General features: G+C 59.4%; 44 protein-coding genes, 1 tRNA gene and 2 pseudogenes (2 of these 47 only partly in view). 22 read left to right on the top strand and 25 right to left on the bottom strand.

Going from position 1 to position 57,671, the window contains the following annotated elements:
• The 5 genes from AC1DPR_RS07865 to AC1DPR_RS07845 all read right to left on the bottom strand — a co-directional run.
• A protein-coding gene (locus AC1DPR_RS07865; protein WP_018857123.1) for an ABC transporter ATP-binding protein crosses the window boundary here: on the bottom strand, positions 1–90 show its start. 912 nt of this gene lie to the left of the window's left edge; only the first 90 of its 1,002 coding nucleotides appear in the window; the start codon lies at positions 88–90; the stop codon falls past the left edge of the window.
• Positions 91–102: 12 nt separating this feature from the next.
• Positions 103–1,185: a Gfo/Idh/MocA family protein gene (locus AC1DPR_RS07860; RefSeq protein ID WP_113471570.1), complete on the bottom strand. Its 1,083-nt coding sequence runs from the start codon at positions 1,183–1,185 to the stop codon at positions 103–105.
• Positions 1,182–2,024: a carbohydrate ABC transporter permease gene (locus tag AC1DPR_RS07855; RefSeq protein WP_018857125.1), complete on the bottom strand. Its 843-nt coding sequence runs from the start codon at positions 2,022–2,024 to the stop codon at positions 1,182–1,184. The genes AC1DPR_RS07860 and AC1DPR_RS07855 overlap by 4 nt, the downstream gene beginning before the upstream one ends.
• 10 nt (positions 2,025–2,034) lie before the next feature.
• Positions 2,035–2,982 (bottom strand): carbohydrate ABC transporter permease, encoded by a 948-nt coding sequence (locus AC1DPR_RS07850; RefSeq protein ID WP_018116212.1) that lies wholly within the window; start codon positions 2,980–2,982, stop codon positions 2,035–2,037.
• 187 nt (positions 2,983–3,169) lie between these two features.
• Positions 3,170–4,429, bottom strand: a complete 1,260-nt coding sequence (locus AC1DPR_RS07845) for an ABC transporter substrate-binding protein (protein ID WP_113471569.1) — start codon at positions 4,427–4,429, stop codon at positions 3,170–3,172.
• A gap of 522 nt (positions 4,430–4,951) precedes the next feature.
• Between AC1DPR_RS07845 and AC1DPR_RS07840 the strand changes: the two genes are divergently transcribed.
• The 3 genes from AC1DPR_RS07840 to AC1DPR_RS07830 are packed head-to-tail and all read left to right on the top strand — an operon-like array spanning position 4,952 to position 7,522.
• Positions 4,952–5,836 (top strand): N-acetylglucosamine kinase, encoded by an 885-nt coding sequence (locus AC1DPR_RS07840; RefSeq protein ID WP_113471583.1) that lies wholly within the window; start codon positions 4,952–4,954, stop codon positions 5,834–5,836.
• Complete coding sequence (locus AC1DPR_RS07835) at positions 5,833–6,597, top strand: GntR family transcriptional regulator (protein ID WP_018857128.1); 765 nt, start codon at positions 5,833–5,835, stop codon at positions 6,595–6,597. The genes AC1DPR_RS07840 and AC1DPR_RS07835 overlap by 4 nt, the downstream gene beginning before the upstream one ends.
• A gap of 49 nt (positions 6,598–6,646) precedes the next feature.
• Complete coding sequence (locus AC1DPR_RS07830) at positions 6,647–7,522, top strand: protein phosphatase 2C domain-containing protein (protein ID WP_112645365.1); 876 nt, start codon at positions 6,647–6,649, stop codon at positions 7,520–7,522.
• Positions 7,523–7,611: 89 nt separating this feature from the next.
• Here AC1DPR_RS07830 and metH read toward each other — a convergent pair whose 3' ends face one another.
• Complete coding sequence (metH, locus tag AC1DPR_RS07825) at positions 7,612–11,385, bottom strand: methionine synthase (RefSeq protein ID WP_113471568.1); 3,774 nt, start codon at positions 11,383–11,385, stop codon at positions 7,612–7,614.
• Positions 11,386–11,557: 172 nt separating this feature from the next.
• Between metH and AC1DPR_RS07820 the strand changes: the two genes are divergently transcribed.
• Together AC1DPR_RS07820 and AC1DPR_RS07815 are read left to right on the top strand one after the other, a co-directional pair.
• Positions 11,558–12,817 carry an AGE family epimerase/isomerase gene (locus AC1DPR_RS07820; RefSeq protein ID WP_113471567.1) on the top strand — a complete coding sequence of 420 codons (1,260 nt, stop codon included), beginning with the start codon at positions 11,558–11,560 and terminating at the stop codon, positions 12,815–12,817.
• Positions 12,818–12,957: 140 nt separating this feature from the next.
• On the top strand, positions 12,958–14,205 hold the full coding sequence (locus AC1DPR_RS07815; protein ID WP_477816072.1) for a D-arabinono-1,4-lactone oxidase: 1,248 nt from the start codon (positions 12,958–12,960) through the stop codon (positions 14,203–14,205).
• Between the two features lie 119 nt (positions 14,206–14,324).
• Here AC1DPR_RS07815 and AC1DPR_RS07810 read toward each other — a convergent pair whose 3' ends face one another.
• The 7 genes and pseudogenes from AC1DPR_RS07810 to AC1DPR_RS07780 form a co-directional block, all read right to left on the bottom strand.
• Entirely contained in the window at positions 14,325–14,810 is a 486-nt protein-coding gene (locus AC1DPR_RS07810; RefSeq protein WP_018857133.1) for a heme-degrading domain-containing protein, read from the bottom strand.
• 93 nt (positions 14,811–14,903) lie between these two features.
• Positions 14,904–14,987 (bottom strand): annotated as a pseudogene (locus AC1DPR_RS07805) (flavin reductase family protein); the annotation flags it as partial.
• Positions 14,969–15,709 carry an aspartate/glutamate racemase family protein gene (locus AC1DPR_RS07800; protein ID WP_113471565.1) on the bottom strand — a complete coding sequence of 247 codons (741 nt, stop codon included), beginning with the start codon at positions 15,707–15,709 and terminating at the stop codon, positions 14,969–14,971. The pseudogene AC1DPR_RS07805 and the gene AC1DPR_RS07800, both read right to left, overlap by 19 nt.
• A gap of 6 nt (positions 15,710–15,715) precedes the next feature.
• Entirely contained in the window at positions 15,716–16,537 is an 822-nt protein-coding gene (locus AC1DPR_RS07795; RefSeq protein ID WP_113471564.1) for an ABC transporter permease, read from the bottom strand.
• A 1-nt stretch (position 16,538) separates the two neighbouring features.
• Positions 16,539–17,453 (bottom strand): ABC transporter permease, encoded by a 915-nt coding sequence (locus tag AC1DPR_RS07790; protein WP_018116581.1) that lies wholly within the window; start codon positions 17,451–17,453, stop codon positions 16,539–16,541.
• Between the two features lie 73 nt (positions 17,454–17,526).
• Positions 17,527–18,825 (bottom strand): ABC transporter substrate-binding protein, encoded by a 1,299-nt coding sequence (locus AC1DPR_RS07785; protein ID WP_018116582.1) that lies wholly within the window; start codon positions 18,823–18,825, stop codon positions 17,527–17,529.
• 30 nt (positions 18,826–18,855) lie between these two features.
• A complete protein-coding gene (locus AC1DPR_RS07780; RefSeq protein WP_018857136.1) occupies positions 18,856–19,938 on the bottom strand; it encodes an ABC transporter ATP-binding protein in 1,083 nt (360 codons plus the stop codon).
• Between the two features lie 267 nt (positions 19,939–20,205).
• Here AC1DPR_RS07780 and AC1DPR_RS07775 point away from each other — a divergent pair, with 267 nt between their 5' ends.
• Positions 20,206–20,919, top strand: coding sequence for a GntR family transcriptional regulator (locus tag AC1DPR_RS07775; protein WP_026371783.1), 714 nt, complete (start codon positions 20,206–20,208; stop codon positions 20,917–20,919).
• A 52-nt stretch (positions 20,920–20,971) separates the two neighbouring features.
• Here the strand turns inward: AC1DPR_RS07775 and AC1DPR_RS07770 are convergent, their stop codons facing one another.
• Together AC1DPR_RS07770 and AC1DPR_RS07765 are read right to left on the bottom strand one after the other, a co-directional pair.
• The gene (locus AC1DPR_RS07770) at positions 20,972–21,355 is read right to left on the bottom strand and encodes a BRA0787 family protein (RefSeq protein WP_018116585.1); all 384 of its coding nucleotides are present in this window, start codon (positions 21,353–21,355) and stop codon (positions 20,972–20,974) included.
• Positions 21,356–21,605: 250 nt separating this feature from the next.
• On the bottom strand, positions 21,606–22,286 hold the full coding sequence (locus AC1DPR_RS07765) for an SIMPL domain-containing protein (RefSeq protein WP_245267951.1): 681 nt from the start codon (positions 22,284–22,286) through the stop codon (positions 21,606–21,608).
• Between the two features lie 215 nt (positions 22,287–22,501).
• Here AC1DPR_RS07765 and AC1DPR_RS07760 point away from each other — a divergent pair.
• From AC1DPR_RS07760 to AC1DPR_RS07715, 10 genes are all read left to right on the top strand, one after another.
• Positions 22,502–22,577 (top strand) — tRNA-Ile (locus AC1DPR_RS07760).
• Between the two features lie 875 nt (positions 22,578–23,452).
• Positions 23,453–25,651 (top strand): helix-turn-helix domain-containing protein, encoded by a 2,199-nt coding sequence (locus AC1DPR_RS07755; protein ID WP_477816071.1) that lies wholly within the window; start codon positions 23,453–23,455, stop codon positions 25,649–25,651.
• 225 nt (positions 25,652–25,876) lie between these two features.
• On the top strand, positions 25,877–27,328 hold the full coding sequence (locus AC1DPR_RS07750) for a hypothetical protein (protein ID WP_477816070.1): 1,452 nt from the start codon (positions 25,877–25,879) through the stop codon (positions 27,326–27,328).
• On the top strand, positions 27,325–28,938 hold the full coding sequence (locus tag AC1DPR_RS07745) for a rod shape-determining protein (RefSeq protein WP_477816069.1): 1,614 nt from the start codon (positions 27,325–27,327) through the stop codon (positions 28,936–28,938). Before AC1DPR_RS07750 ends, AC1DPR_RS07745 begins: the two co-directional genes overlap by 4 nt.
• A gap of 298 nt (positions 28,939–29,236) precedes the next feature.
• Positions 29,237–30,616 (top strand): DNA cytosine methyltransferase, encoded by a 1,380-nt coding sequence (locus AC1DPR_RS07740; protein ID WP_477816068.1) that lies wholly within the window; start codon positions 29,237–29,239, stop codon positions 30,614–30,616.
• Positions 30,617–30,814: 198 nt separating this feature from the next.
• On the top strand, positions 30,815–32,728 hold the full coding sequence (locus tag AC1DPR_RS07735; protein ID WP_477816067.1) for a hypothetical protein: 1,914 nt from the start codon (positions 30,815–30,817) through the stop codon (positions 32,726–32,728).
• Positions 32,725–34,242, top strand: coding sequence for a hypothetical protein (locus tag AC1DPR_RS07730; RefSeq protein WP_477816066.1), 1,518 nt, complete (start codon positions 32,725–32,727; stop codon positions 34,240–34,242). The genes AC1DPR_RS07735 and AC1DPR_RS07730 overlap by 4 nt, the downstream gene beginning before the upstream one ends.
• On the top strand, positions 34,242–39,731 hold the full coding sequence (locus tag AC1DPR_RS07725) for an ATP-binding protein (RefSeq protein WP_477816065.1): 5,490 nt from the start codon (positions 34,242–34,244) through the stop codon (positions 39,729–39,731). Before AC1DPR_RS07730 ends, AC1DPR_RS07725 begins: the two co-directional genes overlap by 1 nt.
• A gap of 9 nt (positions 39,732–39,740) precedes the next feature.
• The gene (locus AC1DPR_RS07720) at positions 39,741–40,181 is read left to right on the top strand and encodes a very short patch repair endonuclease (protein WP_477816064.1); all 441 of its coding nucleotides are present in this window, start codon (positions 39,741–39,743) and stop codon (positions 40,179–40,181) included.
• A gap of 132 nt (positions 40,182–40,313) precedes the next feature.
• Complete coding sequence (locus AC1DPR_RS07715; RefSeq protein WP_477816063.1) at positions 40,314–40,853, top strand: hypothetical protein; 540 nt, start codon at positions 40,314–40,316, stop codon at positions 40,851–40,853.
• On the opposite strand, the gene AC1DPR_RS07710 is transcribed toward AC1DPR_RS07715, so the two are convergent.
• The 5 genes from AC1DPR_RS07710 to AC1DPR_RS07690 form a co-directional block, all read right to left on the bottom strand.
• A complete protein-coding gene (locus AC1DPR_RS07710; RefSeq protein WP_477816062.1) occupies positions 40,840–41,133 on the bottom strand; it encodes a DUF2442 domain-containing protein in 294 nt (97 codons plus the stop codon). The genes AC1DPR_RS07715 and AC1DPR_RS07710 overlap by 14 nt on opposite strands.
• Positions 41,134–41,236: 103 nt before the next feature.
• Positions 41,237–42,034 (bottom strand): metallophosphoesterase, encoded by a 798-nt coding sequence (locus tag AC1DPR_RS07705; protein ID WP_477816061.1) that lies wholly within the window; start codon positions 42,032–42,034, stop codon positions 41,237–41,239.
• Complete coding sequence (locus AC1DPR_RS07700; RefSeq protein WP_477816060.1) at positions 42,031–42,444, bottom strand: DUF2442 domain-containing protein; 414 nt, start codon at positions 42,442–42,444, stop codon at positions 42,031–42,033. The genes AC1DPR_RS07705 and AC1DPR_RS07700 overlap by 4 nt, the downstream gene beginning before the upstream one ends.
• Positions 42,445–42,447: 3 nt before the next feature.
• Positions 42,448–44,430 carry an AAA family ATPase gene (locus tag AC1DPR_RS07695; RefSeq protein ID WP_477816059.1) on the bottom strand — a complete coding sequence of 661 codons (1,983 nt, stop codon included), beginning with the start codon at positions 44,428–44,430 and terminating at the stop codon, positions 42,448–42,450.
• Positions 44,430–44,801, bottom strand: a complete 372-nt coding sequence (locus tag AC1DPR_RS07690; RefSeq protein ID WP_477816058.1) for a hypothetical protein — start codon at positions 44,799–44,801, stop codon at positions 44,430–44,432. The genes AC1DPR_RS07695 and AC1DPR_RS07690 overlap by 1 nt, the downstream gene beginning before the upstream one ends.
• A gap of 128 nt (positions 44,802–44,929) precedes the next feature.
• On the opposite strand from AC1DPR_RS07690, the gene AC1DPR_RS07685 reads away from it, so the two are divergent.
• Entirely contained in the window at positions 44,930–45,502 is a 573-nt protein-coding gene (locus AC1DPR_RS07685) for an XRE family transcriptional regulator (protein WP_477816057.1), read from the top strand.
• A complete protein-coding gene (locus AC1DPR_RS07680; protein WP_477816056.1) occupies positions 45,499–46,167 on the top strand; it encodes a helix-turn-helix domain-containing protein in 669 nt (222 codons plus the stop codon). The genes AC1DPR_RS07685 and AC1DPR_RS07680 overlap by 4 nt, the downstream gene beginning before the upstream one ends.
• Before the next feature lie 412 nt (positions 46,168–46,579).
• Here the strand turns inward: AC1DPR_RS07680 and AC1DPR_RS07675 are convergent, their stop codons facing one another.
• The 3 genes and pseudogenes from AC1DPR_RS07675 to AC1DPR_RS07665 all read right to left on the bottom strand — a co-directional run bounded on the left by AC1DPR_RS07675 (position 46,580) and on the right by AC1DPR_RS07665 (position 50,484).
• Complete coding sequence (locus tag AC1DPR_RS07675) at positions 46,580–47,716, bottom strand: hypothetical protein (RefSeq protein WP_477816055.1); 1,137 nt, start codon at positions 47,714–47,716, stop codon at positions 46,580–46,582.
• 24 nt (positions 47,717–47,740) lie between these two features.
• Entirely contained in the window at positions 47,741–49,057 is a 1,317-nt protein-coding gene (locus AC1DPR_RS07670) for a tyrosine-type recombinase/integrase (protein ID WP_477816054.1), read from the bottom strand.
• Between the two features lie 250 nt (positions 49,058–49,307).
• Positions 49,308–50,484, bottom strand: a pseudogene (locus tag AC1DPR_RS07665) (integrase core domain-containing protein).
• Between the two features lie 325 nt (positions 50,485–50,809).
• Here AC1DPR_RS07665 and AC1DPR_RS07660 point away from each other — a divergent pair.
• The 4 genes from AC1DPR_RS07660 (at position 50,810) to ku (AC1DPR_RS07645) (ending at position 54,635) form a co-directional block, all read left to right on the top strand.
• Complete coding sequence (locus tag AC1DPR_RS07660) at positions 50,810–51,031, top strand: hypothetical protein (RefSeq protein ID WP_018116593.1); 222 nt, start codon at positions 50,810–50,812, stop codon at positions 51,029–51,031.
• Between the two features lie 177 nt (positions 51,032–51,208).
• Positions 51,209–51,553: a hypothetical protein gene (locus tag AC1DPR_RS07655; protein WP_477816053.1), complete on the top strand. Its 345-nt coding sequence runs from the start codon at positions 51,209–51,211 to the stop codon at positions 51,551–51,553.
• Between the two features lie 1,160 nt (positions 51,554–52,713).
• Positions 52,714–53,721: a DNA topoisomerase IB gene (locus AC1DPR_RS07650; RefSeq protein ID WP_018857140.1), complete on the top strand. Its 1,008-nt coding sequence runs from the start codon at positions 52,714–52,716 to the stop codon at positions 53,719–53,721.
• Between the two features lie 104 nt (positions 53,722–53,825).
• On the top strand, positions 53,826–54,635 hold the full coding sequence (gene ku, locus AC1DPR_RS07645; protein ID WP_018857141.1) for a non-homologous end joining protein Ku: 810 nt from the start codon (positions 53,826–53,828) through the stop codon (positions 54,633–54,635).
• 19 nt (positions 54,636–54,654) lie between these two features.
• On the opposite strand, the gene ligD is transcribed toward ku (AC1DPR_RS07645), so the two are convergent.
• Both ligD and ku (AC1DPR_RS07635) read right to left on the bottom strand, forming a co-directional pair.
• Positions 54,655–57,171, bottom strand: coding sequence for a DNA ligase D (gene ligD, locus AC1DPR_RS07640; protein WP_113471563.1), 2,517 nt, complete (start codon positions 57,169–57,171; stop codon positions 54,655–54,657).
• A gap of 2 nt (positions 57,172–57,173) precedes the next feature.
• On the bottom strand, positions 57,174–57,671 hold the 3' portion of the coding sequence (gene ku / locus AC1DPR_RS07635) for a non-homologous end joining protein Ku (protein ID WP_018857143.1). The gene runs 336 nt beyond the window's last position; 498 of the gene's 834 nt are visible here — the last part of the coding sequence; its start codon lies beyond the right edge, outside the window; the stop codon is at positions 57,174–57,176.

The following is a 57,671-nucleotide window of genomic DNA, read 5'->3' as shown; positions in this document are numbered from 1 at the left end:
CTCGCCGTCCTTGACCTCTAGGTCGATGCCCTTCAGCACCTCATGCGTGCCGTAGGTCTTGCGGATGGATTTGAGTTGAAGCGATCCCACTAGTCGTAATCCTTACAGTTTGACCGGCTCTTGGAGCTTGACGGCTTGGCCGGTACGCACGCTTTCGTCGGCGGCGAGGCAGATGCGCAGCGAAGCGACGGCGTCTGCCATGTGGCGGTTAAGGTCGATATCCTCGCGAATGGCCTTCAGCATGAAGGCCTGCTCGCGGTCGCAGAGTTCCTGATGGCCTGGTTCTCCCGCCATCGTCATGTCCTGGTCCGGCCGTATGAACTTGCCGTCGGTTCCTGTCTCCGCCGTGTGCAGGCGAATGACTGAAGTCTTGGTGTGAGCGTCGATATCGTCGGACTTGGCGTTCGGATCCATCACGATCGAGACCGATCCCTTCGGCGACATGATGTCCTTCACGAAAAACGCCGTCTCGGAGATCATCGGGCCCCAGCCGGCCTCGTACCAGCCGACTGAACCATCCTCGAAAAGCACCTGGAGCTGGCCGTAATTATACATATCGGGCGCGATTTCGTCCGATAGACGCAGTCCCATGCCGCGCACTTCCACCGGTTTAGCGTCCGTGATCTGGCACATGACGTCGACATAATGCACACCGCAATCGACGATCGGAGAGGTCGTCTGCATCAACGACTTATGTGTTTCCCAGGTCGGACCGCTGGACTGCTGATTGAGATTCATGCGGAACACATACGGCCCACCGAGCTTGCGCGCCTCTTCGATCAGCCGCATCCAGGATGGATGGTGGCGAAGGATATAGCCGATCACCAATTTCCGGCCGGCCTTCTTCGCCGCCACCACGACGCGCTCCGCATCCGCAACGGTTGTTGCGAGCGGCTTCTCGACGAAAACGTCGCAACCAGCCTCGAAGGCAGCGACCGCATAGTCCGCATGCGTGTCCGAATAGGTGCAGACCGCACAGAGATCCGGTTTCAGCTCGGCAAGAGCGGCCTTGAAATCCGAATAGATCTTGTAGCCCCGTAGTTCCTCCGGCAGATCAGGCGTCGAGCGATTGACCAGCCCGACAATCTCGAAACCGGGATTGTTGTGATAGGCCAGCGCATGGCTGCGTCCCATGTTGCCGAGGCCGGCGACGAGAACGCGGATTGGCTTGGTCGTCGAACTCACTTGACCGCTCCCGAAGTGATGCCGCGGATGAGCTGCCGCGAGAAGATGACGTAGAGAACGAGGATCGGCAGGATCGCCAGCGAAAGCGCGGCAAGCACGGCGTTCCAATTGGTCACGAATTGCCCAATGAAAATCTGCGACCCGAGGGTGACGGTCTTCGTCGCCTCAGCGGGCGCCAGGATCAGCGGGAACCAGAGATCGTTCCAGATCGGGATCATCGTGAAGACTGCAACCGTAGCCATTGCCGGGCGCACCAACGGGATGACGAGCCGGAAGAAGATCGCATATTCCGACAGCCCATCGATGCGGCCGGCATTCTTGAGGTCGTCGGAGACGGTCCGCATGAATTCCGACAGGATGAAGATCGCCAGCGGAATGCCCTGCGCAGTGTAGACGAGGATCAGCGCCGTCAGCGTGTTCACGAGACCGGCGGCCACCATGCCCTGCAGGATTGCGACCGTACCAAGGCGGATCGGGATCATGATGCCGATCGCCATATAGAGGCCGGTCAACGTGTTGCCACGGAAACGGTATTCGGAGAGCGCGAAGGCGGCCATCGCGCCGAAGAGCAGCACCAGCGCGATCGAAACGATGGTGACGATGAAGCTGTTCTGGAAGTAAGTGGCGAAATCACCCTGCCCCAGCACTGTTCGATACCCGACAAGACTGAAGGTCGAGGGCGTCGGCACCTGCAGCGGCGAGCGGAAGATCGCGTTACGGTCTTTGAACGAGTTGATGATCGTCAGGAACACCGGAAAGATGGCAACCAGCGTATAGCCGATGAGCGCCAGGTGGACGAAGCTGGTGCGGATGGGGGATGTGCGTGCTCTGTTGGACATGGCACACTCCTCAGAACTGGTACCGGCGCATGCGCCGCTGGATGGCAAAAAGGTAGAACGACACGCCGGCGAGGATGATCAGGAACATCACCGTCGCGATCGTGGCGCCCATCGAGCGGTCGCCAAGCTGAAGCTGGAAACCGAAGAAGGTGCGGTAGAGGAGCGTACCCAGGATGTCGGTCGACATATCAGGCCCGGCAAGTGCGCCCTGCACGGTGTAGATCAGGTCGAAGGCGTTGAAGTTGCCGACAAAAGTCAGGATCGAGATGATGCCTATGGCGGGCAGGATGAGCGGTAGCTTGATCTTCCAGAACTGAGCCCAGCCGGTGATGCCGTCGCATTCGGCAGCTTCGATCACCTCTTCCGGGATACTGAGCAGCGCAGCGTAAATCAGCATCATCGGAATGCCGATGTACTGCCAATTCGAGATCAGCGACACGGCAATCAGCGCCGACCCGGACTGCCCTAGCCACGGCGCGAACAGGCTCTTCATGCCGACAAGGCTCATCAGCCACGGGGCAACGCCCCAGATCGGCGAAAGGATGAGCTTCCAGATGAAGCCGACGATCACGAAGGAAAGCAGCGTCGGCAGGAAGATTGCGGTGCGGTAGAACGCGACGAACCGCAGCCGTGGCGTCGACAGCAGCGCCGCCAGCGCGATGCCGATCGGGTTCTGCACGCACATGTGAATGACGAAGAATATGAAGTTGTTGACCAGCGCGTTCCAGAAGTCGTGTGCCCAGCGCGCATCGCCAAACAACACCTTGTAGTTCGCGAGCCCGACGAAGACAGGCGCACCGTCGACAGTGTTGTAGAACGAAAGCCTCAGCGTTTCGATCAGCGGCAGGATCATGATCGCCGAATAAACGACAAATGCCGGGAAGAGAAAGACGCCGACGTGCCAGCGCACAGGGCGCTTAATGGGAACAACATCGACAGCGGATTCGGCTACGCTCATGGCTTTTGCCTGTTCTTCTTAGCTGCACCTATGGCGCAGCGCGTCTGACACAACGGGCAGAACGCCCTTTCCCTCTAGTCATCTCCCCGCCCTTCGGCTTTCGAAGGCGGCGGGGAGAAAAAGAGCGGATACGAAATTGGCTTTGAGCCGGAATGAGGGACGGCTAACGCCGCCCCTCACATCTCAATCACTTGGCAGGCTTGAACCAGCTGTCGAGGCCGTCCTGCAGCTTCTTGGCGGCATCGGCTGGCGTCACGGTGCCGTTGACGACGTTCGCCGAAGCAACCCAGGTTTCGTTTTCGAGGTTCGGCGTACCACGCGACAGAATCTGGTACGTCGAGCGGATCGTCGACTTGAACGGGCCGCGCCAGGAAACGAATTCCTGGGCCAGCGGATCAGCCATCTTCACCGGCGTCGAGTTCAGGCTGAAGAAGCCCGGCAACGAGTTGGCGTAGATTTCGGCGAATTCCGGCGAGGCGACCCAGGTGAGGAACTTCTTGGCTTCCTCGGCATGGGTGCTCTTGGCGTTCAGGCCGACAGCGATATCCGGATGGTCGGAGATGTAGCCCTGGTCGCCAGCTTTCGGAACCGGCGGCGGGAAAGCGCCCATCTTGAACTGGGCCTGGCTGTTGAACAGCGAGATTTCCCAGGAACCGGCCGGGTAGATGGCGGCGCGGCCGAGCGTAAAGAGGTTCTGGCTGTCCGAATAGGTCTGGGCTTCGAAACCGTCACCGAGATAGGGCTTCCACTTGGCGATTTGTTCGAAAGGCTGGACCCATTCCGGATCGGTCAGCTTCTGCTTGCCTGAGATCAGCGCCAGACGACCGTCTTCGCCCTTCCAGTAGTTCGGACCGACGTTCTGGTAGCCCATGGTTGCGGCTTCCCAGAGATCCTTCGTGCCCATGGCGAGCGGAATGTAGGTGCCGTCCGCCTTGATCTTGTCGAGGGCGGCGAAGAATTCCTCTTCGGTCTTCGGAACGGAGATGCCGAGCTTGTCGAAGGCATCCTTGTTGTAAATGAAGCCATGGATGACCGAGGCCATCGGCACACAGAAGGTGGACTTGCCGTCATCGGTTGTCCAGGCGGCCTTGGCGACGGGCGAGAAGTTCTCCATGCCCGGCAGGCTCGTCAGATCGGCGAGCTGCTTCTTATCAAAGATTCCGAGCGAAGGGTCGAACGGCCGGCAGGTGATGATATCACCGGCGGAGCCGGCATCGAGCTTGGCGTTCAGCGAAGCGTTGTACTCGGTCGGCGCGGTCGGCGAGAAGACGATCTTGATGCCGGGGTTCTTGGCTTCGAACGCCGGGATAATCTTTTCCTGCCAGATCTGCAGGTCGTCGTTACGCCAGCTCTCGACCGTCAGCGTAACGTCGGCGGCATGAGCAAAGCCCACTGATGTCAGCAGGCTGGACGCCAGCAGGAAGCCTCTAAGTGCGGTGTTCTTCATTTCCCTCTCCTGTTTTATGCGCCGGTGAGGCGCTGTTCCTGACCTGAAACCAGCGTTCGCGTGCATGAGGTGACACGCAACGCCACTCGAGGGCCGTCAGCAGCTGCCGGCCCGAAAGCTCAAAATCGGCGCGACAGATAACACCTGTCGACCAGACGGCGCACCCGAACAAGAAACCGATCCGGCGCAGCCATGAAAGGGAAAGCTGACGGCAAATGAACGGATCGAGAGCGACGGTGTCGCTACGGCCGGATCTGCATTTCATCGAGTGACCCGGCTTATCTCTATCCTGCCGTTTATCGCTGCTCGATGCGCTGTTCCCTTGAGTTGAATTAAGGCCAAAAAAATACCAATTGTCCAGCCGATTTTAACACTCGAACGACAGAAAAGTCGTCAAAAAAATTTTATTCATAAAAATCAGATAGATAAAAAGATGATTTTTCGCCACGCTTTTGACTTGGTAAATGGTATTTTTTTGGTATTGTAGTGAAAACAAGGGGAATGGGCGGATTTGGTGGTTCAATGACAGAACTTGCGATCGGCATTGACGGCGGAGGCTCCAGCTGCCGCGCCGCAGTCACGGATGCGACAGGGCGCATTCTGGGCCGTGGCACGGCCGGCCCGTCGAACATCCTGTCCGACCTCGAAAACTCGCTGCTCAATATCGTAGCGTCAGCCGAAAACGCGTTGAATGACGCCGGCCTTTCCTCTGAAACCGTTTCCAGCGTCTCTGCCGTCGTCGGCGTCGCCGGCGCGAATGTGGGCGACTATGCCGAACGCATCGAGCGTGCCCTGCCTTTTGCCCGGCGCCGTGTCGTAACAGATGCGACGACGGCACTCCAAGGAGCGCTCGGCGATTCCGACGGTGTGATTGGAGCGTTCGGAACGGGCTCGGTCTACAATGCGCGCCGCAACGGAAAGCTCTACGGCATTGGCGGCTGGGGATTCGTCGTCGGCGACCAGGCCAGTGGCGCTCGCCTCGGCCGGGACCTGCTGGAGCAGTCTTTGCTGGCCCATGACGGGGTGCGCCCCTCCTCCCCGGTCACCCAGACCGTCATGGCTGAATATGGCGACGATCCTGAGCGCGTCGTCGAGTTCGCCCACGTCTCCCGCCCGAATGACTTCGCCCGCTACGCGCCCGTTGTGTTCGAGGCCGCTGCCAAGGGCGACTCGGTCGCGACGGCGATCGTGCAGAACGCAGCAGCCTCGATCGGCGAGAGCCTGGATGCGTTGCTCTGGCCGGAATGCGAGGTGATCTGCCTGTTGGGCGGACTGGCAAAGGCCTATCGTCCATGGCTTGCTGAACGTCACGCTGTCCTGCTGCGTGAGCCGAAGGGCGACGTCCTGCAGGGCGCCATTGATCTCGCAGTGAAGTTTCTCCACGAGGAAGGAAGAGGCGCGGCATGACCGACGATTTTGCAAGCCTCCTTTCCCCCGAACGTCTTCAAGCCGGCGGCACAGGCCCGCTTTATGTAAAGCTGCGCCGCACGCTGGAAGATGCCATTCGCACTGGCACGCTCAGTCATGGCGATGCCCTGCCGCCTGAGCGCGACATCGCGGAACTGGCGACCGTCAGCCGGGTGACCGTGCGCAAAGCGATCGATGAGCTTGTCGCGGACGGGTTGCTCATCCGCCGCCACGGTTCCGGCACCTTCGTGACAAAGCCGGTATCGAAGGTCGAACAGCGCCTCTCGCAGCTCACCTCCTTTACGGAGGATATGGCCCGTCGCGGCATGACCTCCCGCTCCGAATGGCTGCACAAGGGTATCCACACGCCCTCTCCCGACGAAATGATGATTCTCGGTCTCGCGACCGATGTCAGGGTCTCACGCCTCAGCCGATTGCGCATCGCCGACGACCAGCCGCTGGCCATCGAAAATGCCAGTGTTTCCGGCGAGTTCCTGCCCGATCCTTTCGTGGTGACAACGTCGCTCTATGAGGAGCTCGAGCGTCGCCAGGTCCGGCCCGTCCGCGCGGTGCAGAGAATTTCGGCGACCAACATGAAAGAGGTCGATGCCCATCTTCTCGGCGTTCCCGTCGGCGCCGCAGGGCTGTCGATCGAGCGTATTTCATACCTTGGTTCGGGACGCGCGGTCGAATTCACCCGCTCGCTCTACCGCGGGGATGCCTATGATTTTGTCGCCGAACTGACGATCGGTCCGTCGTGATTCCTTGTCGCATTGAATGGACGGCAATGCCCGTCTATTGATGGCACCCATGACAAGTCGCATCACTATCCTCGACACCATCTCCGATCCCGGCAATCCCGCAAAGCCGAACGACGACAGCTTCGGCCATAACGACGCCTGCGCCTTCGTAATCGACGGTGCGACGGGCCTCGGCGATCGCCAATATATGGATGAGGGAGGTAGCGACGCCGCCTGGATCGCCCAGCACTTCGCCCGTGGCTTTCAGGATCGGATTACCCGTGACAGCAGCGTCTCGGAGATTGCTCGCAGCCTGTCTCTGGCAGCCCGCACGGAGTTCTTAGCCCACAACGAGAGCGTCCCGCGCTACGCGTGGCCGCTGACCGCCTTTGCCATGTTGCACCACACGCGCGACGGTTTCCACTTCGTCGGCCTTGGCGACTCCTGCCTCTTTCTGTTGCAGGAAGACGGCTCGGCAGCGATGCACATGGCTATTCCCGGTGCCTATGAGTATGAACAGAACCAGGCGCGAAAGCACATTGCACGCACGGGCGGCATTACCAAGGAAGGTGGCGCGCTCGGCAATTCCGAAACGCTCGCCCTATTGCGCCAGCACCGAGAGCGCCAGAACACGCCGGCAAGCGGCGTCTGGACCCTCGGCCTCGTGCCGGAGGCGGCCGATCATCTGGTTTCAGAGCGGCTGGATATCAGGGGCAAAGCGCACGCCATCGTCTGCAGCGACGGTTTTTCAGACCTCGCGGTCCTTTACGCGACCTATGATTCTACAAGCTTGGTGCGCACTGCACTCGCCAAGGGTCTGCGGCCGATGCTCGACGAACTTCGGCGCTTCGAACGCGAGATTGATCCCGAAGGGCTCCGCTATCCACGCTACAAGCAGAGCGACGACACCACGGCGTTGCTTGTCGAGTTGACACCCAGCGCCTGAGGCGATTTTCGATTCAGATTCAGTGCGTTGCGACCAAGAGCTAAATCAATCCCTCTGGTCCTTGAATCAAATACTGAAGACGCCGCCGATCAGGCAGCGTCCTCGATTTCCTCGTCACGCTTGCGCGGTACGTAGTTGAGGACCGGTCCAAGCCAACGTTCGACCTCGGCTACGTCCATGCCCTTCCGGGCTGCGTAGTCCTCGACCTGGTCCCGCTCCACCTTGGCGACGCCGAAGTAGTAGGATTCGGGATGGCCGATGTAGATGCCGGAGACCGACGAACCCGGCCACATCGCATAACTCTCGGTGAGCTGCACGCCGGCAGCCTTTTCGGCATCGAGCAGAGCAAACAGCGTCTTCTTCTCGGTGTGATCGGGCTGCGCCGGATAGCCCGGCGCCGGACGGATACCGGCATATTCCTCGCTGATCAGCTGCTCGTTGGAGAGATGCTCATCCTTGGCATAACCCCAATATTCGCGACGAACCTGCTCGTGCATGCATTCCGCAAAGGCCTCCGCGAAGCGATCGGCCAGCGCCTTCAGGAGGATCGACGAATAGTCGTCGTTCGCACGTTCGAAGCGTTCCGCGATAGCGATCTCTTCGATACCGGCTGAAACGACGAAGCCGCCGACATAGTCGTGAATGCCGCTGTCGGCTGGCGCCACGAAGTCCGACAATGCGACGTTCGGCCGGCCATCGCGCTTCGAAAGCTGCTGGCGCAGCGTAAAGAAGGTGGCAAGCTCCTCCTTGCGGCTATCGTCCTTGAACAGCCGGATATCGTCGCCGACCGCGTTCGCCGGCCAGAAGCCGATGACGGCGCGCGGGTTGAACCACTTCTCGTCGATGATCTTCTTCAGCATGGCCTGCGCGTCGGCCCACAGCGCGCGAGCCGCCTCGCCCTGCTTTTCGTCTTCGAGAATTGCCGGGAACCGCCCACGCAGCTCCCAGGTCTGGAAGAACGGCGTCCAGTCGATGTACTTGGCGATCTCGGCAAGATCGTAGCCGTCGAATACCTTGGTGCCGAGGAAGCTCGGCTTTGTCGGCTTGTAGGCCGCCCAGTCGACCGCAGCGGCATTTTCACGGGCACGTGCCAGCGGCAGGCGCACCTTCTCCGCCTCGCTGCGGGCGTGCGCTGCAGCGACCTTCGCATATTCGGCGCGGATGTCGGCCACATAACCGTCGCGACCTTCAGGTGACAACAGCGAGGAAACGACACCGACCGCGCGGCTGGCATCCGTCACATAGACGGTCTGGCCCTTGTTGTAGCCCGGGTGGATCTTGACTGCCGTGTGGACACGGCTGGTCGTCGCGCCACCGATCAAGAGCGGCAGGTCCAGTCCCTGACGTTCCATTTCAGCGGCGACATGCACCATTTCGTCGAGCGACGGGGTAATCAGGCCGGAGAGGCCGATGACATCCACCTGCTCGGCGACGGCAGTCTCGAGGATCTTCGTTGCTGGCACCATGACACCGAGATCGATGATCTCGTAATTGTTGCAGGCGAGAACGACACCGACGATGTTCTTGCCGATATCGTGGACGTCGCCCTTCACGGTCGCCATCAGGATCTTGCCGGCAGCCTTGCGCTCGTCGCCGCCGTTCAGTCGCTTCTCCTCTTCCATGTAGGGAAGGAGTACCGCGACCGCCTGTTTCATCACGCGCGCCGACTTGACGACCTGCGGCAGGAACATCTTGCCGGAGCCGAAGAGATCGCCGACCACGTTCATGCCGGCCATCAGCGGGCCTTCGATGACATGCAACGGCCGCTCCGCTTGCTGACGGGCTTCCTCGGTGTCGGCTTCGATATATTCGGTGATACCGTTGACCAGCGCATGCTCCAGCCGCTTTGCGACCGGCCATTCGCGCCAGGTGAGATCCTGCACCTTCGCTTCCCGGGTGCCGGCACCACGATAACGCTCTGCCACTTCAAGCAGCCGCTCGGTCGCGTCGGCGCGGCGGTTCAGCACGACGTCTTCGCAGGCTTCGCGCAGCTCCGGGTCGATATTGTCATAGACCGCCAGCTGACCGGCATTGACGATGCCCATGTCCATCCCCGCCTGGATGGCGTGGTAAAGGAACACGGCGTGCATCGCCTCGCGCACCGGCTCGTTGCCGCGGAACGAGAAGGACAGGTTCGAGACGCCGCCCGAAATATGCACCAGCGGCATCGTCTTACGGATCGTCCGCGTCGCCTCGATGAAGTCGACGCCATAGTTGTTGTGCTCCTCGATGCCGGTCGCGACAGCAAAGACGTTCGGATCGAAGATGATGTCCTCAGGCGGGAAGCCCGCCTTTTCAGTCAGGATCTTGTAGGCGCGCGTGCAGATCTCGACCTTGCGCTCGTAGCTGTCTGCCTGCCCCGTCTCATCGAAGGCCATGACCACGACGGCCGCGCCATAAGCGTGCAGCAGCTTCGCCTGCGCCAGGAAGTTCTCTTCGCCTTCCTTGAGCGAGATCGAGTTGACGATCGGCTTACCCTGGACACGCTTCAGGCCGGACTCGATGATCGAGAACTTCGAGGAGTCGATCATCACAGGCACGCGAGCGATATCCGGTTCGGCGGCGATCAGGTTCAGAAACTCGATCATCGCCTTTTCGGAATCGATCAAGCCCTCGTCCATGTTGATGTCGATGATCTGCGCGCCGTTTTCAACTTGGTCGCGTGCCACATCGAGCGCTGCCGTGTAGTCGGCATTGGTGATCAGCTTGCGGAACTTGGCGGAGCCCGTGACGTTGGTGCGCTCACCGACGTTGACGAAGGGAATGTCCTTGGTCAGCTCGAACGGTTCGAGACCCGACAGCGACATGAAGGGGCGATGCTCGGGAATCGGGCGTGGCTTGTACTTCGCCACCACCTCAGCGATCGCCTTGATATGTTCAGGCGTCGAGCCGCAGCAGCCGCCAACGATGTTGACGAGGCCTTCGCGTGCAAACTCGTCGATCTGCGCCGCCATCAGTTCCGGCGTCTCGTCATACTGGCCGAACTCGTTCGGCAGGCCAGCATTCGGATAGGCGCAGATGAAGGTATCGGCAACGCCCGACAGCTCCTGCAAGTGCGGACGCATGGCGTTGGCGCCGAGTGCGCAATTCAGGCCGATCGTAAACGGGTTGGCGTGCCGCACCGAGTTCCAGAACGCCGACGGCGTCTGGCCGGACAGGGTACGGCCGGAAAGATCGGTGATCGTGCCGGAGATCATGACCGGCAGGCGGATGCCCTTCGCCTCGAAGCGCTCCTCGCAGGCAAAGATCGCGGCCTTCGCATTCAAGGTGTCGAAGATCGTCTCGATGAGGATGATATCGGCGCCACCATCGATCAGGCCGTCGATCTGCTCGCCATAAGCGATGCGCAGGTCGTCGAAGCTGACGGCGCGGAAGCCCGGATTGTTGACGTCGGGCGAAATCGACGCGGTGCGGTTCGTCGGGCCGATGGCACCGGCGACGAAACGACGACGGCCGTCCTCGCGCTCAGCACGGATCGCGGCGCGGCGCACGATCTCGGCGCCCTCCTTGTTAAGCGCATAGACTTCGCCTTCCATCGCATAGTCGGCCTGTGCGATGCGGGTCGACGAAAAGGTGTTGGTCTCCAGAATATCGGCGCCGGCCTTTGCGTATTTGTAATGGATCTCTTCGATCGCATCCGGCTGCGTCAGGATCAGCAGGTCGTTGTTGCCCTTCTGATGGCAGGCACAACCGATGAAGCGATCACCACGAAAATGGTCTTCGTCGAAGCCAAGCCCCTGGATCTGCGTGCCCATGGCGCCGTCAAGAACGAGGATACGTTCACTGGCAGCTTTCTTGAGCGCCGCAAACACTTCGCTACCGTCGCGCTTTGTCCCTTCGGGACTAAACAGAGTATCAAACACGGGCGGACTCCTTGACGTCGTTACAGGCCAATTGGTCAAATCACATAAAGATATCTTTATGTCAATATATGCCCATCATGTGGCGCCTTTGCGGCGCTGGGCAGATGACAGACTCGGGCGACCCCTATATAGGCGGTTACGAAGGCTTTGTGCACGAAATTGGAGGAGTATCATGGTACTAGCAATCGGCGACGCCGCGCTTGGAAACTGGACCACCCGCGCCTACCACCGCAATTGGCTTCTCGCACAGGCAAACGGCCTTTTCGATTTCTTCCAGCACAACTCCGTCAACCCGAAAGGCGGCTTCTTCGATCTCGACGATGCCGGCAAACCGCTCAATGCCGCCGGTCAGGTCCGTCCGATCCACATAGCCTCACGCGCCGTTCATTGCTTTGCGATCGGCACGCTGCTCGGCCGTCCCGGTGCCTCCGACGTCGTGGATCATGGCATGCAGTACATCTGGAACCATCACCGTGACACCAAGAACGGCGGTTACTTCTGGTCGCTCGATGACAAGGGCCCCGTCGATTCAAACAAGCAGGGTTATGGCCACGCCTTCGTCCTGCTCGCAGCGTCCTCCGCCAAGACGGTCGGCCATCCGCTTGCCGACGGCATGCTTGCCGATATTGCCGAGGTCCTGAATACCAAGTTCTGGGAAGCCAAGCACGGCGCCATTGCCGAAGAGTTCACCGCCGACTGGCAGGCTCTCGACGGCGGCAACTACCGTGGCCAGAACTCCAACATGCATTTGACCGAAGCGCTGATGGCGGCCTTCGAGGCAACCGGCGACCGCGACTATGTCGCCAAGGCTGAAAGCATTGCTGATCTCGTCATTCGTCGAGCCGCCGGCTCCGTCGGTTGGCGCGTTGCCGAGCACTTCACCACCGATTGGGGCCTCGACAAGGATTACTATCATCCGAACGAAATGTTCCGCCCGGCAGGCACTACTCCTGGTCATTGGCTGGAGTGGGCGCGCCTCCTTCTCCAGCTCTGGGTGCTTGGCGGCAAGAAGCAGGAGTGGATGCCAGATGCGGCGAAGAGCCTGTTCTCGCAGTCGATCGCCCTCGGTTGGGACGACGACAAGGGCGGCTTCTTCTATACACTCGACTGGGAAGACAAGCCGGCCAAGCGCAACAAGCTGTGGTGGCCGGCCTGCGAGGGCGCTGCCGCCGCGCACTTCCTCAATGAGCACCTGCCAAGCGACTACCACGAGGAACATTACCGCAGGATCTGGAACGTGATCGAACGCGCCTTCATCGACCACAAGAATGGCGGTTGGCACGAGGAGCTGACGGAAAATCTGGTACCCTCACACAGCCTGTTCCCCGGCAAGGGCGACATCTACCACGCCCTGCAGGCCTGCCTGATCCCCCTCTTCCCCGCAACCGGAAGCCTAACCAAGGTCATTCCCGAGGCGGGCGGCAAGATCTGATATAGAGCGAGCGCCGCTTCAGTGGCGCTCGATCATCAAGTGGCGTCGCGTCGACGCCGTAACTTGAGCTGAGACCCGGCACAGCGTCGCAAAGTACGTCGTTGGAATGGCTGTGCGATAGAGAAGCGCGAGGTTTTGTTATGACGCGGGTTCCAAAGGCTAACTGGGCGGGAAGCTTTCACTATGGCTTTCGAGACTGCCTCTATCCGTCTTCGGTGGAAGCGGTCCGCGAAGTCGTGATGCGAGCGCCAAAGATAAAGACGGTGGGGTCAAGCCACTCATTCAATGCGATTGCCGATGGCGAAGTTGCCCTGGCGCTTGCCGATGTGCCAATCGACCCCGTCATCGAAGGCGATGGGAGACAGGTTTCCGTTGGCGGTCATTGCACCTATGGCGAGCTTGCGCTTTTCCTCCATGGCCATGGTCTTGCCGTACACAATCTAGCCTCCCTACCCCACATCTCCATTGCTGGCGCGATTGCCACGGCAACGCATGGCTCAGGCGACCGGAACGGCAATCTGGCGACAGCGGTCTCGGGATTGGAAATCGTCTCAGGCGACGGCCGCCTCGTGAAGGTGACCCGCGGCGATGCCGATTTCGCGGGCATGGTGGTGCATTTGGGCGCGCTTGGCGTCGTAACGCGCGTGACGCTTGACGTTCAGCCGGAGTTTCAGGTCGCACAGTGCGTCTACGAAGGATTGGCCTGGGACAAGCTTTTGGCCAACCTCGATGAGATCATGGCCTTGGGCTACAGCGTCAGCGTGTTCACGCAATGGGGTCAACAAGCAGGATCGATTTGGGTCAAGAGAACTGCGTCCGCCGAGGACTGGCCGGCCGACATCCACGGCGCAACACGCGCGATGGTCAACAGGCACCCCATAAGCGAATTGGACGCGCAAAACTCCACGGATCAGTTGGGGCAATATGGCCGCTGGTCCGACAGGCTCCCGCACTTCAAGATGGGCTTCACGCCCAGCAATGGCGAAGAGATACAGTCCGAGTTCCACCTTCCACGCAAACACGGCGCGGCAGCGATCGAAGCGCTGCTGTCGATCCGCGATAAATTTGCCCCCTTGGTGCAAGCGGGCGAACTCCGGACTGTCGCGGCGGACGAGCTATGGCTCAGTCCTCAGTATCACCGCGATACGCTGTCGTTCCACTTTACCTGGGTTCGGGATCAGGAGGCCGTGAATGCGGCCGTGGGGCATATCGAGCAGGCACTCTCGCCCTTCGCAGCCCTGCCGCATTGGGGCAAGGTCTTTACGGAGCGCAACATCGGCGCCAAATATGAAAAGCTTGCCGAGTTTGTCCGTCTTCGCGACAGGATGGATCCGGAACGGAGGTTCTCTAACCCGTGGTTGGAAGACGTTGTCTTCGGCTCGAACTGAGCGGCTGCCGTTGATGGGGGCTTCGCATACCTCGATTGGGTCCAGCTGAAGCCGTCCTCCCCATCCGATCGCTCGCAGCGTAAACCTGGCGTGCCAAGACACGCCAGGTGAAACAGCAATCACGCCAGGCGAAGGGCGTCGATGTCTTTCGCCAGCATCAATGCCAGCGCCTCGACCGCAAGATTGTGGTCGTCTCGCTGCGGCAAGCCGGATACGGTGACCGCGCCAATGCAGCCGGTGCCCTTCACATTGATCGGAAAGCTGCCGCCATGCGGCGCATAGTCGGCATCCGAAAGACCATTGTCGGCAACCGTCTTGCCCTTCTCCTTAAGATCGAGACCGATCGCGTAGCTGCTCTTGAAGTAGCGCAGCACCAGATTACGCTTGCGCCGCACCCACTGGACGTTGTCGGGCGTGACACCGGGCAGTGCCGCATAGAAGACGGGCATCGAATGCAGCGTAATGTCGATCGCGATCCCGTGGCCGCGCTCGGTTCCAAGTTCCTGCAGGAGCCTGCCGAGCTGCCATGCTGTCGTGAGATCGAAGGTGTCGAAACTCAGCACCTTCTCCTGTTCTGCAATCCGCTTAAGGTCGTCGTCCGGCATGGTCACGTGTGCTTCCTCTCCTGCAATGCTTTTGTTTGAACAAATGCAAGCGGAGGTGAAAAGTAAAGCGGAATCGTGGCGCTGCCCGGAAGCTTACAATTGGGGCGTCAGCATTTCGAAACGGTCACGGATCGTCGAACAGGTATCGCCGTCACAGGTCAGCCTGCTGCCCGCATCGGCGCAAAAACACTCATCGCGCCTGTAAAGGGCTTGGCCAGCGGCGACGCGTAGGAGCCGCGCTTGCTGGTCGACAGCCCAAGTGACACCAGCGCTTCCGCCTGCTTCACCGCCGCGGCTACGCCGTCGACAACGGGCACCCCGTAGATATCCTGCAGCTCGCGAGCCAGATCAGTCATCCCGGCGCAACCAAGCACGATCGCTTCGGCGCCATCCTCAGCAAGAGCACGCTCGATCTCGGCCCGGAGCTTGCCGATAGCACCCGAGGCGGGATCTTCGAGCTGAAGAACCGGAATATCGGAGGCGCGCACCTTCGCGCGGCCTCCCATGCCGTAGCGCCGCACGAGGTTGTCGATCAGGACGCGCGAACGCTCCAGCGTCGTCACGACGGTAAATCGCTGCGCCAGGAAGCCTGCGGTGGCGACCGCAGATTCGCAGAGCCCAAGCACCGGCACGTCGGCAAAGCTGCGCGCCGCATCTAGTCCCGTGTCGTCGAAGCAGGCGATGATGGCGGCATCGTATTCGCCAGCCCGCTCCTTGAGTTCGCTGAGAAGTCCCGGGATTGCGAGCGCTCCGTCATAATGTCCTTCGATCGATACCGGCCCCATGCGTGAGGTGGCGGCAATGATGGCGGTGCCGGACGCCGCGACCGCGCGGGCAGCAAAGGCGGCCTTGTCGGTCATGGTTTCAGTCGTATTGGGATTGACCAGAAGAATGCGCATTAGGGGTTAGCTTACCTTTGCCTGGCGCCGACGCAGCATGAGCATGATGCCGAGCGCGACGAGGATGATGGTGAAGGAAAACAACGTCGTGACCGTGCCTAGCGCATAGAGCACCGGCGTGGTGACGTTGGTGGTCATGCCGTAGATTTCGAGCGGCAACGTGTTGTAACTTCCTGACGTCATCAGCGTGCGGGCGAACTCGTCGTAAGAGAGCGTGAACCCGAACAGGCCGACACCGATCAGGCTGGGGGCAATCATCGGCAACACGACATGACGAAAGGTCTGCCACGAATTCGCGCCAAGATCGCGCGCAGCTTCTTCGTAGGCTGGCGAAAACCGGTTGAAGACGGCAAACATGATCAGCACGCCAAAGGGCAGCGTCCATGTCAGGTGCGCGCCGAAGGCGGACGAGTACCAGGCAGGCTTAAGGCCGCCCTGCTGGAAGACCACGCCGATCCCGAGCGAAATGATGATCGACGGAACCACCAGGCTCGCGACCGTTGCGTAGAAAAGCACGGTCGCGCCCCGGAAGCGGCGGCGGAACGCCAGGCCGGCCAACAGCGAGACTACTACGGTGACCACCATCACCATCAGCCCGAGCGTGAACGAGCGGCGGAAGGATGCGCCGAAACCCCCGACTGCCTGCTTCTCGAAGAGATTGTAGAACCAGTGAACGGAAACGCCATTCAGCGGGAATGTTAGGCCCCCGTCGGGCCCCTGGAAGGACAGGATCAGGATCGCCGAGAGTGGTCCGTAGAGGAACAGCACGAAGACAAGGAAGAAGGCAGCGAGCACGTAGAATTCAAAGGTGCGCTTCTCGTGGTTCATCTCAAAGCTCCTTACGAATATCGACGACGCGCAGGATGGCGGCGACCATCATCAGGACAACGATCAGAAGCACGACGGCATTCGCGGCAGCGGCCGGATACTGCAGCAGCGACATCTGGTTCTTCATCATCAGCGCGACCGAAGCGCTCTGGCCACCGGACATGACCTGCACGGTCGAAAAGTCGGCCATGACGAGGGTGACGACGAAGATCGAACCGATCGCGATACCGGGCTTTGCCAGCGGCAACACGACATTCCAGAGGATCTGCCAGCCGGTGGCCCCGGCGTCTCGCGCCGCCTCGAACAGCGACCGGTCGATGCGCATCAGCGTGTTGAAGATCGGCGTCACCATGAAGAGTGTGTAGAGATGCACCATGGCGAGAACCACGGCGAAATCGGAATAGAGCAGCCATTCGATCGGCTGCGGCACGATGCCCATCTGCACCAGCGCGGAGTTGACCAGACCGTTGCGGCCGAGCACCGGGATCCACGAGATCATGCGGATGATGTTGGAGGTCATGAACGGCACTGTGCAGACCAGAAACAGGATCATCTGCGTCGACGTGCGCCGGATATGAAAGGCGAGGAAATAGGCGACCCAGAAGCCGATGAAGAGTGTCAGGCTCCAGACGATCACCGTGAATTTCAAGGTGTTGAGATAGGTCTTCCAGGTGACCCATGAACCGAGCGTGTCGGTGTAGTTCATGGTCAGGAAATCAGGGTAGAGACCGGCGAAGTCGTAGTCCCAGAAACTAACGACGGCGATCATGGCGATCGGCAGGATGAAGAAGAAACCGAGAATGAGGATTAGCGGCGTCGCCTGCAGATAAGAGGCTGCCCATGTCGGCCATCCGATCCGTCGGCGGCTTGTCTGTTCCGATTGGTGCTCGGCCTGCGAAGACGCGATCGTCGCCATGTTTCCGGTCTCTCCGTTATAGACGCCCTCCCCCCAAAGGAACTGGGGAGAGGGCCTGGCAGAAGCGGTTGCCTTAGGCAGCGATGAACTCGTTCCAGCGGCGAACCATGTAGCGGTCTTCGTCCATGACGGAGTTCCAGCACGCCACATGACCCATGCGCTCTTCGAACGAACCACCGTCGCGAACGGCGCCGGCCTTCTCCATGACCTTGCCCTCAGGCGAGAGGATATCGCCCTGGGCGGCCTTGCCTTCGATCCAGTAGCCCCACTCGTCAGCCGTCATGAAGTTCTTGGCGGTGTCCATGCAGGCCGAGTAGTAGCCCTGGCGGTTGAGGTAGCCGCCGACCCAGCCCGACGTGTACCAGTTGATGTATTCATAGGCCGCGTCGAGCTGCGCGCCCTTGAGGTGCGAGGCAAGGCCGAGACCGCCGCCCCACGAGCGGTAGCCTTCCTTGAGCGGCTGATACTTGCAGGCGATGCCCTTGGAGCGGACGGCCGCGACAGCCGGCGACCACATGGACTGGATGACGACTTCGCCGGAGGCCATCAGGTTGACCGACTCGTCGAAGCTCTTCCAGAAGGCGCGGAACTGGCCGTCCTGCTTGGCCTTGATGAGGAACTCGATCGTCTTGTCGATCTCTTCCTTGGTCATGTTGCCCTTGTCGGCGTATTTGATGTTGCCGAGCGCTTCCATGATCATCGCGGCATCCATGATGCCGATCGACGGAATGTTGAGGATCGAGGTCTTGCCCTTGAACTTCGGGTCCATGATATCGGCCCAAGTGGTGATATCGCGACCGACGAGATCCGGACGAATGCCGAGCGTATCGGCATTGTAGATCGTCGGCATCATGGTGAAGAGCTCGGTTTCGCCCTTGGCGAAGGTCTTGGCGTCCGCGCTCTCGACATAGCCGACCGTGTGCGGCGCCGTGCCCTGCGCGATGACGCTGTCCGGCTTCAGCTTGCCGTTCTTGAACAACGGAACGACCTTGTCGTAGTACTTCAGCTTCTTCACATCCATCGGCTGGATGACGCCGGTCGGGTAAACCTTCTTCAGGATCCAGTATTCGATGTCGGCGATGTCATAGCTGTCAGGCTGCGTCACGGCGCGCTGGGCGGCGGCGTCGGAATCGGTCGCCGTCATCTCCAGCGTGATGCCGAGGTCCTTCTTGCACTGCTCGGCAATGGCGTTGATGTTGGAAACACCCGTGCCGAACTGGCGTAGCGTGATGTTGGACTGCGCCCAGATCGTCGGGAAGCCGGTGATAAGGCCCGAGCCTGCAGCAGCGCCGAGCGCGGCGGCGCCAGTTTTCAGCAGGCTGCGGCGGGAAATCCCGACCTCAGTCTTGGTCGTCTTCTTTTCAGTTGTCATGTCAGTTCCCCTTCTTTTTGCTGGTGAGGTTCATGCGCGGCCGAGGAGGACCGCGTCCTCCAGAGCCCATCTCAGAGACACCGCATCGCCGACCGATACGGGTTTGGCGAAATAATCGCCGTCACTCGCGATAACAGTGAAGTCGTCACTGCCCGCGCCGGCCACCGTGAGCTTCACCGAGGCGCCGCGATATTCGATATTGGAGACGACACCGTTGAAGCCGAGCGTCTTGTCGGAAGCCTTTTCGAGGCGCACACGATCCGTGCGGACGCCGATATCGACGCTCTCGCCGGCATGCTTGCCGTTGCCGCGCACCGAGAAGGTCTGCCCTTCCGGAACCTCGAGCGTAGTGACACCGCCATTTGAAGACACAACGCGGCCGGAAAGAACATTGTGATCGCCCATGAAGCGAGCGACGAAGGCGGTGGCCGGCTCCTCGAAGACCTTGCGCGGCGTTGCCGCCTGCTCGATCTTGCCGTCGTTCATGATGACGATGATATCGGCGAGCGCCATCGCCTCTTCCTGGCTGTGCGTCACGTGCACAAAGGTGATGCCGAGACTCTTCTGCAGCTTCTTCAGCTCCGCACGCATGCGGATCTTCAGGAAGGGATCGAGGGCTGAGAGCGGTTCATCGAGCAGCAGCGCTTCGGGATCTGTGATCAGCGCGCGCGCCAGCGCCACACGCTGTTGCTGGCCGCCAGAGAGCTGTGCCGGTCGCCTCGTCGCATAGGCGTCCATCTGCATCAGCTTCAACATGTCAAGCGCCTTGGCGCGCCGGTCCTCCTTCTCGACGCCCTTCATTTTCAGGCTGAAGGCGACGTTGTCGATGAGATCAAGATGCGGGAAGAGCGCATAGGACTGGAACATCATCGCGGTACCGCGCTTGGCCGGCGGAAAATCGGTGACGACGGTATTCCCGAGCCTGATATCGCCTGAGGAAATGCTTTCGTGCCCGGCGATCATGCGCAGCGTCGAGGTCTTGCCGCAGCCGGAAGGCCCGAGAAAGCAGCAGTAGGAGCCGGCCGGAATCTTCAGGCTGATGGAATGGACCGCCGTCGTGGCGCCATACACCTTGGAAACGGATACGATATCGATCTCTGCGGCTTTCGACATTGGTCTTCCCCTGTTTGAGAAAGACAATGCATCTGCCGTGCCAGTTTCTTTGCGGCGCACAAAACGTCAGGAAATCAAAGACTTCCGATCGATGCAACGTCATATATCAAAATTCAGGCAGCGGCGCCACATGCACACAAAATAGGCCATCGTCTGCAATTCGTGCAAAATATCGTATACAATTTAGCCTTCACTTTGCGCGCAAATTCCGTTTAACTTTTACGGGAAACGCAGATATCATTTCCCGGTCAAAAGGTATTTGTGTTCATGAAGCCCACCGCAACGGCCCTGCAGACTGCAGAGGATCCAGCCGATACAGGCACACAACAAATCCGCGACGCGATCCGCGATGCGATCGTCGAGCGGCGTCTGTCACCGGGAACGAAGCTGTCTGAAAGCGATGTCGGCAACTTGTTCAATGTCAGTCGCACGCTTGCGCGCGCCGCCTTGCAGGCTCTTTCCTATGAAGGTCTGGTCAGCGTCGAAAAGAATCGTGGCGCCTTCGTCGCCTACCCCTCGCCCGATGAGGCGCGCCAGATCTTTGCCGCCCGCCGTCTCGTGGAGCCCGGGATCTTGCGGGAGGCCGCGGCCAGAGTCACGCCTTCGCAAATCCAGCATCTGAAGCAATTGCTGCTCGAGGAAGGCCGCCTGATGGGCGAGCGCGGCCAGACGGCCCGGCGTGCCGAGATCAAGGCATCAGGCGACTTCCATCTGACGCTTGCTGCCATATCCGGCAACGCCATCATGCAGCGTTTCATGGATGAGCTTGTTGCCCGCTCATCGCTAGTGATCGCCCTCTACGGCCAATCGACCATATCGAGTTGCGGCCATTCCGAGCACGGCGACATCCTCGTCGCGATCGAGCGGAGCGATCTCGACGAGGCATGCAAGCTGATGCTGCACCACATTGCGCATATCGAGGCCGATCTCGACCTGCGCGAACGCAAGAGCGTCGGCCTCAAGGAAGCCTTCGAACCATAGCAAGTTTTATACGGGAAGCGGGATTGCGGCCCTACGACCGCAATCCAACCGTTCAGTTGCCGGAGCGGCGCTCGGCTGGCTGTTCTGCAACGGCGACAATGTCAGCCGTGCCATTGGCAAGCAGACGCTTGCGGACGAGGACGCCCATGACGCGGGCAGCCGTCGAAAAACTCATCTGGTCGAGCGGTCCTTCGCCCTCCCAGGGTTTGGTAAGCCGTTCTGTGACGGCTCCGACGATGTTCATCGGAACGATGTCGTCGCAGTGGCGCATCGCCTCGAAGACCTGACTGATGGGAACAACACGTCCCTCGAAAGTGACAATCGGCTCGGTGAGCTCCGTATCCCACTCTTCGAAGGCGTAGAGTGCTTCGCGGAAGAGTTCCTGAAGGGTGAACGGGGCATGTCCATCGTGAAGCGGCGGCAAGGCATTCGTCATGTCTGTCTCCTCTTTGGGGGCTAGTGCCATTCCTCCTCTTCGGCCGGCAGAGCTCGGGAAACAGAACTCAAGATTCCCCTGCGAGGCCGAAAACACGATCGATGTTATAGTGTAATATACGCGTGATAAAGCCCTTTATCGGCGCATCGGCTCCACCGCGCCCGACAAGAAACAAACAGGCCATTGATATTGCAGAGAATATCAATGGCCACCCGGCGTCAAAATTAGAGATTTCTGAACTGTTGGAGGATCACTGCGTGATCGAGAACGTCATGTTGACGGTGATGTTGTAGCTGGTTTCACCGCCCTGGACCGGGACGGCTGAGTCTGCCGTGGCCTTCATCATGGCGGCCCGAGCGACCGGCACCGGCTGTGGACGCGGCGACGTCTCGCTGATCTCGATCACGCGCCCGAGCTTCACGTCAGCTGCCCCGGCCAGCGTCTCCGCCTTCTCGATGGCATTGGCGACGGCATTCTTGCGAGCCTCCTCCATCACCTTTTCCGGCTTGTCGTTGGTGAATTGAATGTCGCCACCCTGATTGACACCGAGCGTGACGGCTTCGTCGAGGATGGCGCCCAGCTTGGACAGGTCGCGGACGCGCACGCTCAGGGAGTTGGAGACCTGGTAAGCGACCAACTGCGGCTGCTGTGGCTGACCATCGTTGGATTGCGGGTAGGTGAATTGCGGCTGCACTGAAAAGCCCGACGTCTGGAGATCGCGCTCGGCGATGCCTGCCTTTTTCAGCGCCGCCAGGACATCAGTCATCGACTTGTTGTTTTCGTCGAGCGCTTCGCGTGCGGTCTTTGACTGCTTCACGACGGAAAGGTTGAGCACCGCCATGTCGGGCGCGACGCTCGCCTGTCCCTCGCCACTGACGGAGATCACGGCCTCGCGCGGCTGCGAATCAGCAGCCAGTGTCGGCAACGCCATGGTGGCGATCGGAAGGCCAAGCAAAAGGCTGAAGGCAATGGTTCTGGTGTTCGGCAGCACGGTGTTTAACTCCCTGATTGTGAAGTCTCGATTGCCGTATTGCCGATTGATTGTGAAGCTATTGCGGCAGTCCCTTGTGAGCGCTCAAGAATTGCGTTAGAGCGAAACCCGTTCCGGGGAACCATTGCGCCGGACACGGCAGCCATGCTGTCGCCGGGCCTGTAGCTCAATGGTTAGAGCCGGCGGCTCATAACCGCTTGGTTGGGGGTTCGAGTCCCTCCGGGCCCACCATTTTTTCCAGGGATTTGCGCCGTGCGGCCCGTATCGCCGGCTTCTCCTGGTCGACAGGCGGACGGCTCTGCGTCGCCTCCTGTCCCGCATATTCTATAGGAGATAAGCGGTGTTTTCAAACACTTAGTGGGCCGCTGGATTGGTCACTCCCGCGACCCGCCGAGCCGTTTCGGCATTGGAACGCCACGGTTCCGCTCCGTTGGGGGTTCGAACCGCGCCGTCCTGCGGCGGCTAGGCGGGAATCCACTCGCGAAGTTCCAGCGGTTTGGTCAACGGAACGGTCAACAATTCAGGTCCTGTCCCGTGTATTGAACAACTGGGAAGTATGGGAGGAGCGATTTGCGATCAGGTCGCCGCTTTTCGCTTTGTTGGCCGTCACCACAGGCCGGTTGCGTCGCCCGCGTGGATGCATCACGGTCAACTCCAAACATACTCCAAATCTCAAGCCAATGCATTGGAATTGCTCCGGGGAGGTTCTTCCGGGCCTGTCTCCGTCCAAATCTCGGACATTGTAGCCGGCCGCTCTATGAGACCGGAAAAGCTACCCGCTTGGGACTCCACTCAAACGGTACGAAGCGCGGGTCGTTTGCCGGCGGCGAACTGAACCTTCGATCCCCGCGCCTTCGTCTATCAATCATCGCGACCTGGACCTAGCATCCACCGATCGCGGACTTCTTTTTGGTAGCCATTGGCACGGTTGCCAACGATGTACTCTGAAACACCACAGCCGCCGCCGATATGTCGCGACGGCTCCAACATTCCTTCCTCTCCTTCTATGCATCTTTTTGTCGTGGTCCCCTTGCGGATGCAACTCTCTTGACAAAGAACGCGATGTCATGCATATATGCAGCATCAAATCAATATTGGAGGCGACTGTGACTGAATACACTCAATTCCATGAGGCCGGAAGCGTGATATCGCGTCTGCGTGGCGAACTGGGAATCACGCAAGCAGTTCTGGCGGACAAGTCTGGACTTGATCAGAGCCGGATTTCGAGAATCGAAAAGGGCGAAGTTTCTCATGAGGCTGATATTGAAAAAGTTCTGGACGCGCTGATCTCCGCCGGGAGCACGGCCGCGGAGCAGTTCAAGCAATATGCTGGACGAGAATGGATTTACATTGAGCCGCCTTCTTTTTGGAATCCTGAGCGGGCTTGCTTGGAGATCACCGAGGAGACCCTGGAAAAAATTGCAGCCTTTCTCGACAATGAAGAGCGTCCTTGGCCCCTCAGGCGACAGATCGAACGACAGCGTGAATCCTTGATGAGAGCTGCGACTTTCCTAACGAAGCTCAACCATAACATTGCATTCATCGGCGACATGGGCGTCGGTAAATCGACAGCGATCAGTTTCCTCTTCGATCTCCTTGTTCCGCCGTCCATGGCCGACAAGACCATCAATCGACCTGTTCTGGAAACGGGTGCCGGTGGCACCACCATTTGCGAGGTTCACATAAAGGTCGGACCTGAATTCGGCCTCTCTCTCTTGCCGATGTCAGACGGCGAACTTCGTGAACTGGTGGCGGACTTCTGCGCGGCGAAGTGGTCAACCTACGTGAAGGAGCAGCGTGATGCCACGGATAGCGTAAACGTCAGTCGCGAAGCCGAGCGCGCCATCCGGAACATGGCTGGTCTTGCTCGGAAACGGGAGACTGTGGACGGAAAAATCATCTATCAGGACCCTGTACAGGACCTCGCAGTTTCGTGTGGTTCAGAGGAGGAATTCCGCACACGGGTTCTGGGATTCATTGGCTTGGATGAGCGTACCCGCCGCGAACTTTGGTATGATAGCTCAACCCGAAAAAATCCGATGGAATGGGTCACGGAGACTTTCAAAGCGGTCAACAATGGCCGCCTGCGAGATGTGCCGCTTCCCAAGAATATCGATCTCCTCATACCGAACTTCGGCAAGACGTTCGGGGAAATGCACATTGCGATTATTGACACCAAGGGGGTCGATGATGTTGCAGTGCGCGAGGACCTTGATCAGCGATTGAAGGACCCCCGCACTACGGTCGTGTTCTGCTCCCGGTTTAATGATGCCCCGGGTATGAGTTCTCGCGTTTTGCTCCAGCACATGCGGCAAACCTTTTCGGAGCGGTTTGACACCGGCAAGGTGTCCATCCTTGCTTTGCCTCGATCCGGCGAAGCTCGCGCAATGAAGGACGACATGGGGGAACAGGCTTTAACTGATTCAGAGGGCTACGAGTTCAAGCGTGTTCAAGTCACCTCTGAACTTGCTGCGGAAGACTCAGCAGGCGTTCCTATGTTTTTCTTCAACGTCGAGAACGATAGTGCAGAAGATATTAGGTCTGAACTTGCTGGGCAGCTAGCGCGGATGCGTAAGACTGTGGAGGTGCGTCTCTTCGACCTGTGCGCTGCGGCAGAAGAAATCATCGAGAACCACGAGGCTCAAGCTCTCAACGCCGCGATCGAGGAGGTAGCCAGCCGGCTTAATACCTTTCTTGCGGGCAATCGGCGTCTGGGCGCGAGAGAACGCCTTGCACATGTCGACGCCCTGAATACGATTCGTGGTGTGAGGTATGCCTCGACACTTTGGGCAGCGACACGTCGCAATGGCGAGTATGTCGGTCTCAATATCCTTCACCTTATTGGAGTTGGTGCCGCGCGCGACGCCAAGCTTAGGAGTGATGGATGGTTTGGTGCACTCGCAGCCTTTCTAAACTCCCTGAAGGCTGATGATGATTTGGCCTTGGCTGCGAAATCTATCGAGCAAATTGCCGCAAGTGCGGCAGCGTCCAAGCGGGCGTTCTTGGAGGCGGCGCAACGCGGAGGCATCGAAGTTTACCGGGAGCCCGTCTGCCAGTCACCGGCGTGGTCGTCATGTGCGGCGGAGTGGGGTGCCGGCCCTGGTTTCAAAGGGCGCGTCGCTCAACGTCTTGAGGACTGGTTCACTAAGCAAACGGGTCTCAAGGACAATTTGGAAGAAATGATCAACAGTCTATGGGAGAAAACTGTCATAGCACCTTTGCTCCGCCTCGTCGAAGAGAGTGCGCCCGAAGCTAGTCCGGTTCCGGACAATGTAATTAGCTTCCCTGGTAGAGCATCAGCATAAGCTGCCACACCAATCACAGCTTCCTAACGAGGAACGCGTTAGGCGATTAATTTGAAATAGGTATCCAATGTGTGCCGTTCAAAGCCGACGCGAATGCTTCTATCCATATCTTGCATTACGTCCTGACGCGAACGCTACGAAACGGCCTTAGGGGAATATATGAACCGCGTTGTAGCGTATGTGGGTCGTATAAATTGCTGAAAGGGTACCAGAGAGGGCGTACAAATGGACGGAAATAAAAGTGACACGGGCCACCAGATTCCGCAAGGATTCGACGCCGCGCTTGAAATGTTGAAGACCCTTATCGCTTCGCGCAAGCTGGTAAAGGACAGACTCGACGAAAATCCTGTCCGGGCAACATTCGAGATTATTGGCGAGGCCGCTAAAGAGGGTACAGACCGCGAGCGCCTGGAGGCCATTTCGGTTCTTGGAAAGGCCTCGGAGATATCGAAGCCGTTGGCAGGTTTGGCGCAGCCTTTACTCAAATCCGCACTTCGCATTCCGATCCCCGGCACCGGTGTATGGGGAGCAGCTGATGATCGCTACTATCTAGCGAAGGCGCTGTCTGTCTCTGACGAAATTTGGGTTGCTGATTACGCGGCTGTGGAACTGGCCAGGGCCGACGTGGCGGAAAGAAAATCGCGTGAAGTGTGGGCAGAAATAGCGATTCATCGATCAAAGGACTTGGCCAGCGCTCTTAAAGCGATCGAGCGAGCTTTTGCCGAGGATCGCGGAGATTTCGACTACTCAGTCGATACTGCTTGCCGAAAGTTGAATCGCGTTCTCGGCGCATTAGGAAATCCGCTCTCGCTGGCTGATCGGCCTCTCGGTGCAGGTTTTGGGCAGTCGTTTTCTGATCTCATTCTTAGGGGCGGCGGAATACGTGGGCCAGAAGCCCGCGCATTACGAGATGAAACCGCCCTTGCAGTTTTGGAACTCTTGGTACAACTACTTCGCCTACGTTTCTCCGCTGCAGTTGAAGCAGATACATACCGCGCGGTCGGAACTGTGCTGGGTTGGTGGAAGCCTGCAAGACCATCTGATCGAGTGAGGCAAACCGCTGATAGGATATTGGCAATTGCCATGGACGCTCTTCACGTCTTGGCACGGCAAGGCGTGTCTGAAAGAGTCGTGCGCCAGTCCCTGGTTAATGCTTTCGGGCAGGAAAAAACAAATGAATTTGGACGCGCAATCGCTCAAGCCGACCCCAGTCTTGAGCTGAATATTTCGAACTGGCTTGCGACAGGAAAGGATATCGTTAGCGCGCAGTCTAACGACGCTGTTAGGGATATAAATGAACAGGCGCTAGACGAAGTTTTGGCCAACCTACTGATTGCAATCGCGCGTCAAGATTCGATTCCTAACTCCTTGGATATTATGGCTGGCGAGATGGAAATACTCGAACCCGGTCATGCGACAACCCTAAAGACCGCCGCAGGTCGTATTCGCGTGGTGACGCAATGGGCTGGTGTTGCAGCGACGAAACGTCGCCTACGTCTTTACGGCAAGTTGGGAGAACTGGTGGCCTACGACCCTGCTGTTCATGTAACCGACAACGCACTCCAGATATCAGCGCGGGGGCGAATCCAGATACCTGGGGTCATTAAGGAGCCAGAGGGCACGCCTGCAAAAATCATCGTGAAGGCGCAAGTGGAGAAGATCGAGGGGGACAAATGAACCGGCATACGGCAATAGACTTGCTTAGCAATCTCTTGGAAAGGGCAAGAGAAGAGACAGGAAAAACCTTTGTTACATCTAGGGAGCTTGTGGCTCTGGACACACTTCTCAAATCGATTGACAGCGGACTTTTAGATCGTGCGACGCCGTCTCCGCAAGAGGAAGGGACGAGCGACAAACGCAAATTGCTGAGCTCAGTGGCAGTCGCGGAAGAAGATGTTATAGAGAAGGCCGCGCTATGCATTGATTTTGGGACATCTTTTTCGAAAGCCTTTGCTAGCATCGATACCGGAGACGAACTGCCGAACATTATTGACCTCCCAGTTGGAAAGAACAGCGGCTGGACGCAACCTCTGACGACTCCGTCAGAAATGTTGATAAGCGAGGATGTGATATACTTTGGCGCTCGCGCCAGGAAGATATTTGATGATACGCAAGCCGCACCAGAGCGCCTTATCGATTCAATAAAACAGTATATGACCCTTGGTGCCGATGTCTCTAACCTCGGCCAAATTCGCCTTGATGAGAAGAAAGACCCAAAACAGCAACTGTTCCAGAGAGATGTTCTCGTTCTCTATCTCGCCCATTTGACATTCCTTGTCGAGACCGCCCTTGAAGCGAAAGGGCTTGGGGCGAACATGCGTAGACGCTTTGCTCATCCTGCATGGGATGATGTAAATCGGGAGGGAAATGAGCGCGAAATGAAACGGATGATGGCTCAGGCGGTCGTTCTCGCCAGATCATTCGGTGATCGGCTTGTTGACTCGTTGAAGCTATCTGACGCGCGCGCTGCCCTCGACGAACTGCGTGAACTTGAAGACGATCTACCGATGGTTCTTATTGGTGAGCCAGTTCGCGAGGCAACGGCTGCCGGTGCTGGTGCTTTGCTTGGTTTGCCATCAAATCGAAGAGCGCCGTACCTCATTGTCGATATAGGCGCTGGCACAACGGACGTGGCCGGCTGCATCTGTGTCAGCAATCCCAATTGGGATCGAAATCGCGTTACGGAAGTAACCAGCGCAGCGAAGGCAATCAAGAGCGCAGGGAACGTTTTGGACAACGCACTCGTGCGAGCGCTCGTTCAGAAATCGCATCTCGCGCAAGGTTCTGCAGAGTATCAAGCGGCAGCAGCGGCATTGAACCGGCATAAGCGGCTCAACAAGGAACGCCTCTTTGCCGACGGCAGCCTGATATTTGAATTGCCCACGGAGGAAATCCTCGAACTCACACTAGCGGAGTTTTTGGAGTTCGCCCCGGTCAAGGCCTTCACTGAGAGTATTCGAAAGCTCATCACGGATTCGGCCTTCGCGGTGGCCGGTAACCTCTCGCGAGTTAACCTCGTGGCAACGGGAGGCGGCGCTCGATTACCGATGATACGACAGATTGCCGAGGAGGGTGTCGAACGTGACGGCCGACGCATTGCGCTCGACTGGCAAAATCCGGCCCCGGAAGGAATGGCGACAAAGTATCCAGATTTGGTGGACCCTTATCCCCAAATTGCCGTTGCGCTTGGCGGCGCATTGCCAGATTTGCCCGAGCAGCGAAAGAGTATTGCAGCTGGGTTGAGCGATGTTCCAAAATACTACATGACTCCTGGATACAAGTCCTGATTTCGTGCCAGCTTGCGGACCTCCCATGCGGGAGGTCCCATACTAATTCATTGACGGCATGCGGTTCTGCTCCATGGCCTGTACTCAGATTTGGCAATCAGGGTATCCGGTTCGTGGACGGTGTGGGCCAAAGCCATGCAGCGAAGCCGTGAGTGCGGGAGTTGGCGGGAGAAGTCTGCACCTTACCATCCCTGAAGCATAGCAAACGAAGCAGGAACATGATGGCGTCGAATCGAACTTGTTGCTATGCCTAGTTCACGCAAGGGGACACGCTCAGATTGCGAGCACATAAACGATTATGGCCCTGCCGGGCCCTTACCGGCTGGGCTTTGCCAGGAATGGATTAATGATTCGAATGCGTACTCGTAGGTTCGTGGACCTCTTCTCGGGATGTGGGGGCTTGTCTCTGGGACTTTCGCTTTCCGGAATGCGGGGGGTGTTCGCAATCGAGCGCGACGACATGGCTTTCGGCACGTTTGCTACAAACTTTGTGGGCGAGCGCTCACCAGAAAGACATCGCTTTGAGTGGCCAGCCTGGCTGAGCCAGAAGGCCTGGAGTATCGACGAATTGCTGGGAGAGCACAAGGCTACCCTTGAACGACTCCGCGGCCAAGTAGACGTCCTTGGTGGCGGTCCCCCGTGCCAGGGCTTCAGCTTCGCCGGCCGGAGAAATGAGGACGATCCACGGAACCTACTTTTCAACAAGTATGTGGAAGTGGTCGAGGCAATTCGACCGTCCGCACTGATCTTGGAGAACGTCCCGGGAATGCAGGTTGCGCATCGTCCTAGCAATGTCGTCGACTTACCGGTCGGGCCAAAGCCACGTCGGCAATCATTCTACGAAAAGCTGGCGGCGAGCCTCGACGCGGTCGGGTATGATGTTGTGGCGTCGCTGGTAGACGCTTCGCGCTTCGGGGTACCGCAGAAACGTTCGCGTCTAATCGCGATCGGGGTACGAAGGGATTTAGCGGAATATCTTGAAAACGGCGTTGGGCGGGTCTTCGAACTGGTGGAGGACGCTCGTAAGCAACAGCTCGCCAACCTTTGCCTTGCCGAGGTCATTTCGGCATCCGAGGCGATTTCGGACCTTGAGGTTGGCGATCGGTCGCTAGTTGCGTGCGAAGACGCTCAATCACCGTCAGGATTTCACGAGGCAATCCCGCGATTGCCCACCACGACCTACCAAATGCTCATGCGCGAGGGCGCGGATGGCGCACCAAACAGCATGCGCCTTGCCAGGCATCGCGACGATGTGCGTGACCGCTTTGCACGCATACTGGCGGAGTGCCGCAGAGGTGTTCGGATGGATGACTCCGCTCGCCAGAGCTACGGTCTGAAGAAGCACCGTATCTACCCTATGTCCCCGACCGAGCCTGCGCCAACTATTACGACGCTGCCAGACGACGTCCTGCACTATTCCGAGCCGCGCATACTCACAGTACGCGAGAGCGCCCGCCTCCAGTCGTTCCCCGACTGGTTTCAATTCAAAGGGAAGTTCACGACGGGCGGCAATCGTCGCACGCGAGAGTGCCCGCGTTACACCCAGGTGGGTAACGCCGTGCCGCCAAACTTGGCCCGCGTCATTGGCACGGCAATTAACAGAGCGTTGGACGAGATCGAGTTAACCAGGGGAGACTTAAACTCTCCCCAGCCACACGCCGTCGCGGTATCGAGGTAGTATATGACTCAGAGCGTGCCGGAAGCGCCTTTCCCCGCGGAATTGCTCAACTGGGCCGGCCACCGCTCGGGTGGCGTTCGCCGACTCTTCGACGAAAAGAGTGGCCGACCGGGTGCTCAAGTATTCAAGACAAACTTGCTTGCAAGGCTTGAGGCTTGGTGCCAGCGCATTGGAGCACAGGATGCCGCGGCACCGCGCGTGATCTTGCTTGTGGGCGGGCCCGGGAACGGCAAGACCGAGGCGATCGAGACGATGATGGGCTGGCTTGATTCCGCCCTGGGATGCAACGGACGCCTCGTCGGGGAGCTCGCGCGCTCTTTCAGCCCCGTCTCCGGCAAAGTACCGCGGCGGGTAGATGTGGATATGGGCATCCTCTCGGCGCAAACCCACTCGGCGCTACGAATGTCGATTGTGCAGGACGCTTCAATTGTTGCCGGAGCCGACGGGAGATCAGCAGCGCAGCTCCTGCTCGATGAACTTCACGCAGCTACTGCTGGCGATGCGTCCCACATGTATCTTTGTTGTGTTAACCGTGGCGTCCTTGACGACGCCCTGATTGTGGCTGCGCAGTCGGGGGAAAGCCGGCCCCGCCACTTGCTCGAGACGGTCACACGTGCCGTGAGCCTCCTTCCTGATGCTCCGTCATGCTGGCCGCTTAGTGGCTATCCCGAGATCGCGATCTGGCCGATGGACATGGAATCGCTGCTCGTGGGCACGGCCGATGGCGGGGCGGCTCCTGCCGCGCAGGTTCTTCGTCACGCAGTTAATGCCGGCCTATGGCCAGCCGCAGGGACGTGCGAGGCGGGCCCACGATGCCCGTACTGTACGAGCCGCGAGCATTTGTCACGCCCCCGCGAGGATGAAGCGTTGCTTGCGATGCTACGCTGGTACGAGCTTGGAAGCGGAAAACGATGGAACTTTCGCGACCTTTTCTCGCTGTTGTCCTATCTGCTGGCTGGTCATCGTGATGAAGTCCGTGCCTCTGACTTGTCGCCCTGCGCTTGGGCGGCGAGCGTCGCCCTTGCAGACGACCAAGCCGCTCGCAATGCTAAGCCCAGTTCCAAGACATCTTTGGCCATCTTCGAGCTCGTCGCAGCACAGTATCAACACGCTCTGTTCCACCAGTGGGATCGAGATGCCGGACCTTCGCTTCTCAAGGACATCAAGGAACTTGGCCTTCAGGAGAACAACACTGCCATGGGACTGCAGTGGTTCCTCAGCTCGCGACGTTCGCGTTACCTTCCGGCAATGATCGAAGGATTGCTGGAGAGCTTCTCATCACTCCTCGATCCAGCTCTCGCTCATCCGGACACGACAGTAAATGTCAGCCGCACGACAACATACGTCCTACGGGACATCGATACCCGTTTCAGCCGCTCGGTGGCGGAGGGACTCGATTTTGTGCGTAAGTCGAGAATCCTGACCGCTCTCGAAGTCGAACTGCTACGTCGCCTCGCCGAGCTGGATACCTATCTCTCGCGACAGGACGTAAGGAAAAAGCGACCCGCTTCCGCGACCCGGGTGCAAAGGCTAGTCCGCGACTTCGCCTGTCGTATTGTTCGGAGGACAATCGGAGCGCGCACTATGACGGTTGTGGAAGCCAGCGTGCTGAAGGAGTTTCAGAATATCGTCGACGATGAGCAAGATCATGGCGTGTATGATGTAGCGCGAGAGATCGAGCTGTTGTTGAACAAAAATCAGGAATTCGAAGTGTCGCTGACGACAACGTTCGGTCAGCCCCTACCACCATTGAATGGCCAGGCAACACTTGTAGTGCCGCGGCGACACGTCCAACCAGCGCATACAAGTGACGAAGGGCGGCCGTTGTCGCCATTGCGCTTCATTGAGATTGGCGAGGGCTCATCTGCTCAGGACGTCGCCTTGACGTACGATCTATTCAAGGCCGTAAAGGATATTGAACAAGGCATGTCGGTAGCCTCACTCCCACGGTCTGTCCTCGCGCTTCTCGATACTACGAGCGCCCGGCTCGCTGGTCCCATCGTTAGGGACGGTAGAATTCTGCGACGGGCGGAGATTCGCTTGGGCAACGGCGTTACAATTGAACAGCGTCGGTCGAGTTTCGGGGTGGTCACCAGGGGGGGCCGCCTATGACATTGGCGGAATTTCGAGAGGCACCCTGGGGCAGGTCGCATGGTACCTATGGCAAAGGTATGCTCGCTATGTCGCCGGCCCCCGAATATGCGACTTCGGAGGTCGTACTCTCATCGCTCTACAGGGTGATCGGCTTTCCTGGGATGAGCGAAAGAGAGGTTCCGCCACTGGGAACCAGGCTGCAGGGCTTGATTAGAAAAGCTCGCGGGCGGGCGGCGGGCGAAAACTTTGGCACCCTGGAACCAGATGCCCTCGACACACTCTTGAACTCGGTGCTCGAGAGCCCAAAGCGATCGAACCAGTCGGCCAAGCGTTTCCTGCAGGTAATTCCGCTTGTCCCGCAGACGGCATTGTTCTCCGGAGCTCCACGGCTCGCCGGCAATCCATGGACACCGGGCGTTCTTGTCCGGAGAATGGTATGGCTCGGCTCGAAGGACGCGGGCTCCGCAGAGGCTACGTGGCGTGGCCTGTATGATGCGATGAGTGTAGGGGAGGAGGACGACGTCTTCGCCCGTTTTCTCCAATCGGAGATCGAGGCTTGGCTACCGGAACCGAAATGGTCGTTCATACCTGCACCCCTTGAAACGATGCCGGTGTGCCCGGATGTTGGAACGGGAATGTTCCCCGCCCGGCAGTTCGTCCACGATCTCGACGCCATCATTGCGGCCAAGCCCCTTCTCACAAGGCGGCAGTGGACGAGCTTGCTTGAGGCGATTCTTCGCCTTGGCACGGTCTCGCACGTCATCTGGCTGTGCGAGTTGCATGCGCGCGTGTGGGGATGCTTGTCCGATGCCCTCGATGGTGCGGGGCCGGCGTCCGTACATGAAGCGCGCGAGCGCATGTTTTCAAACCGTTTTTCTTATCTACCACTTTCCAACAAGCCGCTCTCGGGCATCCGTGACAGCATTTCTCGCTTTCTGACCGCTCGGCTGGGAATTAACGCAATTTTATGGGCGCTCGAGGACCTTGAGGTGGTACCCCATGAAGTCCTTGGATCGGCAGACGGGCTCGCGGCCGTTTGCGAGCAGGTTCGAACGCATTGCAGCGGCTCCCGAGCAGTACTCGTCCGCGATGTAGTTGATGAGCTTGTCGACCGGGAGACCCGAACACTCCTGTGCAAGAAGGGCATTGGCTCAAACATCAGCGAGTTCGTGACCTATAGCCTGCAACAACGACAGACGGCCAATCCGCGGCTGCGGGGCTATGACCAAGGATACATCCTCCGGAAGCGGGGCACTCATCCGAGTAGCCCTTGGATTGTTACGCTGGGACCTGTGGCAGCCATAGCACTGGTGCATTGCTCGCTTGCGGGCGTCGCTGGGCCACGGTCAGTTCACCGTCTGGCCATGCATCTGGCGCAGTATGGCCTCAGCGTCGACCACAGGGACATTGCCCAGAGCGAGCTTGGCCACCAACTCCGTATGCTCGGACTGGTCCTAGACAGCCCAGACGCCGAGAGCGGAATGCTTCTTGTCCCGCCCTTCCGAGTAACTCAGGCAGTCAAGGACGTTTAATGAACAAGCTTGCGTTGGCACTAGCGGATCGCATCAGGTCGCAACTTGGCTCGCTACCCGTATCAGCCGCTGTGCGGGAAATGCGCCTACTGTTCCTTGGACCACCGCATGACTTGATGTCCAAGGTCTTCGACAACCTTGTCAGTGGATCACGCGGAGTCACCCTCTCGGCATTGCCCTTCCTGCTGCCGGTGCCACGTGAAAAGCTGGTCACTGGCAACCCGGCAGTCGGAGAGTCCGGTTGGTGCGATCAGGATCACCTGCTCGACCTTCGCAATCTTCCAAAGTCCGCGAGTTACGTCGCGCTTGTTCCACCCGGCGAGCATAGCATTCTCTCCGTCGTGAGCACGACCGACAAGTTCGGCGTCGCAGAAGCAAACAATGGTGAAAACGCAACGTTCGAGGCATGGTGGGACGACACCTTTGTGCAAGAGCTTGTCAGTCAGGGCCTGACTCAAGCCGGTGTGCCAGAAGACTTGCTAGAAGATGGCAGGCAGCTGCTGGAGGCGGCAGCTCGTTCAGCGGACGAGATTGGTGGGGGCAGTTCGTCACGAGAAGGTGCCTGGAACGTCCTATCGATGTTGTATAACATAGACGCTGGAGCCGATCTCCCCACTGCGGCAGCGGTGAGTCTCTTGTGCGGTGTGCCGCCCATGCGCGACGGAACGCTGTCTGCTAAGGAGCAGCTGAGCACGCTGAAGAACATCGCCGGGGCGATGTCGGATGGCTTCCGCGCCGGCGTTGACCGGTTGTCCGAGGGTGCCAACGACGAGGATCGTGAGCACCTGCGAAGCTTCCTGGACCACATTCGCTCCACTTGCGAGGTTCGCACCACGTTCGAAGAGGCTACCGCAGCCTACTATCGGCCGTCTGAGATTCCCACGCCGTCCATCGCGCCCGGTTGGTGGCGCGCACTCCACGTAGAGAAGTGGGCGGAGCTTCTCGCTGAGGAACCTGTATCGACTGGCGATATTGTCATTACCTGCACCAATTCACTCGCAGCGCTAAGCAGGATCATGCCCTCGGTGGTGGCGAACGAAGTTGACCTGAGATTCGAGACCAAGGGCGGCGACCCAAATGGTTTGCGGATCGAAGTCAATCGAGCGCCCGCAGCCGGCAGCGGCTTGTTGGGCGTTATCGAGGCGAATAGCAGCGAGAAGCTTACCGATCCCACACCGCCACCGCACAAGTCGCCGTTGACCTACAAGGCGACCGCCCCCGGCTTTAAGCAAGGCTCGCTGAAGGTCGTGTCGCTTGCCAGCTGGCAGCCAGGGATACTTGTTGCCTGTAGGCTTGCTCGAAAATTCTCGTCCCCGCGAAAACCGGCCAAGCGCAGTATTAAGACCGGGGCAGAATGGGAGACCAGCCTTGGTCTACCGGGACCTGGCCGGTACGAGTTACTTATCTTCGCCTCGCCTCGGATCGAGCTCGAGCAGTCGGCTTTTCTTTCAATTGACCAAACTGACGGGAATGCCGGCTCGCCCGTGCAAGTGCCGCTTCGACAATCAAGTCACGAGATGTTCCGTGCCGAAATCGAGGTCGACGGCAACTGCCAGTTCGACGTTCGGTTCGCGCGGACCGCCAAGAATGGCTCCGCTGTGACCGAGACCTGTCGGACTTACGTTACGTGCGAAGATGCACCCGAGATCGGCTGCCGGAGCGAATTCGAGCGGCTCATCAAGGCCAATCGGCGGCAGCTGGAAAGCTTCGATGCCAAGGCGATTATTCCCGTAAACCGCGCTGTTCGATGTACGATGCTGCAGGACTGGCTCCTTTCCCAGGATGCTGTGCGTGAATCCTACCAGCCAATAGTACTCGCCGAGGATTATGGAGATCAGTGGGCACCTCCAACATGGGGCACTGGGGGTGGGCCGGTCCTATCGCGCGGATCGTTTATCCAGGACCCTCGGCCGAACCCGTCAGAGTTCAATCCCCCGGAGCAGTTCTTGGCCGCCCGCGAGGAGATCGCCCGGCGCGTACGAGGCGACGGTGACCAGTCCGGCGTTTTCGAGACGGCAAGGCTCGGCGAGTGGGCAATTCGTGACGAAAGCTTTGCGGCTCTGGTAGAACAATACGTGGACGCCTACCATTCGTGGCTGGCGACAGACCCCGAGGTGGCTTGCTGGGCAGACGTTGTCGCGATTTCCTCGCTTGATGCCAGCGGCCGCAGTTTGTACCGCGAGCCGGTGGCGATATTGCTTTCCCCCCTTCATCCGCTGCGGGTTGGCTGGCATGTCGTGGCCCAGCGAATGCTTGCCGACGCAGACGAGCTTGGGAAGCCTTGCCCCGCCGCAAGCGTGCTTGACCCGGACTGTGTACCAGACATCCTGTCGCTCTACCTGCGCTCCCCCACTGGAGTCGACCAAGTCGACTATCTCGCGGTTGAGAACGGAACGGACTACTGGTCGGTGCTGTGGAACGGCAAGGAACTTGGGAAGCTTCCTACGCGCTCACTCGCCGCACCTTTTGGCGAGACCTTTGGCATCAGTGTCGGCGGCATCACAATTGGCTTTAGCGCCGCGCAGGTGGTGCGGGCCCTTGACGATGTGTCGGGCCTGCTCGCTGCAAAGCCGGTTGTCGCCATAGCCGTCTCAAGCGCGGGAGGAACTACTGATAACTGCAATCAGGGGCTAATCGATTGGTGCACTTCGCGCTTTCAGGAGGGCGCGCGCCGTACCAGGGCCCAAGCCGTCGGCCCTAGATTTGTTGAAATCTTCGATGACCGCATCCCTGGCGCGCGACCAGACGACGCCACGATCTCGAACTTGTCCGAGGACACCCGCAACAGTGTCAGGTGGTTCTCCCGTCAGCCCAAAGGAGCCGTGCCCGACCTTGGCATTATTGCCCAGTTAGATATGTCCGAGCCCCGCGCTGAGAAAGTCGATGGGCGTACACCACTAGGGGCCGGTGGGATGATTAGGCACAGGGTCCGTAGGCAGCTCCCCGGTGCCTTTCTTTCAGAGTCACGACAGTCGACTGCTCCGGAGCCCACTGGCGAGGTTCTGGTGGATAAGGTTGCCGCATTGCTCTCCGCGACAGAGAATCTGGGGCAAGTACGCACTGGGCTGCAATTTGCGCCTAATGTGCACGAGGTTCAGTACATGTTAAGAGAGCGACGCACGGACTTCGTTGCAGTCTCCTCCTCAGCAATTGACCCCGCATGCTTCCTGGGTGGCTGGCTTGAGGGAGCGTACCTGTGGGACTTCGATCTACCGTCCTACTCCCATCGGGCAGGTGATACGAACGGCTATTATTTGCTCTCGCAAGTGACCGAAGCGGACCGCGAGGCATTGTCCAAGGCGCTGGCGCGCCTTCCGGGCTGCGACGATCTCGAGCAGGACCGGGTCCAGGACGTTTTGCTTGAGGTCGCGAGGCGCGGAATACCAACAATAAAGGGCTTGGCAGGTGACGATGCAGGGGCAACTGGCGACTTGGGTGTTTTCGTTGGGGCACGCCTACTTCAAGATCAGTTCCGTGGGGGCGCAAATCAAGGCGACGGAATCCTTAGCGTCATCGGTGGTTCTGCCGAGGATGCAACAATCGCGATCATAGTCCCTGTTGATCCATTCCGCGGCTATATTGGCGACCTCTGCAAAGCACTTGGCAAAGACCGTACCGACCTCTCGCAACTCCGGCCCGATCTCGTTGTGGTAGGCATTGACCTGTCTGGAGGAGGTGTCCGGATCAAGATCACCCCAGTGGAGGTAAAGTGCAGGCCGACGTCAAGATATGGCGCGGGCGAAGCAGTGGAAGCATTGGATCAGGCCAAGGCTCTCTCCTCGCTGATTATGGCGATGCTGCCGCACGACACCCAGCCAAGGCTCTGGGGACTGGCGTACCAGCACCTCCTGCTCTCGATGATCGGATTTGGGATGCGCGTTTACAGCCAGCATCAGGACGTGGTCGGCCACGCCGCAAGGTGGTCCGAGTTTCACGAAAGGATTGCGGGGGCCATTCTCGACGGCGGTGATTGCGTGGAGGTCGATCCACGTGGGCGCTTGATAATCGTTGATGACAACCCGTCGAGTAAGCCGCAGGACTTCGACAGGGATGGGTTCGATGAAACAATCGTGATCTGCCGCGACGACGCCGCCAGCGTGGTCGCGGGGGACCCGAAGGACTTCTATGCCATGGTTCGCGCCCGGCTGAGTGATTGGGAGCTCATGCCACAACACAAGTCACTGACCGACGCGGAGCCGTCTACTGAAGGACCTGAAGGCTCTGACCGGACGACGAACGGCGCGAGCGGAATTCCTCACCCTTGTAGCGATCACATAGATGAGGGGCTTCCGGTTGTCCACGCCTCACCGAGCAGTTCCGATGAAAGCACGATAGGACCTGAAGTCTCTGGGAATGGCGTCATCTTAAAGCTGGGCAAGACTATTGACGGTTTTCGACCGCGCGACTTGCAGTTGAACATCTCTGACACCCGGTTAAATCAGCTTAACATGGGCGTGGTCGGCGACCTCGGAACAGGCAAGACACAGCTTTTAAAGTCTTTGATCACGCAGATCGCGTCATCGGCGCAAGAGAACCGCGGCCACGCGCCGCGTTTTCTTATATTCGACTACAAGCGTGACTATAGCAGTGAGGATTTCGTCGCGGCCACCGGGGCCCGCGTCGTGCGCCCACACCGAATTCCATTGAACCTGTTCGACACACGGACGGCAGGCGACGTACCTTCACCTTGGTTCGATCGCTTCAGGTTTTTTGCGGACGTGCTTGGCAAGATTTACTCTGGCATCGGCAACGTACAGAGAGAGAAGCTGAAGCAAGCCGTCAAGGCAGCCTATGGAGCAGCCCCGCCTGGGCAACCCCCAACGCTGCGTGAGGTTCACACTGCATACTCGGACATTGTCGAGGGTAGGCCTGACTCACCCATGTCGATTATCGGCGACATGTTGGACATGGAGATATTCGAGGACCAACCTTCGAAGACGCTACCATTCGATGCCTTTCTCGATGGCGTTGTTGTGATTGCATTGGATGCGCTCGGCCAGGACGACCATAGCAAGAATATGCTTGTCGCCGTCATGCTCAACATGTTCTACGAAAACATGTTGAGGACTCCTAAGCGCCCCTTTGTGGGGCAGGACCCCCAGCTCCGTGCTATCGACTCCTACTTGCTGGTGGATGAGGCGGACAATATTATGCGGTACGAGTTCGACGTCCTGCGCAAACTTTTGCTTCAAGGTCGCGAGTTCGGTACGGGCATCATTCTGGCATCGCAATACCTGCGTCATTTCAAGGCTGGCGGGACAGACTATCGTGAGCCGCTCCTCACCTGGTTCGTCCACAAAGTCCCTAACGTCACTGCCGGCGAACTCTCCGCGCTTGGGCTTTCGGCTACCGCGGCGGAAATGGCCGAACGCGTGAAGGCTCTCGGTAACCACGAGTGCCTTTATAAGTCGTTTGACAGCCCGGGGGAATTCATAAGAGGCTTTCCCTTCTACGAGCTCATCCGCACATTGGGAGACAGCGGTTCATAGAGGGTTGGTATGCCGGACTTTCTGACACCCGAGGAGCGGTCGAAGCGGATGTCGCGGATTCGCTCCTCCGATACCTCGCCCGAACTCGCGCTCCGTCGTGCGCTCCATGCGCTCGGCCTGAGGTACAGACTCCACTCCAAAGAGCTACCCGGTAGGCCAGACATCGTCCTAGCCCGGCACAAGGCAGTTGTCTTCGTGCATGGCTGTTTCTGGCACCGGCACGAAGGATGCAAAGTTGCGACAACCCCGAGGAGCAACACGGCCTTCTGGCAAGACAAGTTTGACCGAAATGTCGCTCGCGACAAGAAAGTGCAGTCGCTGCTGCGAGAAAAGGGATGGAAGGTCATAGTCGCCTGGGAATGCGAAGTGGGATCGCAACGCCGCGCGGCGGCGACGGCGTGTCGCATTGCCTTGGAACTAGGGTGCGAAATCTCGCCAAAAGGCATTTAGCACGGAAAGACAGGCTGAAGATCGCCGCAAGCGTTGTCCCTATCTCACCCGAAACAGACTTCTACTCAGGGCGGAAAGCGGCCAAGACTACAGTATGAACGCAAGGAAATCGGAGCTACGGGGCTTGTTGCCATGGGAACCGACGTCATCACAATAAGAGATATCTACGAACGGTTCGGGCGTTCTTGCGAAACGGCCCAGTACTTTGAAGGTATGTTGGCCATAATATGGTTAAATCTTGAATATCTCGCCAATGGATGGTGGCAGAAGTCGCCACCGCCAGATGCGGCTTCCACCTTTGTGAAAAAGATGGATCGCAAAACGCTTGGCACGTTGCTGAAAGAGGTCCGGAGACTCTTACGATTTGAGGATGGTGAAAGTATTGAAAACCAACTGAGCGAAGCTCTCGAGCTTAGAAACTTCCTGATGCACGAGTTTTTCAAAACAGAGCCAGAACTGATGCAGACTCCCAACGGACGACATCAAAAACTTCTGGTATTGGGGCGGTGTCAGGAAACGTTAGACGAGGCATACAATATCGCGCGAAGCATTCTGCAGGCGTTAGAGAAAATTCGCTCTGACCTTCAAGACCCTGAATGTCGAGATGCAATCATCGAAGAAGGTCTCACAAACCTCGCGACCCTTGGTTCTGGCAGTCCTAAGCTAAACTAGCAAGTGCAGCCCACTGCATCCTCGTGCCGCGCAGGTCAGGAGTTGCAAATGCCGAAATGGGTGTCATCAATCGGTTGATCTCATGATCGAGGTCGAGAGATTTCCAATCCAGGCCCGACCTGCCCAGCAACTCGACTTCCGCGATTTCGGTTTCGGAAGCGTCAGCCAATCCCTGCAGTGCGCGGGCAGGAACCACGAAGGCGGAGCCGTTGCTGAATTGGACGACGATCGTTCCGGCACGTCTGTCGTAGCGGACATTTCGAGGTAGTGGATGAGACATGTGAACTCCTGCGGCAGAGGTGGCTCTTGGACCGCTCAGAATTCGTCGCCGAGGTCGGGAAATGCTTTAGCCATACGGTCGCGGATGGTCCGACCGGGGTCTGTCATTTCCATTTTGATTGGGCAGTCTCTGGAATGTCGATTGTGAATGCAGGGTCAAACCCGGTCTCCTCTTGGGGGTATCCCCGGGCATTCGAGACGACCCGCGTATTGCCGACCATGTAGTCGTTTCGATGATGGACATGACCGTGCACCCATAACGTCGGCCCGACGTCGCGGAGTAACTCTTCCATGTCCGAAGCATAGCAGGCACTGAGTGGATCGTGTCGAAAGCCCGGATCGATCGAACGCGGAGACGGAGCGTGATGGCTGACGACAACCGTCGCCTTTGTTCCCGCATGCTGGCGAAGTTCGCCTTCGATGAAACCTCGGGTCTCCACGTGCTTCCGGTAAGCGTCGATGGGTCCGAATTTGCGAAACGGTCTCTTCGAGAGTTTGATCCTCTTGAAGTCATTCATTCCCGATTGGGCGTATGACATGGCGACGCTTGGATTCCGCCCGTAAAGCCGGAAGTCCGTCCACAAGGTTCCGCCGATGAACCTGACACCTTCGAACTCGCAGGCGTCGTTTTCCAGAAAATGGAGGTTTTGTAGGCTGGCGGCGTATTCTCGGGCGTCGCGAATGCTCTCCTCGAGGGAGGCTCCGTAGGCGTCATGATTGCCTGCGATCACCACGACGGGAATTTGACCGGAGAAAGTTTCGACCAGCCAACGAAGGCCGGGAACGATGCCCTTCGTCGCAACGTCACCAGCGCAAACTAAGACATCGACGCCGTCGGGCGGGGTCTGCAAAAACGGCCGCCCGAACTCGAGGTGAAGGTCGCTCACCATCCAAAGTTTCATGCGCTCTGACCTCTCATGAACTCCGACATGCCAAACATACCGGTCACCAAGAGGGCGATGTGGTGGTCGACCCCGAGCCTCTTCCAAGCAAGTCGCATCCCGCCGATCAGCTCTACCTCCGCGACGAACTCTTCGGGTACATCGTGCAGCCCCTGCAACGATCGGGCCGGAACCGTGAAAGTCGAACCGTTTTGAAATTCAATGACGATCCTGCCTGCGGACCGGTCATAGTGGACCGCCCTGGGGACCGGGTGTGCCAATTGCGGTTGGGTAGTCCGCCCGCTTGCTATTAAAATGCGGCGTCCAAGCGGTCGGAAGCCGATTTCCGCAAGACCTGATCCCAAGGACTTTTGTCGGTCCGGTCCTGTCTTTTTGGCGCGGTTCTTTCGCCTTCTCGAACGCTTCAGCATGATCTACGCCCCCATCGCGCTGCGCGGCAGCTTCGCTAGACTGACGGTGGGTGCACGGTGCCGTTCCACGATCTCGGCGACTTCCTCGCCCGACAAGGTTCTCGTTTCCATCAGACGCTCTACGATCGCATCGAGAGCGATTCGACGGGATTGAATGACGGACCTCACGCGGCCGAATTCGCTCTCCAAGACGTCGTGAATACGCCTCCGGAACTCCGGGTTATACGCTCGCAACCGCTCCAGCTGTTCGACGGGGTCTTCCACGACAAGCGTATGCCCCATTCCGAGCGAGCCTTCCAACATGGTCGCAAGCTTCGTCGCCCTGTTGAGGTCTGCGGTTTCAGAGCCCGAAGCGCCGTCTGCGAACCAACCGAAGACTTCCATTTCGGCGGCGATCCCGCCGAGACAGCCCGCGATTGCGTTCAGATAGTCGACCCGCGTCTTCGGTCGAGCGTCGACGTGGTCGAACTTTACATAGCCCAATTGGCTGGGTTTACCTTCGATCCGGTACCGGGAAATCTTGATCTCGGACACCTCGCCGTGGCCGATGGCAATTGCGACAAGGGCGTGGCCAGCTTCATGGACAGCGAGAGCGCGAACGAAATCATCCGAAAGCTCTGATGACGCTGGCAGTTGAGCGATGACGTGGGTTCCCGATAGGACCTCAAGATTACGTCGCGCTGCCCGTCTGGCGTCACCAGCGAGTTGCTCAACATCGGCACCCGAGAAGCCCTCGGTCGCCATGCCGAACATCTCGGCCTGTGAGTGATCAAGCTCGATGCCGCTGTGGAATTTCAAAATCTTCAGTCGGGTTTGCATGTCGGGCAACGTGATCTGGCAATGGCGGTCCAGCCGTCCCGCACGCCGGATAGCCGGATCAAGGCTGTCCGGATAGTTGCACGCCGCGACGACAACCACACCCTCGCGGCCATGGAAGCCGTCCATGAGCTCGAGAAGGCCGGCGATCGCGGCCGTCATGTAGGCGCTGTTGTGATCACGGATGTCCCGGCGGCCAAAGGCGTCGATCTCGTCCACGAACAAGATGGACGGCGCTTTCGCCTTGGCTTCCTCGAAGGTCTTCCACATGGCCTTCAAAAAGTCGTCGAGCGACCCGGCACGTTGCCAGGTCGAAAAAGACCCGACGATGACGGATACGCCACAGCTGTTTGCCAGCGCACGCATGAACGTCGTCTTTCCAGTTCCCGTCGGACCGGAAAGCAAGACTCCGTCGTCCACGTCCGCCCACTGGATGCGGCCCGATCGGTAATCTTCTATATCCCGCGCGAGTTCATTCCCCCACTCCACCAACTCCGGTCCGTATCCGTGCATGTCCGCGAGTGTCGGCCCGGCAACCTTGGCCTCCGGAACAACGGTCGGCGTACCGGGTCGCGGATAATGCCTCAACCTCTGCAATGACAGCGTTGGCGACCGACCTTCCTGGAAGGCCTTGTCCAACCGCGGCCACGGCTCCGAGAGGAGCAGTTCGACGTCCCTGTCGATGATTGGCAACCCGAAACGCTTGAGGGCAGCCTCGACATGCCCTCTGGTCCGCACGGGGACATCCACCACCGCGTCTGCAAAGAGCCATGCTTCGTCATCCAGCTCCTTCTTGGGCTCTTTGAGGAAGATTGCCCGCTCATTTCGCAGGACTTCGAATTGGTCGCGACCGGAGTGGCGGCCGCCCCAATCGGAGACGAACGGCCGCGTTGTTCCCATGTTGTATTCGGCGATTCCCTTTAGAAAGACACTAGCCGCCGCAGTGTAGACGGGAAGGCTGCCTTCCTCCGGCAGGCAGAGGATCACCTTGAACTTCGCGTTCTTCCTGTTCCACAGCCTGGCTACCGCGGCGATCCCTGAAAAGGCGATATAGACCGGAAGGGTGATGAAGGTCTCGTCGTCAGGTAGACTGAGCTTCCACGGCGGGCGCGGCTTGCTTCTGGACGGCGGTGTCGAGTTTGCGATCTCGAGAAATTCCACGATATCCATCAATGCAAGCCCTCTGATGGGCCGACGTTCTCCCGCAGCCTCTCACTCCAGTATTCGGGGTCGACGCGCCCTTGGAGGCGGTACCAACGAGACAACGTCCGGGCGACGCCGCGGATCGGATCGAGATAGAACAATTCGCTGGAGAACGCTGGTTTGGCGTCGGAAATGACCGGGTGTCCAACCGGACGGCCAATCAAGCAGGGCACAGAGCGCATCCCCAATGTCCAACTGTTCATGGCGGCTTTTAGCGCTATCGCGTCGGCGCACCGATCGATGTTCTCGAGGTCGTCGGCAAGACGCCGCAGTTTCTCGATGAGTGCCGCTCCATGCGTTTCAAACCAAGCGCGAGAAATCGAATCATCGTACTGCATCGCCATTCTCCCGAATCTCATCCTCTTTTTTTGAGGCATATGGAGTCTTTTAGACTCTTTTTGCGATAAATAAAGACCCCATACGGTATGCGATTGACATTTTTTTAGAGCGCCGGCTTGTCGGGAGAATGAGGATACCCGCCCCACCCGACGCCCTCCGGGTCGCTCGCGCGCTTATGAACCTATCGCAGCGCGCCGCTGCCGAGGCCGCAGGCGTGCCGCACAGGTACCTTTCGATCGTCGAGACCTCGACTTCCCGGATCGGCACGAACCTCGAACTGGTCGACTTTTATACCGCGAGCGGAATTGTCCTCCTTGGCGAGGCTACCATCGGAAACGAGATCACACGCGCCGGAGCGCGGTGGTCGGCCCCGAGTTCGCCGGATATCGGCAAAGCCGAAAAAGCAAAGTTTCACGGTGAGGACACACGGGTATCCTTTCGGGCCGCGCGAGCTTTGCTGAACAGAGGGCAGGACGAGATCGCCGAATTGACAGGCTTGAGCCGAGCCACCGTCAAGAGCCTGGAATCCGGCAAGGCCTGGCAGGAGTCGCACCGGACGCTTCTGACCTTCTACGAAAGCGCCGGTGTCGAATTCCTCGGTTGGGGCGATCCGGTTTCCGACAGGTATTTCGGCATAGGCGTCCGCTGGTCTTCAAAGGCATCCGGGCTGGAGTATCCCTCGCATCCGGCCCCGTCATGATCGCTCGCGAGATAGCTCCCCAGGAGCACCGTAGAATTCGACCTGTGGCCGCCTCGATCGTCTACGCCCCGCCCGACGCCCTACGAGCGGCCAGGGCGCTAATGGGGCTCACGCAAACACAAACGGCGGGGGCTATCGGGATATCACGTGTATCGCTGGGCGCTTGCGAGACGGGATCGGATGCCACGTTGAAGACCATCGCCGCGTTGCGGGACTTCTACCAAAGGCATGGCATGATGTTTGTGGGAAGGACCGACTGGACCACAAACTTGGTGCAGGGCTCCGGCGCATGCTGGTCCCAGGCAGTGTTGCGCCGCTATGTGCTCCCCGGCGAAGCGAACTTCTCCGCCGCCAGGGCGCTGTTAGGGCTTGAACGGCGAGAGGTGGCCGAGGGCGCGCACCTGACGTCGCGACAGGTGGGAAACCTCGAAAACGGCGGGTCCTTTACCAAGAAGAGCCACGATTGCCTCCGCGATTTTTACGTGGACCGCGGAGTGGAGTTTTTGAGTGTCCTGGCGCTCAATCGGTTCGTTGGCCTCGGGGTGCGCCGTGCATCTGTTGAAGTGCCGCCGCCGGGACACCTTTGGGCAAACCGTGGCGATCACCTTTTCACGCGGATTCCGACCGTCTGGAAACGAAACCAGTACAATACGCGCCGATTTTGACCCGCATTTCGCATCGTGCTTTCCTCGGTCGGCATCCGGAACCGACTTGTGAAAGTGACAGCCATGGCCAAGCGCGCTCCGCGCAGAACCGAAAGCTCTCGGACGATCTCCGATCCGCACGGCGTCCACTCTTACCGTGACGTCTGCGAGCTCACGACCCTTTTCCGGCGGACGGCACGTGCCGCGGAAGTGGGCTGCGGTTCGGCCCGTGCCCGCCTCGGCCGAACGCCAGGGCGATAGAAGCGCGGGACGGGCATGGGTTCGCCATGGCAGGCAGCCACGCGAGTCGCGAAACGAAGAGAGGAACGTCGGATGGCAGGCGGGAAACGTTCGCGCCGGCGGGTGCCGGACAAACGGCGGTTGATCGCACGGGACCCGCGCGGCTTCTTCAGCATGAAGGAGACGTGCGAAATCACCTCGCTGTCCAGGGGTACGATCGACCGGCTGGTGGACAGGAAGATGTTTCCCCAAAAGGTCCCGCTGACGGACGATCCGAACGGCCGCAAGGGCTTCCGGGTTTTCGAGGTCCTCGAGTGGATGGCCAACCGGGGTTGACGCCGCCTGGGCTGCGTCTATCCGGGGGGACTCCGGCCTTATCGAGCGCGAGGAAGAGCTCGTGCGCCCCCGCCACCAGTCCCATGACGATCGCGTCCAGCGACAAGGAAAAAAGCTTGCCGGGCGTTTCCATCCATTGCCGCTGCCACGGAACTGCATGAAACGGGCTGTAAGCCACCAGCTTCAGCAACCCGGTGGGAACGTTTCGGATCACGACCCAGGTCGGTGGGACGTAGTCTTCCTGCCGACCGTCGTCGTCGACATAGCGGCCGCCGCCGACGTACCGCATTCGCGTCGGCCTGCTCGTCTCGACGACGGCAAGACCGATCGGCACGCCGAAAACGGACACGAAGGTCGGACGGAGCGGGGACCACGACGGGAAAGCGCCCTTGCCTCGCGCTGCCCCGTCCTCGGCGGTGTCGATCGGTGTCCGGACGAACCTCCTGATCGCCGGCGCGATCGCGACGTGGTGGCCGTTCTCCGGTGATTCCAGCCGCTTGAATAGGTCGCTCGTGAACCGCAGGCACTTCTCGAGGCCGCCCTTCGAGCAGGCCATGTCGACCAGCCCCCTTCTTATGCGCGGCTTCAGATAGTATCCGTCGACGCCGGGTTCGGCGCGCCGCAACGCCTGCGCGGCGGGTTTGACGAGCTGGTGAAGGCGTCTGCTGTCCTGGAAATCCGCGAGGGTTGGGGGGCCCTGCGGCTTCGGCTTCCATCGCGTGACGCGCGCGTGCTCTGTCGTGTCTCCTCGCTTCCAGCCATCCTTCACTCCGGGCGACGCCGGCGGCAGCGCCGGCTTCAGGCGGGCGCGTTCCGCCTCGCTCTTGCGCCAGTAGCCGCGGCCGGGACGGGGTATCTCGAGCGCGCCGCAAATCCGGCCGAAGTATTCGTCCGAGACCCTCAGCAGGGTGCCCGCCTCCTTGCCCGGCACCGACCACGCCAGGTCGTACAGCTCTTGCCTGGATATCTCGTTGTCATCCCTGCGGCTCGCCATGCCCGCCTCCCGTCGCACGTTTGCCTACTCGGCATTGTCTGGATCATCCGCCTGGAAGCCGGCGGCGGAACCGTCGATCACCCGGAACAACCTGTCGGTGAATTGCCGCATCGCCTTCCGGCACGGCGCGATGAAACGGTCCTGGTTGTAGTCCTTGCGTTTCCGGTGTCCGATGACATAGTCCGCGGTCTTCTCGTCGACGCCCAGCTTCGATAGCGCCGTGCGGACCACCCGTCGCAGGTCGTGCAACCAAAAGCGGTCCATCGCCGATCCGGGCAGGAGTTTACCGAACTCCTCCTCCACCCGCGCGCGGAAGTCGTCCATGTCGTACCCGGTGTAGGGCGTCTGGCCGTTCGTCACGCTGAAAACGCAGTCTCCCCAGCCCTCCGGCTGGCCGCGCCGCAGTTCCTCCAGCAAGGCGATCGCCTCGTCGGTAAGGACGACGTACAGTTCGAAGAGCTCGTCCCCGTGCTTCACGCGTTCCCTCGGAATCGTCCAGAGCTTTTTCTCGATGTTGATTTCCGACCACCGGATGCCCTCGCACTCGTCCCTGCGCCGTCCCCCTGTCAGGAGGACCAGCCTGTACATCGGCCCGTCCGGGTAGTCCATCGCCACCGACGCTCGCCAGTACGCGCGCAGCTCGGCCACGTCGAGTGTTCTCTCGCGAACTCCACGCGCCAGCTGCATCGACTCGGCTGTGACGTCGGCGACGGGGTTGCCCGTCACGTTGCCCGGCAGGCCGTAACCTTGGTACCTGGCCGCACCGTTCACCCAGACGAAGAACCCCTTGATCAGGCCGAGCGCCTCCAACGCCCGGCCGGGAACGCCCCTGCCGCGGATGTCGTCGATCAGCATGCCCACGTCGGCTTTCGTGACGTCGGCGAGGGCCTTGTCGATCCAGCCGTTGCGTTTCGGATTGAGGAATTCCGCGCGAAGGCAATTGGCGTCCGCCGCAGCATGGCAGTTGCGTGTCCGGTTGGGCAGCCAGGCGATGTGGTCCTCCATCGCCGACCGGAAAGTCCTGCGCGCGTCCACGAGCGCCTCCCGCTCGCGCCGCTTGGCCTCCTGCCTCGGGTCCAGCCCGCGGTCGAGCATCCCGTTCCATTCTTCCGCGACCTCGCGCGCGCGGGCCAGCGTCGTCATCGGATACTTCCCGATCTTGAGGCGGGTCGGGTCCCGCTCGCCGGGACACCGGACGATCAGCTCGAACACCTTGTCCCGTCGCCCGACCCGGAGGAACAGGTTCGGGACTTTTCCGTCGGGCCACTCCCGGCGCTTTTCCTTCTTCTTGAGGCGGAGGTCCTCTATCCGGTCGGTGTCCAATGCGCGTGCTCTGGTCATGGCGACACTCCTCGTCGGGTCAACGGTTGGTCAACGAAGTGGCGGCCGGAGGGATTTCCGGCGTCCAACGAGGAAAGCGCCGGACGCCGTCGAACGCAACGATTTCAGCGGGTTCGAGCAGTATGGTGACCATGGGCACTTTTGCCCAATGAGTTCCCGCGCCTCATAACCGCTTGGTTGGGGGTTCGAGTCCCTCCGGGCCCACCAGTTCTTTCTTGTCCAGCCCGGAGACATAGGTAACAAAACGTACCTACCACATGGGTGACAACCTCGTGCCGAACGGGTTGCCGATGGTTTGCAAGGTCCTCTGCTCGAGGTCGATATATCCGAGATCATAGTGCATGAAGCTGACGAGCCAAATGCCGTCGTCGACCTCCTTGATTCCCAGTTTCTGTCCGGCCAGCACGGTCGAGATGTTGATCGTCTTGCGGTAGATGCAGATGCGGCCGCAATGGGTCACCAGCGCGTCACGGTCGTGGAACGGATAATTGATCTCCGGCAGCCCGTTATATCGGCGCGCCGATGGCGTGTGGAGATCGAGCGGCACCTTCATCGCCAGGGCTTCATGCGGCCGCTCGGTATTGAATTCGCTGACGAACGCATCGAAGCGGACCTGTTGCTGCAGGATATTTCTGCCAGGTGGCCTGGTCGCCTCTTTCTTCAGCGTCAGGTGCATGCGCTCATGCCGGCCATTCTCTTGCGGATGGCCGGGCCTGATGCGCTCGAGCGCGATGCCGAGCCGCAGCCACCAGACTGACAGCTTCGACAGATTGTAGAGGCCGTTGGGGTTGGCGAACGGCAGGCCGTTGTCACTGCGGATCGCGCTTGGCAGGCCATGTTCGGCAAACAATCGGCGGAACGCCTCGAACACCCCCACCTCCTTTGTCGATTCGAAGGCTTCACAGGCAAGCAGGTAGCGTGACGCCTGGTCGGTGACCGTCAGCGGGTAACAGTAGCGGCCATCGCCGAGTTTGAACTCGCCCTTGAAGTCGGTGCACCACAGGTCGTTCGGCGAAAGGGCCTGTGATAAGGCCGTTCCTTCTGCCCGATAACGGTGCCGCTGGCGGGCATGAGCGACCAGCCCGTACCGGTCAAGCACCGCTCTTCGACGGCACGCGCACATCGCCGGCCAGACGCTTCACGAGCAGTTCTCTGATCTTCCTGGCACCCCGATGCGGCTTCTCCTTCTTGAGCGGCACGATCATTGCCTCGACCGGCTCGGGCAACTGGTTGGCGTAACGCACCGGCCGTCGAGACCGATCCGTCAGCGCCTCCAGGCCGTCGTCCTCGTAGCGATTGAAGATTTTGTAGCCGGTCTTGCGCGAGATGCCGAACTCCCGGCACACATCGCTCATGCCTTCGCCCTCCAGCAGGCGGGCGACAAATCGTAGACGTTCCTCCATCACCGAAGTCTCTCTCCACGGCATCAACACCTCCCGCCAAAAGCGAAAAGTGTTACCCATGTCTCCGGTACAAAACGTCACCTATCTCTCAGGTCGGGCATCTTCCGATCCCATCCGCCGACATATCTCCCTTCCACAACCGCACACCGTTGGCTTCGATTTCATCGACGTTTCCGAGCCTCGGAGAGCCGAAATTTGATCCTTTTCGGCGCTAGTCCGACGCACCGACTATTGCCATTTTGCAACGCAGCGGCGTTTAGGAGCGCAATATGAGTGGATTCTTATATTAGAGAGGTTGCCACGCCGATGCAGCTGCACATAGGCTCCAGTCTCGAAGGGAGACGGGCCGATGCAATGGATTTCGTGGCACCGACCGATGCTGACATCGAAAATCACCGACCTGATCGATCGCATCCTGGAGTGCTGGTGCGACGAACATGGACATCACACCGGAAGTGTTGAAGCACGCCGAAAGGCAAACAGCCTGCTCCAATGGATCGAACTCGGCGTCACGGATGAACGGGAACTTTCGGACCTGATCCGCGACGACATCGTGATCGGCGCGCAGTAGACTGAACGGCTACCGCAAGGCCAGCATCCGTCGTGCACCAGACCGATGTCTCGTTCTTGCGCGGCTTGGCTATGCACTACCCTACCTATCTCTGTGATGATATGCACAATCGCCGCGCGGCTCACTTCATGGACGCGGCCCTTATGCCCAGCTTTGTGACGTCAAACGGACGATGAGATGAGCAAGCTTCTTTTGGCCCTTGCGCCTACTTTGTTGTTGGCGCTGTCAGTTTCTCCTACTGCTCTCGCGAAGACACGCCCGCTCTCAGAGATAACCAAGAAAACCGAAGCCCGAATTCTACGCGACAATCTGAAACCCAATGTCGCGTGCTACAAGGAAATCTTGGAGGACTTTCAAGAGCGGAAGATCAAGAAGGCGGACATATACGTCACCTTCGACGATCCCCAGGTTGAGGGCATTGGGATCGGGATAGCGGAGACTGACGAAAACTACTCTTGCGAAGGTGGCGAGATGAGAGCTTGGGAAGCCGGGAAGTACGAGGTCGTAAAGAAATTCCGTTAGGCACGTTGTCGGCCGGTCTATCGCCGATACGCTAGCTCCCTTGTTTGTCGGGCTCTTAATCGGGTTGGGCTACAAGCAAACCAGCCAAAACCCTTTAGCTGACGCAATAAATGGCGAGCGCCAAGGTTGGCACGTTAGTTAAGTTCATGAGGGTTTTGATGCTCGACCCGCCGTGTTCTTGGCTTCGGCTAAAGAAGGGCGCGCAAGAGTCATCGCGGTTTTCCGCTCACCGTCTGGTGTCTGGGTTTACCGTTGGGCGGCCTTCTTCGAAGCTTGTCAGTATCAACTGGGGAAGACAATGCCGTCAAAAAGCTTCCTTGACGTCCTGATAGTCCCTGCGCCCTTCACTCTGCCGTCTGGGCCTAGATCGAGGAACACCTCCATGTCGCCGGTTGGGTGCTCAATCACGTAGCGGCCGTCGCTGGGCGCTTCGACAAGGCCGTGTGCGGGAGAACCGACGAGGCGAGTGGGTACCTAAGCACAATCTCGTGCTGCGTGGCGTCATCGGGGTCTTCCCTCCTGCCCACCAGTCTCAAATGCCATCAGGCCGGGTCAAGCAGGAAGCTCTTGCCTCACACGGGAGAGCCGAGAGGTCAGCCTACCCGTTGGTGATCCTCTCGAGCCCTCGGGGAGCCCGAAGGCGCCCTTGCGTGTCCTTTTTGGCGGAAGGACGAGAACAACTTAGACAGAGCATGCCCGCTTGGAAAGTTGGACCAAGGTCCGATCGGAAGGAGGGAGGCTGCAGGAGGGTTGGTCCGCGACATCCTAAAGCCTCCCTCATCCTTCGGGGCAGAAGGACAAGGGTCAGTTAGCGCTGGCCCAATGCTTGGGTAGTTGGACTTAGGTCTGACGAATTCGCCGCCATCTTGCGAATCGAATCGGCAGTGCCGCGCGTCGGTCACACCCGGCGCACCGAAGCCCTTGAAAGTAGAGGGAGATTATAGCCAGATACCAAGTCCTATTGGTAATCCGGGCCAAGCGCGCCACCTTCACTCAATGCCGCGTTCGCCGCCGTTCCGCCGTCTTACCTAGCCGGCAGCGGAACCTAGCGACGACAACGACGTTTCGTGCTCACTGTGGATCAGAGAACGACTCATAAATCGCAACCCCGCAACGAACCGGCGACGTCGCAACTTAATGGGGCGTCGACTGCCGACGGCTTGGTTTTCACAGCGAGCCTGGAGACCGGCATCAGCAGGCAGGCGGGCAAAAAGGGATTTGTCTATTACGACGCCGGTGGCATCCGTATCACGGAGCCATCGGAGCTCGATCGCATCTCCGCGCTTGCCATTCCCCCGGCCTATACCGAGGTCCTGATTTCTGCCGACCCCCATTCCCACCTGCAGGCCACTGGCCGCGACGCTCGCGGCCGCAAGCAATACCGCTACCATCCCAAATGGACTGCCGAGCGGGAAAAGAGCAAATTCGAGCGGCTTGCCGACTTCGGCTCGGCGCTTCCCGCGATCCGGAAGAAGGTGGATTCAGACCTCCGACGCCGGGCACCCAACATCGACAAGGCGCTCGCAACAATCGTCTGGCTGCTCGATAATCTCTTCATCCGCGTCGGCAATGCGAGCTACGCCGCGGAGAACGCTTCCTATGGCCTGACGACGCTGCGCAACAAGCATGTGAAAATATCAGGGTCGAGCATTCACTTCCGCTTCAAGGGCAAGTCAGGAAAGGAATGGCGCCTCAGTCATAGCGACCGTCGCATCACGCGCGCCGTGCAGATGCTCCAGGAGCTGCCCGGGCAACAGCTTTTCCAGTACATCGATGACGATAGTGTCTGCCACCCCATCCAATCACAGGACGTCAACAGCTACATACGGCAAGCATCCGGAGCCGATTTCACGTCCCGCCAATTCCGCACTTGGGGAGCAACGCAAATGGCTGCGACCGGGCTGGCTTCGCTTGAACCACACGAAAGCCAGCGAGGGCGCGCCCGGCAGGTGAATGAAGTCATCGACGCAATTGCCGCGCGCCTGGTCAACACGCGCGCAGTATGCCGGTCGTCCTATATCCATCCAAAGATATTCGAAAGCTTTGAGACCGGCGACCTTGCCAGTCTCGCCAACGCCCGACCGAGCCGAAGCGTGCGACTGCTGCGCTGGATGAATCAGGAGGAGATCGCCGTGCTCCGCTGGCTCAAGGCGCTCAATGGGCACTGACTCTATCTGTCCGCGCGCAATGGAACCAAACGGCTGCTCACACCGTTATGGAGGATTGCCGCGAATGCGGCCACGGGAGATGGCGCCAGGGCGCCAGGGCGCGAATGGCACGTCAGACGTATTGGAAGGGTTATCTCAAACTGTCACTCGTCACGGCCGCAGTGTCCCTGACACCGGCGACGACGGATAGCAACCAGCTTCGATTTCACGTCCTGAACCGAAAGACGAAGAACCGCGTCGAAAGCCGCTACGTCGACAGCGTCACCCGCAAGCCGATCGCCGACAAGGATCAGGCCCGAGGTTATCCGCGTGGCGAGGACGACTATGTGATTCTCGAGGACAAGGAACTCGATGAAGTCGGGCTCGAAAGCACGAAGACGATCGACATCGACACTTTCGTGCCGCGCGGCTCGATCGATTGGATCTGGTACGACAAACCACATTTTCTGACGCCGGAGGACAAGGTCGGCACCGAAGCCTTCTGCGTGATCCGCGAATCGATGAAGGCAAACGATGTCGTCGGCGTTGCGCGACTTGTTCTCTACCGACGTGAGCGCGCCGTCCTCCTGGAGCCGCAGGGCAAGGGCATCATCCTCTGGACACTGCATTTCGGCGACGAAGTTCGCCCGCCGGCCGCGACACTTGATAGCCACGGCAAAGTGGATGACACGGTGCTCTCCATGATGAAGAAGCTGGTCAAGGATCGAACGGAGGATTGGCAGCCCGCCATGGTGCAGGATCCGATCCAGAAGCGCTTGCGAGCCATGATCCGTGCGAAGCAGAAGAGCCTTGTCAAAGCCACACCGCCTTCATCCAAGCGGCCGGCATCCAAGCCGACGGGCAATGTCGTCAACATCATGGACGCCCTGAAAAAGAGCCTCGCCAAGGAAACGGGACGCCCGAAATCTCATTGAGAGACCGCAGCCGCCTCCGCTACTTTCGCTTCTCAAGGGGAACGGCGGCGGCAAAGAAATCCGCCCATGGATCGCTGCGCAAGGCATCGAGACGTGCCGGAGCGTTGTCGACCGTGAAATAGGCCGGACCGATTTCATCGGTCAGTTCGTTCCACTCAAGCGGCATCGAAACAGCAGCGCCGGGCCGCGCACGCGTCGAATAGGCGGCGACGGCCGTGTTGCCGCGACCGTTGCGCAGATAATCGATGAAGATCTTGCCGTTCCGCTTCGCCTTCGTGGCGGTCGCGAGATACTTGTCGGGGTGATCCCTGGACATGCCGTCGGCCAGCGCCTTGGCGAAAGCCTTGACCGGCGCCCAGCCGGCCTTCGGTTTGAGCGGGCTTACGACGTGCAGCCCCTTGCCGCCGGAGGTTTTGACAAAGGCCGCCAGGCCCGCGGCTTCCAAATGCTCCTTCAATTCGTAGGCAGCGGCGATCACCTCGGCCCAGCTAACGTCTTCGGCCGGGTCAAGGTCCATCGTGATCATGTCCGGTCGCTCCCAACTCGCCGTCGTCGCCCCCCAGGGATGGATCTCCAGCACGGCCGATTGGACGAGCGCGACCATCCCGTCGAAGTCGGTGATGCGCAGCAACTTCTCGCCGCCCCTGTCCTTCGGATCGGTGATCTGCTCGATATTGGCGTTCATGCCTTTCCAGGCATGCTTCTGGAAAAACCGCTGATGGCCGGCAATGCCGTCGGGGCAACGCAATAATGCCAATGGCCGCTTGGTCACATAGGGCTCAATGAAGCGCCATACCCGTGCGTAATAGCTGACCAGTCCCTGTTTGGTGATCCCCTCCTCCGGCCAATAGATCCGATCGGGATGGGTGAGCGTGACGCTGGATTGAGGCAGTTCCTGCGCAGTCGTCGTTGTTGCTTCGGGCATAACTTCTTCTGGCGCCTTGTCTTCTCTCAACCCGCGAAACGCGGCGTGCCGCAAATTGTTGTCCGCCGACCATGCCTGAAACTCAACCTCGGCAACAAGCTTCGGTTTCACATAGACCAGCCCGCGACGCTCCTCGGGGGTGAGCTCGTCGTCGAAAGAACTCTCCGTCTGCTCCATCGCCGACAGCGTGTCATAGAGTTCGTGCGCGACATTGACGCTGAAGCCCGTTCCGACCCGGCCAACATGCTCCAGCTTTCCCTTGCGGTAAACGCCCATTGCCAGCGAGCCAATCGCGTTGTTCATCGCACTCGAAGGCACATAGCCGCCGATCACCAGCTCCTGCCGTTGCAGGCATTTCGATTTGACCCAGTCGCTGGTACGTCCCGACACGTACTCGCTGTCAGCCAGTTTCGAGATAATGCCTTCGAGCCCGAGCTGGCGCGCGTGTTCCAGCACAACGGCACCCTTCTCGGTAAAATGCTCGCTATAGCGAAGTCGCGCGTCGACGTCGGCGAGCAGGTCCGCGAGCAAGGCCTTGCGATTGGTCAGTGACACTTGCTGCAGGTCGTATCCATCGAGGTAAAGCAGATCGAAGGCATAGAACACGAACCGATCGTGCCGGGCTTTGCTAAGGTCATTCTGCAAGGCCGAAAAGTCCGAGGCGCCGGTTTCACGCTCGACGACGATTTCACCGTCGAGGATCGCCGCCTTCGCCGGCAGTGCCGTGAAGGCCGCGACGATTTCCGGGCCAAATTTGTCGGTCCAGTCGAGCCCGCTGCGGGTCAGCAGAGTGGCTTTGCCCTTCTCAAGCCGAACCTGCAACCGGTACCCATCGAACTTGATCTCGTGAATCCACCCTTCTCCCGACGGAGGCTTGGCCTTGAGCTTGGCAAGTTCAGGCTCGATGAAGGCGGGCAACGCCGCCTTCTCGGCCCCCTTCGGCCACACCTGACGTTTCGGTCTTGCTTGATTCGCTGCGGGCTTTGAAGAGGCGGACTTTAACGCTCCCTTGGGATGGGAGTTCCAGGTGGCGTCAGGGTGCTTCGCCACCTCCTCGATCTTGCGGCCCGTTTTCACCGATTCAGGTCGCTGCTTGAGAATGTCTCCCTTGTGGCTGGCCTCGGCATCCTCAGCCTTGATCAGCAACCAGTTTTCCTGGCGTTCACCCGGCTTGCCATGCATGCGGACCAGATGCCAGCGGCCGCTCAGTTTCTCGCCGTCAAGGTCGAATTCGAGATGGCCCTTCTTATAGCCCCTGTGCGGATCGCCATTTGGCGTCCATGTGCCGCGATCCCAAACCAGCACCGTGCCGCCTCCGTACTGGCCTTTCGGGATGATGCCTTCGAAGTCGCCATAATCAAGCGGGTGGTCCTCGACATGGACGGCAAGGCGCTTTTCATCGGGGTTGAGGCTTGGACCGCGCGTAACGGCCCAGCTTTTCAGCACGCCGTCGAGCTCGAGCCGGAAGTCATAGTGGAGCCTCGACGCGTCGTGCTTCTGAATGACAAAACGGAGCGCGGCCTGCGTTGGAGGCTTGCCGACACGCCTGCTCCCGCGCGGCTCCGGTGTTACCTTGAAATTGCGTTTGGCTTGATAGGCCTGCAGAGCCATCGTCAGCTCGCCTTCGTCTGTCCGCTATCTGCCCGCGCTGCCTTTCCGGCTCGCGGCTTGGCGCTCAGCTTGGCGCTCTGGCGCAGAGCGTCCATGAGATCGATGACCTTGCCCTGCGGCTTCGGCTTGGCCTTCGGTAGCTCCCTGCCCTCGATCTTCGCCTTGACCAGCTCCGAGAGCGCCATCTCGTATCGATCCTCGTATTCCTGTGGAACGAAGGTGCCTTTCTTTGTGCCGATGATGTGCCCGGCCAGTTCGAGCATTTCCTTGTCGAATTTCATCTCCGGAATGTCCTTGAAGACCGTCTCCGGCTTGCGCACCTCGTAATCGAAGCTCAGCGTCGTTGCGATGATATAGTCGTCCTGCGGCCGGATCAGGACGGTACGGTTGCGGCGGAAGAGCACTGCTTCCGCGATCGCGGCGACCTTCTGATCGCGCATGGCGCGGGCGATCAGACCGAGCGCCTCCTCATCATCCTCGCTGACGGGCGCCAGGTAGTA

Source organism: Rhizobium sp. 01T417 (assembly GCF_056398905.1).
The sequence above is the reverse complement of the archived record's forward strand: the minus strand, read 5'-3'. Positions and strand labels throughout refer to the sequence as shown.

Excerpts from the sequence above, each read along its gene's own strand:
- AC1DPR_RS07855 (WP_018857125.1), bottom strand. The coding sequence starts at position 2,024 with ATGTCCAACAGAGCACGCACATCCCCCATCCGCACCAGCTTCGTCCAC.
- AC1DPR_RS07850 (WP_018116212.1), bottom strand. The coding sequence starts at position 2,982 with ATGAGCGTAGCCGAATCCGCTGTCGATGTTGTTCCCATTAAGCGCCCT.
- AC1DPR_RS07845 (WP_113471569.1), bottom strand. The coding sequence starts at position 4,429 with ATGAAGAACACCGCACTTAGAGGCTTCCTGCTGGCGTCCAGCCTGCTG.
- AC1DPR_RS07840 (WP_113471583.1), top strand. The coding sequence starts at position 4,952 with ATGACAGAACTTGCGATCGGCATTGACGGCGGAGGCTCCAGCTGCCGC.
- AC1DPR_RS07835 (WP_018857128.1), top strand. The coding sequence starts at position 5,833 with ATGACCGACGATTTTGCAAGCCTCCTTTCCCCCGAACGTCTTCAAGCC.
- AC1DPR_RS07830 (WP_112645365.1), top strand. The coding sequence starts at position 6,647 with ATGACAAGTCGCATCACTATCCTCGACACCATCTCCGATCCCGGCAAT.
- AC1DPR_RS07820 (WP_113471567.1), top strand. The coding sequence starts at position 11,558 with ATGGTACTAGCAATCGGCGACGCCGCGCTTGGAAACTGGACCACCCGC.
- AC1DPR_RS07815 (WP_477816072.1), top strand. The coding sequence starts at position 12,958 with ATGACGCGGGTTCCAAAGGCTAACTGGGCGGGAAGCTTTCACTATGGC.
- AC1DPR_RS07810 (WP_018857133.1), bottom strand. The coding sequence starts at position 14,810 with ATGCCGGACGACGACCTTAAGCGGATTGCAGAACAGGAGAAGGTGCTG.
- AC1DPR_RS07800 (WP_113471565.1), bottom strand. The coding sequence starts at position 15,709 with ATGCGCATTCTTCTGGTCAATCCCAATACGACTGAAACCATGACCGAC.
- AC1DPR_RS07795 (WP_113471564.1), bottom strand. The coding sequence starts at position 16,537 with ATGAACCACGAGAAGCGCACCTTTGAATTCTACGTGCTCGCTGCCTTC.
- AC1DPR_RS07790 (WP_018116581.1), bottom strand. The coding sequence starts at position 17,453 with ATGGCGACGATCGCGTCTTCGCAGGCCGAGCACCAATCGGAACAGACA.
- AC1DPR_RS07785 (WP_018116582.1), bottom strand. The coding sequence starts at position 18,825 with ATGACAACTGAAAAGAAGACGACCAAGACTGAGGTCGGGATTTCCCGC.
- AC1DPR_RS07780 (WP_018857136.1), bottom strand. The coding sequence starts at position 19,938 with ATGTCGAAAGCCGCAGAGATCGATATCGTATCCGTTTCCAAGGTGTAT.
- AC1DPR_RS07775 (WP_026371783.1), top strand. The coding sequence starts at position 20,206 with ATGAAGCCCACCGCAACGGCCCTGCAGACTGCAGAGGATCCAGCCGAT.
- AC1DPR_RS07770 (WP_018116585.1), bottom strand. The coding sequence starts at position 21,355 with ATGACGAATGCCTTGCCGCCGCTTCACGATGGACATGCCCCGTTCACC.
- AC1DPR_RS07765 (WP_245267951.1), bottom strand. The coding sequence starts at position 22,286 with ATGGCGTTGCCGACACTGGCTGCTGATTCGCAGCCGCGCGAGGCCGTG.
- AC1DPR_RS07750 (WP_477816070.1), top strand. The coding sequence starts at position 25,877 with ATGGACGGAAATAAAAGTGACACGGGCCACCAGATTCCGCAAGGATTC.
- AC1DPR_RS07745 (WP_477816069.1), top strand. The coding sequence starts at position 27,325 with ATGAACCGGCATACGGCAATAGACTTGCTTAGCAATCTCTTGGAAAGG.
- AC1DPR_RS07740 (WP_477816068.1), top strand. The coding sequence starts at position 29,237 with ATGGCCCTGCCGGGCCCTTACCGGCTGGGCTTTGCCAGGAATGGATTA.
- AC1DPR_RS07730 (WP_477816066.1), top strand. The coding sequence starts at position 32,725 with ATGACATTGGCGGAATTTCGAGAGGCACCCTGGGGCAGGTCGCATGGT.
- AC1DPR_RS07725 (WP_477816065.1), top strand. The coding sequence starts at position 34,242 with ATGAACAAGCTTGCGTTGGCACTAGCGGATCGCATCAGGTCGCAACTT.
- AC1DPR_RS07720 (WP_477816064.1), top strand. The coding sequence starts at position 39,741 with ATGCCGGACTTTCTGACACCCGAGGAGCGGTCGAAGCGGATGTCGCGG.
- AC1DPR_RS07715 (WP_477816063.1), top strand. The coding sequence starts at position 40,314 with ATGGGAACCGACGTCATCACAATAAGAGATATCTACGAACGGTTCGGG.
- AC1DPR_RS07710 (WP_477816062.1), bottom strand. The coding sequence starts at position 41,133 with ATGTCTCATCCACTACCTCGAAATGTCCGCTACGACAGACGTGCCGGA.
- AC1DPR_RS07705 (WP_477816061.1), bottom strand. The coding sequence starts at position 42,034 with ATGAAACTTTGGATGGTGAGCGACCTTCACCTCGAGTTCGGGCGGCCG.
- AC1DPR_RS07700 (WP_477816060.1), bottom strand. The coding sequence starts at position 42,444 with ATGCTGAAGCGTTCGAGAAGGCGAAAGAACCGCGCCAAAAAGACAGGA.
- AC1DPR_RS07695 (WP_477816059.1), bottom strand. The coding sequence starts at position 44,430 with ATGGATATCGTGGAATTTCTCGAGATCGCAAACTCGACACCGCCGTCC.
- AC1DPR_RS07690 (WP_477816058.1), bottom strand. The coding sequence starts at position 44,801 with ATGCAGTACGATGATTCGATTTCTCGCGCTTGGTTTGAAACGCATGGA.
- AC1DPR_RS07685 (WP_477816057.1), top strand. The coding sequence starts at position 44,930 with ATGAGGATACCCGCCCCACCCGACGCCCTCCGGGTCGCTCGCGCGCTT.
- AC1DPR_RS07680 (WP_477816056.1), top strand. The coding sequence starts at position 45,499 with ATGATCGCTCGCGAGATAGCTCCCCAGGAGCACCGTAGAATTCGACCT.
- AC1DPR_RS07675 (WP_477816055.1), bottom strand. The coding sequence starts at position 47,716 with ATGGCGAGCCGCAGGGATGACAACGAGATATCCAGGCAAGAGCTGTAC.
- AC1DPR_RS07670 (WP_477816054.1), bottom strand. The coding sequence starts at position 49,057 with ATGACCAGAGCACGCGCATTGGACACCGACCGGATAGAGGACCTCCGC.
- AC1DPR_RS07660 (WP_018116593.1), top strand. The coding sequence starts at position 50,810 with ATGCAATGGATTTCGTGGCACCGACCGATGCTGACATCGAAAATCACC.
- AC1DPR_RS07655 (WP_477816053.1), top strand. The coding sequence starts at position 51,209 with ATGAGCAAGCTTCTTTTGGCCCTTGCGCCTACTTTGTTGTTGGCGCTG.
- ku (WP_018857141.1), top strand. The coding sequence starts at position 53,826 with ATGGCACGTCAGACGTATTGGAAGGGTTATCTCAAACTGTCACTCGTC.
- ligD (WP_113471563.1), bottom strand. The coding sequence starts at position 57,171 with ATGGCTCTGCAGGCCTATCAAGCCAAACGCAATTTCAAGGTAACACCG.